The sequence below is a fragment of the Niveispirillum lacus genome (assembly GCF_002251795.1).
GTDB classification, from domain to species: domain Bacteria; phylum Pseudomonadota; class Alphaproteobacteria; order Azospirillales; family Azospirillaceae; genus Niveispirillum; species Niveispirillum lacus.
Window position 1 is genome coordinate 1 of record NZ_NOXU01000029.1, and the last position, 57671, is coordinate 57671.

48 protein-coding genes, 3 tRNA genes and 1 pseudogene (1 of these 52 running past the window's edge) are annotated in these 57671 nt (G+C 62.0%); 22 read left to right on the plus strand and 30 right to left on the minus strand.

What is annotated here, in order from left to right:
* The 6 genes and pseudogenes from CHU95_RS22895 to CHU95_RS11535 all read right to left on the minus strand — a co-directional run.
* Positions 1-179: pseudogene (locus CHU95_RS22895) on the minus strand (electron transfer flavoprotein subunit beta/FixA family protein); the annotation flags it as partial.
* A gap of 233 nt (positions 180-412) precedes the next feature.
* Complete coding sequence (locus tag CHU95_RS22435; protein ID WP_165772129.1) at positions 413-568, minus strand: hypothetical protein; 156 nt, start codon at positions 566-568, stop codon at positions 413-415.
* Between the two features lie 32 nt (positions 569-600).
* Positions 601-843, minus strand: coding sequence for a sensor histidine kinase (locus CHU95_RS11520; protein ID WP_133065511.1), 243 nt, complete (start codon positions 841-843; stop codon positions 601-603).
* Positions 840-1328 (minus strand): response regulator, encoded by a 489-nt coding sequence (locus CHU95_RS11525; protein WP_094456506.1) that lies wholly within the window; start codon positions 1326-1328, stop codon positions 840-842. Before CHU95_RS11525 ends, CHU95_RS11520 begins: the two co-directional genes overlap by 4 nt.
* Positions 1312-1713, minus strand: a complete 402-nt coding sequence (locus CHU95_RS11530; RefSeq protein WP_133065512.1) for a response regulator — start codon at positions 1711-1713, stop codon at positions 1312-1314. The genes CHU95_RS11525 and CHU95_RS11530 overlap by 17 nt, the downstream gene beginning before the upstream one ends.
* An 82-nt stretch (positions 1714-1795) precedes the next feature.
* Positions 1796-2638, minus strand: a complete 843-nt coding sequence (locus tag CHU95_RS11535; protein ID WP_165772130.1) for an IclR family transcriptional regulator domain-containing protein — start codon at positions 2636-2638, stop codon at positions 1796-1798.
* Between the two features lie 135 nt (positions 2639-2773).
* Here CHU95_RS11535 and CHU95_RS11540 point away from each other — a divergent pair, with 135 nt between their 5' ends.
* A complete protein-coding gene (locus tag CHU95_RS11540) occupies positions 2774-4945 on the plus strand; it encodes a malate synthase G (RefSeq protein WP_094456508.1) in 2172 nt (723 codons plus the stop codon).
* Positions 4946-4998: 53 nt separating this feature from the next.
* On the opposite strand, the gene CHU95_RS11545 is transcribed toward CHU95_RS11540, so the two are convergent.
* A complete protein-coding gene (locus CHU95_RS11545) occupies positions 4999-6474 on the minus strand; it encodes an aldehyde dehydrogenase family protein (protein ID WP_245838171.1) in 1476 nt (491 codons plus the stop codon).
* 222 nt (positions 6475-6696) lie between these two features.
* Here CHU95_RS11545 and CHU95_RS11550 point away from each other — a divergent pair, with 222 nt between their 5' ends.
* From CHU95_RS11550 to CHU95_RS11560, 3 genes are read left to right on the plus strand one after another with little or no spacing between them, the layout of a single operon-like run.
* A complete protein-coding gene (locus CHU95_RS11550; protein WP_094456509.1) occupies positions 6697-7554 on the plus strand; it encodes a GNAT family N-acetyltransferase in 858 nt (285 codons plus the stop codon).
* A gap of 45 nt (positions 7555-7599) precedes the next feature.
* A complete protein-coding gene (locus CHU95_RS11555) occupies positions 7600-9069 on the plus strand; it encodes an NAD-dependent succinate-semialdehyde dehydrogenase (RefSeq protein WP_094456510.1) in 1470 nt (489 codons plus the stop codon).
* A gap of 3 nt (positions 9070-9072) precedes the next feature.
* Complete coding sequence (locus CHU95_RS11560) at positions 9073-10143, plus strand: tartrate dehydrogenase (protein WP_094456511.1); 1071 nt, start codon at positions 9073-9075, stop codon at positions 10141-10143.
* Positions 10144-10220: 77 nt separating this feature from the next.
* Here the strand turns inward: CHU95_RS11560 and CHU95_RS11565 are convergent, their stop codons facing one another.
* The 9 genes from CHU95_RS11565 to CHU95_RS11605 all read right to left on the minus strand — a co-directional run bounded on the left by CHU95_RS11565 (position 10221) and on the right by CHU95_RS11605 (position 22266).
* The gene (locus tag CHU95_RS11565) at positions 10221-13157 is read right to left on the minus strand and encodes a TonB-dependent receptor plug domain-containing protein (RefSeq protein ID WP_094456512.1); all 2937 of its coding nucleotides are present in this window, start codon (positions 13155-13157) and stop codon (positions 10221-10223) included.
* A gap of 584 nt (positions 13158-13741) precedes the next feature.
* Positions 13742-15007, minus strand: a complete 1266-nt coding sequence (gene clpX, locus CHU95_RS11570) for an ATP-dependent Clp protease ATP-binding subunit ClpX (protein ID WP_094456513.1) — start codon at positions 15005-15007, stop codon at positions 13742-13744.
* Positions 15008-15250: 243 nt separating this feature from the next.
* Entirely contained in the window at positions 15251-15874 is a 624-nt protein-coding gene (gene clpP / locus CHU95_RS11575) for an ATP-dependent Clp endopeptidase proteolytic subunit ClpP (protein WP_094456514.1), read from the minus strand.
* A gap of 72 nt (positions 15875-15946) precedes the next feature.
* Positions 15947-17287, minus strand: coding sequence for a trigger factor (gene tig, locus CHU95_RS11580; protein ID WP_094456515.1), 1341 nt, complete (start codon positions 17285-17287; stop codon positions 15947-15949).
* A gap of 125 nt (positions 17288-17412) precedes the next feature.
* Positions 17413-17496: transfer RNA gene (locus CHU95_RS11585), tRNA-Leu, on the minus strand.
* Positions 17497-17588: 92 nt separating this feature from the next.
* Positions 17589-19946 (minus strand): 1-deoxy-D-xylulose-5-phosphate synthase N-terminal domain-containing protein, encoded by a 2358-nt coding sequence (locus CHU95_RS11590; RefSeq protein ID WP_094456740.1) that lies wholly within the window; start codon positions 19944-19946, stop codon positions 17589-17591.
* Between the two features lie 67 nt (positions 19947-20013).
* Complete coding sequence (locus CHU95_RS11595) at positions 20014-20283, minus strand: hypothetical protein (protein WP_094456516.1); 270 nt, start codon at positions 20281-20283, stop codon at positions 20014-20016.
* A gap of 330 nt (positions 20284-20613) precedes the next feature.
* A complete protein-coding gene (locus CHU95_RS11600; RefSeq protein WP_094456517.1) occupies positions 20614-22080 on the minus strand; it encodes an NAD(P)H-hydrate dehydratase in 1467 nt (488 codons plus the stop codon).
* Positions 22081-22190: 110 nt separating this feature from the next.
* Positions 22191-22266, minus strand: a tRNA-His gene (locus CHU95_RS11605).
* A gap of 340 nt (positions 22267-22606) precedes the next feature.
* Here CHU95_RS11605 and CHU95_RS11610 point away from each other — a divergent pair.
* From CHU95_RS11610 to CHU95_RS11630, 5 genes are all read left to right on the plus strand, one after another.
* Positions 22607-22945 carry a P-II family nitrogen regulator gene (locus tag CHU95_RS11610; protein WP_094456518.1) on the plus strand — a complete coding sequence of 113 codons (339 nt, stop codon included), beginning with the start codon at positions 22607-22609 and terminating at the stop codon, positions 22943-22945.
* Between the two features lie 155 nt (positions 22946-23100).
* Complete coding sequence (gene glnA / locus CHU95_RS11615) at positions 23101-24510, plus strand: type I glutamate--ammonia ligase (RefSeq protein WP_094456519.1); 1410 nt, start codon at positions 23101-23103, stop codon at positions 24508-24510.
* A 108-nt stretch (positions 24511-24618) separates the two neighbouring features.
* Positions 24619-25467: an ABC transporter permease gene (locus CHU95_RS11620; RefSeq protein ID WP_094456520.1), complete on the plus strand. Its 849-nt coding sequence runs from the start codon at positions 24619-24621 to the stop codon at positions 25465-25467.
* 12 nt (positions 25468-25479) lie between these two features.
* Positions 25480-25893, plus strand: coding sequence for a hypothetical protein (locus tag CHU95_RS11625; RefSeq protein ID WP_094456521.1), 414 nt, complete (start codon positions 25480-25482; stop codon positions 25891-25893).
* 3 nt (positions 25894-25896) lie between these two features.
* The gene (locus CHU95_RS11630; RefSeq protein ID WP_094456522.1) at positions 25897-26799 is read left to right on the plus strand and encodes a 2-dehydropantoate 2-reductase; all 903 of its coding nucleotides are present in this window, start codon (positions 25897-25899) and stop codon (positions 26797-26799) included.
* Here the strand turns inward: CHU95_RS11630 and CHU95_RS11635 are convergent.
* The gene (locus CHU95_RS11635) at positions 26790-27212 is read right to left on the minus strand and encodes a CoA-binding protein (protein ID WP_094456523.1); all 423 of its coding nucleotides are present in this window, start codon (positions 27210-27212) and stop codon (positions 26790-26792) included. The two genes, CHU95_RS11630 and CHU95_RS11635, sit on opposite strands and share 10 nt — an antisense overlap.
* Positions 27213-27650: 438 nt before the next feature.
* On the opposite strand from CHU95_RS11635, the gene rplM reads away from it, so the two are divergent.
* The 3 genes from rplM to CHU95_RS11650 all read left to right on the plus strand — a co-directional run bounded on the left by rplM (position 27651) and on the right by CHU95_RS11650 (position 30092).
* Entirely contained in the window at positions 27651-28115 is a 465-nt protein-coding gene (gene rplM, locus CHU95_RS11640) for a 50S ribosomal protein L13 (protein WP_094456741.1), read from the plus strand.
* A 3-nt stretch (positions 28116-28118) separates the two neighbouring features.
* Entirely contained in the window at positions 28119-28604 is a 486-nt protein-coding gene (gene rpsI, locus CHU95_RS11645) for a 30S ribosomal protein S9 (protein ID WP_094456524.1), read from the plus strand.
* Positions 28605-28757: 153 nt separating this feature from the next.
* The gene (locus CHU95_RS11650) at positions 28758-30092 is read left to right on the plus strand and encodes a tetratricopeptide repeat protein (protein ID WP_094456525.1); all 1335 of its coding nucleotides are present in this window, start codon (positions 28758-28760) and stop codon (positions 30090-30092) included.
* 7 nt (positions 30093-30099) lie between these two features.
* On the opposite strand, the gene CHU95_RS11655 is transcribed toward CHU95_RS11650, so the two are convergent.
* The 4 genes from CHU95_RS11655 to cutA form a co-directional block, all read right to left on the minus strand.
* On the minus strand, positions 30100-33660 hold the full coding sequence (locus CHU95_RS11655) for a response regulator (RefSeq protein ID WP_094456526.1): 3561 nt from the start codon (positions 33658-33660) through the stop codon (positions 30100-30102).
* Between the two features lie 391 nt (positions 33661-34051).
* Complete coding sequence (locus tag CHU95_RS11660) at positions 34052-34579, minus strand: manganese efflux pump MntP (RefSeq protein WP_342744731.1); 528 nt, start codon at positions 34577-34579, stop codon at positions 34052-34054.
* Positions 34580-34897: 318 nt separating this feature from the next.
* Entirely contained in the window at positions 34898-36133 is a 1236-nt protein-coding gene (locus CHU95_RS11665) for an MFS transporter (RefSeq protein WP_094456528.1), read from the minus strand.
* Positions 36134-36145: 12 nt separating this feature from the next.
* Positions 36146-36487, minus strand: a complete 342-nt coding sequence (gene cutA / locus CHU95_RS11670; protein WP_094456742.1) for a divalent-cation tolerance protein CutA — start codon at positions 36485-36487, stop codon at positions 36146-36148.
* Positions 36488-36698: 211 nt separating this feature from the next.
* Here cutA and CHU95_RS11675 point away from each other — a divergent pair.
* Positions 36699-36775: transfer RNA gene (locus CHU95_RS11675), tRNA-Pro, on the plus strand.
* A 77-nt stretch (positions 36776-36852) separates the two neighbouring features.
* Here the strand turns inward: CHU95_RS11675 and CHU95_RS11680 are convergent.
* Together CHU95_RS11680 and CHU95_RS11685 are read right to left on the minus strand one after the other, a co-directional pair.
* On the minus strand, positions 36853-37716 hold the full coding sequence (locus CHU95_RS11680; protein WP_094456529.1) for an exonuclease domain-containing protein: 864 nt from the start codon (positions 37714-37716) through the stop codon (positions 36853-36855).
* A 27-nt stretch (positions 37717-37743) separates the two neighbouring features.
* On the minus strand, positions 37744-39984 hold the full coding sequence (locus tag CHU95_RS11685) for an intermembrane phospholipid transport protein YdbH family protein (protein WP_094456530.1): 2241 nt from the start codon (positions 39982-39984) through the stop codon (positions 37744-37746).
* A 69-nt stretch (positions 39985-40053) separates the two neighbouring features.
* Between CHU95_RS11685 and CHU95_RS11690 the strand changes: the two genes are divergently transcribed.
* From CHU95_RS11690 to CHU95_RS11720, 7 genes are all read left to right on the plus strand, one after another.
* Positions 40054-40653, plus strand: a complete 600-nt coding sequence (locus CHU95_RS11690) for a peptidylprolyl isomerase (protein WP_094456531.1) — start codon at positions 40054-40056, stop codon at positions 40651-40653.
* 107 nt (positions 40654-40760) lie between these two features.
* Complete coding sequence (locus CHU95_RS11695; RefSeq protein WP_094456532.1) at positions 40761-41240, plus strand: peptidylprolyl isomerase; 480 nt, start codon at positions 40761-40763, stop codon at positions 41238-41240.
* Positions 41241-41431: 191 nt separating this feature from the next.
* Entirely contained in the window at positions 41432-42187 is a 756-nt protein-coding gene (locus CHU95_RS11700; protein WP_094456533.1) for an ABC transporter ATP-binding protein, read from the plus strand.
* Positions 42184-43713, plus strand: coding sequence for a hypothetical protein (locus CHU95_RS11705; protein ID WP_094456534.1), 1530 nt, complete (start codon positions 42184-42186; stop codon positions 43711-43713). Before CHU95_RS11700 ends, CHU95_RS11705 begins: the two co-directional genes overlap by 4 nt.
* A gap of 56 nt (positions 43714-43769) precedes the next feature.
* Positions 43770-44831, plus strand: coding sequence for a bifunctional transcriptional activator/DNA repair enzyme AdaA (locus CHU95_RS11710; RefSeq protein WP_094456535.1), 1062 nt, complete (start codon positions 43770-43772; stop codon positions 44829-44831).
* Positions 44828-45637 carry an isocitrate lyase/PEP mutase family protein gene (locus tag CHU95_RS11715; RefSeq protein WP_094456536.1) on the plus strand — a complete coding sequence of 270 codons (810 nt, stop codon included), beginning with the start codon at positions 44828-44830 and terminating at the stop codon, positions 45635-45637. Before CHU95_RS11710 ends, CHU95_RS11715 begins: the two co-directional genes overlap by 4 nt.
* Positions 45638-45658: 21 nt before the next feature.
* Positions 45659-46549: a DMT family transporter gene (locus CHU95_RS11720; protein ID WP_245838175.1), complete on the plus strand. Its 891-nt coding sequence runs from the start codon at positions 45659-45661 to the stop codon at positions 46547-46549.
* Between the two features lie 3 nt (positions 46550-46552).
* Here the strand turns inward: CHU95_RS11720 and CHU95_RS11725 are convergent, their stop codons facing one another.
* From CHU95_RS11725 to CHU95_RS11740, 4 genes are all read right to left on the minus strand, one after another.
* Positions 46553-48091: a ribonuclease J gene (locus CHU95_RS11725; RefSeq protein ID WP_094456537.1), complete on the minus strand. Its 1539-nt coding sequence runs from the start codon at positions 48089-48091 to the stop codon at positions 46553-46555.
* 71 nt (positions 48092-48162) lie between these two features.
* Entirely contained in the window at positions 48163-49566 is a 1404-nt protein-coding gene (locus tag CHU95_RS11730) for a PepSY-associated TM helix domain-containing protein (RefSeq protein WP_094456538.1), read from the minus strand.
* A 4-nt stretch (positions 49567-49570) separates the two neighbouring features.
* A complete protein-coding gene (locus tag CHU95_RS11735; protein WP_207762469.1) occupies positions 49571-51865 on the minus strand; it encodes a TonB-dependent receptor in 2295 nt (764 codons plus the stop codon).
* An 85-nt stretch (positions 51866-51950) separates the two neighbouring features.
* Positions 51951-52346, minus strand: coding sequence for a DUF2946 family protein (locus tag CHU95_RS11740; protein WP_207762470.1), 396 nt, complete (start codon positions 52344-52346; stop codon positions 51951-51953).
* Between the two features lie 270 nt (positions 52347-52616).
* Between CHU95_RS11740 and CHU95_RS11745 the strand changes: the two genes are divergently transcribed.
* On the plus strand, positions 52617-53450 hold the full coding sequence (locus CHU95_RS11745; RefSeq protein WP_165772131.1) for a heme-dependent oxidative N-demethylase family protein: 834 nt from the start codon (positions 52617-52619) through the stop codon (positions 53448-53450).
* Here the strand turns inward: CHU95_RS11745 and CHU95_RS11750 are convergent.
* Positions 53443-53874 carry an acyl-CoA thioesterase gene (locus tag CHU95_RS11750; protein ID WP_094456542.1) on the minus strand — a complete coding sequence of 144 codons (432 nt, stop codon included), beginning with the start codon at positions 53872-53874 and terminating at the stop codon, positions 53443-53445. The genes CHU95_RS11745 and CHU95_RS11750 overlap by 8 nt on opposite strands.
* A 33-nt stretch (positions 53875-53907) precedes the next feature.
* Entirely contained in the window at positions 53908-54825 is a 918-nt protein-coding gene (locus CHU95_RS11755; RefSeq protein WP_094456543.1) for an acyl-CoA thioesterase, read from the minus strand.
* A gap of 135 nt (positions 54826-54960) precedes the next feature.
* On the opposite strand from CHU95_RS11755, the gene CHU95_RS11760 reads away from it, so the two are divergent.
* On the plus strand, positions 54961-55872 hold the full coding sequence (locus CHU95_RS11760) for an aldo/keto reductase (RefSeq protein WP_207762471.1): 912 nt from the start codon (positions 54961-54963) through the stop codon (positions 55870-55872).
* On the opposite strand, the gene CHU95_RS11765 is transcribed toward CHU95_RS11760, so the two are convergent.
* Positions 55869-57671, minus strand: partial view of a heavy metal translocating P-type ATPase gene (locus CHU95_RS11765; protein WP_165772132.1) — the 3' portion only. 573 nt of this gene lie beyond the right edge of the window; only the last 1803 of its 2376 coding nucleotides appear in the window; the start codon falls outside the window, past its right edge — the gene reads right to left on this strand; it ends in the stop codon at positions 55869-55871. The two genes, CHU95_RS11760 and CHU95_RS11765, sit on opposite strands and share 4 nt — an antisense overlap.

Below are 57671 nucleotides of genomic sequence, written 5' to 3' on the forward strand. Positions count from 1 at the left end.
ACCACGATCTCCGTCGCCTTGCCCGCTTCCTTCAACCGAACCGCTTCCTCAACCGCGATCTCGTCAAACGGGTTCATCGACATCTTCACATTCGCAAGCTCGACACCGCTCTCGTCGGGCTTCACGCGGATCTTGACGTTGTAGTCAACAACACGCTTTACGGCGACCAACAGTTTCATCTGGCAGCGCTCTCAGATCTGAAGCTAGGGTAGCGCAGAGTGTGCAGGACCAATGTGATCGTCCATACCCATTGCGATCAAATTATTTGAGCGGTTCTGTCAATTTAGGGTCCCGCCGGCCGGTTCCATTTTCCGGCAGGATGGCTAAAGACCCGATCCATGGTGATCACCCCGATACCCGCGACCGGCATCAGCTTGGCGATAAAGGCTGCCGGTTGGACAGTGTGTTCGCGTCAATGACCATGGCGGCGGCGAATGCCCTCCCCCAAGGGGAAATGCATATCGCAGCGTAGACCGTCGGATTCAAAAAGCAGGCTGGTCTGCCCCTGGATCTCATAGGCCAGCGAACGTTTGATCAGTGTGGTGCCAAAAACATTGACCGCCGGCATGCTGGTGCTTGGCCCACCCGTCTCTTTCCAGGTCAGGTGGATGCACGGGGGCGGCCCCGTCCTCCAGGTTCCAGCGTACGGCCAGATGGCCCCCCCTGACAGAAGGCGCCATATTTGGCGGCGTTGGTGGCCAATTCCTGGAAGACCATGGCCAGGGCAAGGGCTGCCTTGGGCCGCAGGTCAATAGCCGGCCCGTCATCCAGCGGCGTGATCGAAAACAGCACGGGCACCTTCTGGCCATCGGACCGCGCCAAAGTTGCCGCTTGCTCGGTCACCGTCGGAACTGGGGCAACATTGCCCGCCCAGGGCATGCCCAGACGGCCAAACAGTGATGTGCCCTGAAGATCAGCCCCAAGCAGAGCCATGGCCGGTGGATAAAGATATGTGGCCATGCCGGCCCGATCCATACGGCCGGGTCAGTGGATTTTGCCAGGAAATCATCGGCGCCACTATCCAGCCCTTCGCGCTGGTGGGCCGGCGTTTCATCCACCGTAAGCATCAGGATCGGTATGAACAGAGTGGCCAGATGCAGCCGGATCAGCCGGCACAGGGCACCGCCCTGCATGCCGGGCAGGTGATGATCAACAATAAGCAGATGCGGCAGCCACCGATTGAGCACAGACAACGCCGCTTCGGCGCTCTCCACCTGCTCCACCTGATCGCCTTCATCTCCCAGCAACAGTCGGAGACGCCAAGCCTGGGTCGGGCTGTCTTCGACCAGCAGGATACGCCCGCCCTGCGCCTCAGACCTGGCGGACACCGGACACCTTCAGTTCCCTGCTACCGTCCCCGGCCAGGAACACCGACCGGGCAAGGCCCGACAGGTCGCGTTCAACCACGGGCTTGCGCAGGAGCGGGTGGCCCTGCCATTCAACTGGCAGGCCATTGGCATCATAGCCACTGGTCAAGATGAAGGGCACTCCCCGCGAGGCCAATGTTGCGGCCACGGGAAAAACAAGCTGCCCGGAGAGGTTCACATCCAAAATGGCGCCATCCAGCGCCCTTTCTGCGGCCAGCCCCAAGGCCTGATGGATGTCGCCCACGGGGCCGATCACGCCGAAGCCCAGATCCGTCATGATATGTGCAACATAAATTGCGATCAGGAACTCGTCCTCGACGACCAGAATCTGTTTTGGGCACCCCATCGGGCATGGACCTTGTAATCTCATCGGTTGGATGAGCTTAACGCCGTTTGAAGGCGTTTGGCGCTAAGCGATGCGCCTTAATTCAAACGGCATAGGGGTGGGCATGAGACGGTATCTCCTCCCAATCCAGCGGTGCTTTACCACCGATCTCCGCCATGATCTTGAACGAGGCCCCCGCCACCATGCTGCCTAGCGCCGCCATGCGGACATCGGTGATGCGGGCCATCGGACCGCTCAGCGACACCGCACCCACAGCGTCGCCATGTTCGTTGAAGATCGGGGCCGCCACACAGCGCAGGCCAACAGCATGTTCCTCGTCGTCGATGGCATAGCCGCGCCGGCGGCCGGCGGCCAGATCGGCCATCAATGCCCCACGGTCCGTGATGGTGCGGGCGGTCATCCTTATTTGGCCATGCCGGTCAATATGGCGGGTCAGTAGGGCCTGGCTCAGGGCGGACAGCAGCGCCTTGCCCACACCTGAACAATGCATCGGCACCCGCGCGCCCAGGCGGGCAAAGGTGCGCATCATCTCTCGGCACTCCACCTGCGAGAGGTAGACGGCGGCACCCTGGTCTTCAATGGCGAGGTTCACGGTCTCGCCGCTGGCCTCCATCAAGGCCCGCATATGCGGCCTGGCCAGCCGAACAAGATCACGGCTGCGCACGAAACCGTTGCCCATGATAAAGGCCTGCACGCCCACCGACCAAAGCTTGGTTTCGGCATCAAAGCGCACATATCGTTCGGACTCCAACGAAGTGAGCAGCCGGTGTGTGGTCGAAGCGGCAAGGCCAACCGCTGTACCGATCTCTGTCAGACTGCCCCCCCCATCGGCCTGCGCCAGATGGTTCAGAATGGCAATGGCACGACTGAGAACCTGAACATTACCGCTGCGTTCGGCAGCATCGGCTTTGGAGGATGGCGGCATTTTACACCTCTGTCTTGCCGGTGACCCTAACACGCATTTCCGTATCGTGGAAAGACTTCCATAATCTGTTGCGTGGCAGCAAGCCGACTGATACGGCTTGATCAACAATCGCAAAGCCCAGGGAGGGTCCGCTCCATGTCTGCTACCGTCACTGTTCATGGCCTGAAGGTCGATGCCGACCTGCATCGTTTCATCGAGACGGAAGCTCTGCCCGGCACCGGTGTGGCGCCAGACAGTTTCTGGTCGGGTTTTGCCGCCCTGTTCCACGATCTGGCACCGGTCAACAAGCGACTGCTGGACCGACGCGAGGCGCTGCAGGCCAAGATTGATGGCTGGCACATCGCCCGGCGCGGGCAGGATATCGATCCGGATATGTATGAAGCGTTCCTGCGCGATATCGGCTATCTGGTGCCGGAGGGTCCGGACTTTACCATCACGACGGCGAATACGGACCCGGAAGTCAGTCAGGTTGCTGGACCGCAGCTTGTCGTGCCGGTGATGAACACGCGTTTTGCGCTCAATGCCGCCAATGCCCGCTGGGGCAGCCTGTATGACGCTCTATACGGAACTGATGCGTTGGGCGAGGTTGGTACGCCGGGCGCCAAGGGGTACGACCCGGTGCGTGGTGCTGCCGTCATCGCCAAGGGGCGTGAGGTGCTGGACCGGGCAGCGCCGCTGCTGGCCGGCAGTCACCGGCATGCAACCGCTTATCGTGTTATTGATGGCGCGCTGTCTGTGACGCTTGCCGATGGATCGGTAACAGGCTTGGCCACGCCGGAGCAGTTGAAGGGGTATAAGGGCGATGCCGCCGCGCCTGACAATATTCTGCTGGTTCATCACGGTCTGCATCTGGACATTGTCATCGACAGTACCCACGCCATCGGTCAGGGCGATGCCGCCGGTATTGCGGATATCGTGATGGAGTCAGCTCTGACCGCCATCATGGATTGCGAAGACAGCATCGCGGCGGTCGATGCTGCCGACAAGGTCACCGTTTATCGTAACTGGCTGGGCCTGATGAAGGGTGACCTGACGGCGACGTTTGAGAAGGGTGGTCGCACCCTGGACCGTGCGCTGAATCCCGACCGCACTTATGTCCACCCCAATGGCACCGACACGGTCACCCTGCATGGGCGGTCGCTTCTGTTCATCCGCAATGTTGGGCATCTGATGACCATTGATGCGGTGACATTCGAGGATGGGGCCTGGGTACCAGAGGGGATTCTCGACGGCATCGTCACGTCGCTGATTGCCCTGCATGACCTGCGCCGTACCGACGGCCTGTCCAACAGCCGGGCCGGCTCGGTCTATATTGTGAAGCCAAAGATGCATGGGCCGGAAGAAGTAGCCTTTGCCAATCATCTGTTCGACCGGATCGAGGATGTGCTGGGCCTGTCCCGCCATACCCTGAAGATCGGCATCATGGATGAAGAACGGCGGACCACGGTCAATCTGAAAGAATGCATCCGGGCCGCCAAGGACCGGGTATGCTTCATCAATACCGGCTTCCTGGACCGAACCGGCGACGAGATGCACACCTCCATGCAGGCGGGACCGATGATCCGTAAGGCCGACATGAAGGCTGCTGCCTGGATCAGCGCCTATGAGAATTGGAACGTCGATAACGGCCTTGCCACCGGCTTCCGTTCCCATGCACAGATCGGTAAGGGCATGTGGGCGATGCCTGACCGGATGGCGGAAATGTTGAAGGTCAAGGTCGGCCACCCGATGGCTGGGGCCAATACCGCTTGGGTCCCCTCACCCACCGCTGCAACACTGCACGCGCTGCATTATCATTTGGTTGATGTGGCGGCCCGTCAGGCTGAACTGTCCACCCGCCCCCGCGCCTCGCTGCGCGATATCCTGACCATCCCGCTGGCACGCGGCGTCAACTGGTCCGAGGCGGAGATCAATGAAGAACTGGAGAATAATGCCCAGGGTATTCTGGGCTACGTCGTGCGCTGGGTCGATCAGGGGATCGGCTGCTCCAAAGTGCCCGACATTCACAATGTCGGGCTGATGGAAGACCGCGCGACGCTGCGCATCTCCAGCCAGCATATCGCCAACTGGCTGCTGCATGGCGTCTGCACCGAAGCACAGGTGATGGCCGTGATGAAGCGGATGGCAGCAGTGGTCGACAAGCAGAACGAAAACGATCCGGCCTATCGCCCCATGGCCCCGGATTTCGATGCTTCCATCGCGTTTCAGGCCGCCTGTGATCTGGTTTTTAAGGGTGTCGAGCAGCCCAGCGGCTATACCGAACCGCTGCTGCACAAGCACCGCCGGGCACTGAAGGCACGGGGGTAAGCGACACAAATAGGCCATGTCCGTCCCGAAGACGGACATGGCGCTCACCATCGTCAGAACTCCACAAGTGCCGTCTTAACCTTCAAATTAGCCAGATAGGCCTCCCGCCCGAGGTCCTTGCCGATACCGGATCGCTTAAACCCACCGGTCGGCAACATAAAATCATTAGAGCGGCCATAACGGTTGACCCAGACGGTGCCCGCCTCCAGTCCGCGGACTGCACGAAGCGCACGGGCCACGTCGCCGGTATGCACCCCGGCGGCCAGCCCGAACTGGGTGTCATTGGCCAGGGTCAGCGCCTCCTCTTCGTCGTGAAAACTCTGCACGGTCAGGACGGGGCCGAAAATCTCTTCCCGTATCGCCTCTGTGGCGGTGTCCAAGCCCGCCAGAATGGTGGGCTGAAAATAAGACCCGTCCTGCGGCCCGGCAGCGCGGCCGCCACCAGTCACCAAGGTTGCCCCCGATGCGACCGTCCGTCTGACAATCCCGTCAATCCGGTCCAACTGCGGATGATTGATGATCGGCGACAAGGTCGAAGAAGGATCCCAGGTGGGAGCCGGGTTAAGGGCGCGGAACCGCGCCGTGATCAGCGCCATCACCTGTTCCGCCACAGTTTCCTGCACGATCAGACGCGACCCGGCCACACAGACCTGACCAGCATTCAATGTGATCGCGCGGGCAACAATCGCTGCTGTCTTGTCCAAATCGGGACAATCGTCAAAAACCAGTTGCGGGCTCTTGCCACCCAATTCCAGCGTCACCGGTTTCGGCCCGGTCTCCGCACAGGCGGTCATGATTGCCGCGCCGGTGCGGGTGGAACCGGTGAAGGTGACCTTGGCCACCTGCGGGTGCCGGCACAGGCCGTCGCCCACCGACCGGCCGTCGCCCTGCACAATGTTGAAGATGCCCGCCGGAAGCCCTGCCTGGATCGCCAACTCAGCCAGCCTGACGATGGAAAATGGCGTCATTTCTGACGGTTTCAGCACCACAGCATTGCCGGCCGCGATGGCAGGCGCCAGTTTCCAGACAGCCATGACAATGGGCAGGTTCCATGGTGCCACCGCCGCGACCACACCATAAGGTTCCGTGATGGTCAGGCCCAGCTTGTCCGGCGTGGTCGCCGCCACCTCTCCCCCCACCTTGTCAGCGAATTCCGCATAAAAGCGGATACATTCGGCTGAATAGGGTATGTCCCAGGTTCTTGCCTCGGCGATTGTGCGGGTGGAGCCCACAGCCTCCAACACCGCCAGTTCGTCCAGATGTGCCTCCAGCAGGTCCGCCCAGCGGCGCATGACCCGCATACGCTGACGCGGCTCGGCCTGGGCCCAGCCGCTATGTCGATACGCATGGTAGGCACCTACTACCGCCGCATCCACCTGCGCGGGGCCCGCGCTGTCGAGATGGGCATAGATCTGCCCGTCAGAGGGACGGCGAACCGGGATCTCCGGACCAATTCCAGCCACACGGGCGCCATTGATGAAATTGGAACCGCTGGGGAGGCACAGGCTGTTGGGATCAAAGTGGCTCACGGCGCGGCAACTCCGGCTGGCATTCCATATGCGACATGAATAATCCGGATGGCACAGCATTTGGTCGGGATCCCCCGGAACAGGCGCGCCACAATCTTCTGAAATCACCTGCATCCCGGCAGCGAATGCCATGCACCACCGCTTAACATCACCACATGTTAGCTGGGTTTGCGGCCACAGCAGTTCATGCCGCCGCAGATCGGTATCCGAGGGGGTAATGTGATGGAAAAACCGACCCGGCCCGCCGTCAATCTGCGGGCGATGACCGAGGCGGACCTGGAACAGGCCCATGCCCTGTCGCGCGAAATGAACTGGCCGCACAGGTTGGAAGACTGGCAATTCTTCCTGGAATTCGGACAGGGTCTGGTGGCCGAGCAGGGTGGTCTGGTTATCGGTACGGCCATGTGCTGGCTGTTCGGGGCGCAGGCGGGCACGCTGGGCATGGTGATCGTTTCGCCGTCGGCACAGGGGCTTGGCATCGGTCGCCGTCTCATGGCCGGCGTCATGGATATCCTGGGCGACCGCACAATCATGCTGCACGCCACCCAGGAAGGCATACCCCTATACACAAGCCTGGGTTTCCGGCCGGTCGGCGATGTGCTGCAGCATCAAGGCACGGCCTTTTCCGTGCCTCTGCCCGACCTTTTGCCCAATGAACGGGTGCGCCCCATGGGTCAGCGGGATATGGAAATCATCCCCGAACTGGATGCCCGCGCCACCGGCATGGACCGCCGCCGACTGATCGACACGATGGATAAGAGTGCGCTGGGTGTAATGCTGACGCGCGATCACGACGTGGCAGGGTTTGCGCTGTTCCGGAAATTCGGGCGTGGGTACGTTGTCGGCCCGACGGTCGCGCCCGATCTGGGCGGCGCTAAGGCCTTGATCTCCCATTGGCTGGGCGCCAATGCCGGCATGTTCTGTCGGGTGGATATCACCGAGGATAGTGGCCTCTCCCCCTGGCTGGACGCATTGGGTCTGCAATGTGTGGGCCGGGTCACCCGTATGATCCGGGGAACGCCGCTGACGCGCGATCCCGACCTGCTGACCTTCTCCCTGGTGACACAGGCCTTGGGCTGACCAGCCCCCCCCTGCCCCGCCCCCCCCTTCGACAGGCACCCGATCATGTCCCTTTGCCTTTCCGATCCCGGTCTATTCCGTCAGTCGACCTTTATTGGCGGCGAGTGGCGGCAGGCAGGGTCACTTTCCATGGTAGCCGTCGACAATCCCGCCGATGGCAGCATCATTGGCAGCGTGCCGGATTGCGATGCGACCGACACGGCCGCCGCCATCGCCGCCGCCCATGCCGCGTGGCCCGCTTGGCGGGAGCTGACCGCTGGGACGCGGGCGGACCTTCTGGAACGCTGGCACGGCCTGATCCTGGCCCATATCGACGACCTGGCGCGGATTATGACCGCCGAGCAGGGCAAGCCTCTGGCCGAAGCCGCTGGCGAGATCCGCTACGCTGCCACGTTTGTAAAATGGTTCGCGGGCGAGGGGCGACGGGTTTATGGCGGCATGATTCCGGCCCCGGATGCCGATCGGCGAATCCTGACTTGGAAAGAACCGGTCGGGGTGTCGGCGATCATCACACCGTGGAACTTTCCCGCAGCGATGATCACCCGCAAATGTGCGCCAGCACTGGCCGCCGGCTGCCCCGTGGTGATCAAGCCGTCGGACATGACGCCGTTCACTGCGCTGGCCCTGGCCGTGCTCGCCGAACGAGCGGGCATTCCCGCCGGCGTCTTCAATGTCGTCACCGGCCTGCCTAGCGCGATTGGTGGTGCGCTGACCGGTTCGCCTCTGGTGCGGAAACTGTCTTTCACCGGCTCCACCCGCGTGGGCGCGCTGCTAATGGGACAATGTGCCGACAGTATCAAGCGCCTGTCACTGGAACTGGGGGGGAATGCGCCTCTGATCGTCTTCGACGATGCCGATCTCGATCTTGCCGTTGCGGCCACCATGGCCAGCAAGTTCCGCAATGCCGGCCAGACCTGTGTCTGCGCTAACCGGATTTTGGTGCAGGAACGCGTCTATGACCAGTTCGCCGGCAAACTGGCCGCCGCCGTCAGCGCCTTGCGGGTTGGGCCCGGCAACCAGGCTGGAACCACCATCGGCCCCCTGATCAATGATGCGGCGGTCGCCAAGGTTGCCGCCCACATGGAGGATGCCCTTGCGAAGGGAGCGCACCTCCTGACCAGAAGCGAGGCAGCCACCGGGCGTTTTGTCGCCCCCACCATCCTGACCGAGGCGGGGACTGACATGCGACTGGCCAATGAGGAGACGTTCGGACCCCTGGCCCCGCTGTTCCGGTTCACGGATGAACGCCACGCCCTGGAAATTGCCAATGCCACGCCGTTCGGCCTGGCGGCCTATTTTTATACCGAGAACCTGCACCGGGCCTTCCGGGTGGCCGAAAGGCTGGAGGCCGGCATGGTGGCGCTGAATACCGGTTCCATCGCCATGGAGATGGCTCCGTTCGGTGGCATCAAACAGTCAGGCCTAGGCCGCGAAGGCGGGCCGACCGGTATTGAAGAATATCTGGAAACCAAAGCCTTCCATATTGGCGGGCTGAAACTGCACGAGGCTTTGTAAGCCATGACGCGTTCTTACAAAATCGCCGTGATCCCCGGTGATGGTATCGGCAATGAAGTCATGCCGGAAGGCATCCGCGCTCTGGAACAGGCCGCCAGCCTGTTCGGCTTTACGGTAGAACAGAAATGGCACGATTTCGCGCATTGCGATTACTATCTGAAGCATGGCCGCATGATGCCGGAAGATTGGAAAGACCAGATCGGCCAGCCTGATGCCCTCTTCTTCGGCGCTGTCGGCTGGCCGGCGAAGGTACCGGACCATATCTCGCTGTGGCAATCGCTTCTGCTGTTCCGGCGTGAATATGACCAGTATGTCAATCTGCGGCCTGTCCGGCTGATGCCGGGTGTTCCCTGCCCCCTGGCAGGGCGCAAGCCGGGTGATATTGATTTCTGGATCGTGCGGGAAAATACAGAGGGCGAATATTCCTCCGTCGGCGGCACGATGTTCCCTGGCACCGACCGGGAGGTGGTGATCCAGGAAACGGTGATGACGCGGGTGGGTGTGGACCGTGTCCTGCGCTATGCTTTCGAACTGGCGAATAGCCGGCCGCACCGGCATCTGACCTCGGCCACTAAATCCAACGGCATCGCCGTCACCATGCCTTATTGGGATGCCCGCGTCGAAGCGATGGCCAAACATTACCCTGATGTACGGTGGGACAAATATCACATCGACATTCTGACCGCACAATTTGTGCTCAACCCTGACCGGTTTGATGTGGTGGTGGGTTCCAACCTGTTTGGCGACATCCTGTCCGATCTTGGCCCCGCCTGCACCGGGACCATCGGCATCGCGCCGTCCGGTAACATCAATCCGGACCGCACCGGCCCATCCCTGTTTGAGCCTGTCCATGGCTCGGCCCCGGATATCGCCGGACAAGGCATCGCCAATCCGGTGGGGCAAATCTGGTCAGCGGCCATGATGCTGCAACATCTGGGAGAGGTCGAGGCGGCGGCAGCCATCGTGACCGCCATCGAGCGGACATTGGCGGAACCGGCCCTGCGCACCCGCGACCTGAAGGGCAACGCTGATACAGCAACCTGCGGCAAAGCCATTGCCGACGCGATGGGATGATGCGCACCTATTTAAAGAAAAGCGGCGGGCCCCGAGGGACCCGCCGCCAAGTGATGAAGCAGAGATGAAGCCTCAGATCAGAATTTGACCGAGGTCGAAATAAAGAACCGCTGACCCAACGCGTCATACGTGTTGGTGAAGCTGTTCTGCTGAGAGCCGATCATGGTGTCGGGCAGCATCGGCGGCTGCTTGTCGAACAGGTTGGTGACACCGGCCGACACGGCGACACCCTCGACAACCTCATACGAACCAGACAGATCGAACAGGTTGTACGAACCGACCTTCGGATAGACGAGCGTCGTGGGGTTGGTGCCAAACAGGATGGCGTCGTTCTTCCACGACCCGATATAGTTCCACTGTACCGATGCCGTCAGTGGACCGCTCTGATAGGTGAAGGTCGTCGTGGCCTTCCACTTGGGGATTGGCTCACCGCAGATATTCGGACCACCATAGCCGGCGCACTTATAGATGGTACCACCAACAGACGGCTGAACATTCAGCTTGTTGCGATAGGACACGTCGGTCTTGATGCGATACTGACCTTCACCAGCAATCGCGAGGCTTTCCGGCAGATCCTGGTGCCACACCAAACCGAGGTCGACGCCTGAGGTCTTGAGACCGGCATTGTTGACAGTCGGGACCTGGACAACAGCCAGATAACCATCACCTGTGCGCGAGATGGCCTGGCAGGTAGCGCTTTGCAGGTTCTTGTTCACAAAACAGTCACGAACCACACCGGCGGCACCGCCGCCGAAGCCACCAATCTGGTCATCCAGCTTGATCTGCCACCAGTCCAAGGTAGCGGACAGTTCGGGCAGGAAGGACGGCGTGAACACGGCACCGACGGTCCAGGTCTCGGACTGCTCTTCCTTCAGGTCAAAACCCACGACCGCCGCACCCTGCGTCAGGCTCTGATACTGGGTCGGGCGCGCATTGTTGAAGGCGGTAGTGCCGACACTGGCCGCCGGCACGCCCTGGCTGATACAGAAGGCGCGGTCAAAGTTGGTGGCCGTGGATAGCAGACAGGGATCAACAGTGGAGTTCAGGGTTGGGAAGCCAACGGCACCGCCCTGGAACAGTTCAAGCACGTTGGGCGCACGGGTGGCTGCCTGGAACTCCGCACGGAAGTTCACGTCCTCCACCGGCGACCAGCCCATACCAGCCTTCCAGCTTTCAACCGAGCCGACCGACGAATAGTCGGAGTAACGGAAAGCGGCAGTGGCCGACAGGTCCTCAAAGAACGGCTGGTCAGAAACCAACGGCACATAGGTTTCAGCAAAACCTTCCCACACGTCGAATGAGCCAGAGGTCGACAGGGCGGGGTTGAAGCCCAGAATATCGCCCGTGCGGATGCTGTCATCCACGCGATCGAAATACTTGTTCTTGCGCCATTCACCACCAAAGGCGACGCTTACAGCGCCAGCGGGCAGATCGAACAGGTCGCCATTGATGGAACCGTTCCATACCTGCTGCTCAAATTCCTGTACGCGGTTGGTGTCAGTCCGGACGTAGTTGGCAGCAGCTTCGCTGATGCGACCAGGGCCGAAGATATCAATGGGCACACAGCCGGCGGCACGGGCAGTAGCGTCAACGCAGATGGCATTGCCGGCGGCATCGCGCGTGGCATTGAGTGCCTGACGCAGGCGAGCCGATGACACGTCGTTGCGGACAATCACGTCACGGGTAACGCGGCCGAAAGTGAAGTAGGTATCATACCTCCACCCATCAATGAGATCACCCTTGATGCCGGTCGTGCTGTTGAAAGCGTTCTGGTTGTTGTCCTGCTGCCGGGCGCCCAGCTCCATCATACGGCGGGAGAGAGCATTGGCTGTCGTGATGCTGGCATAGTCATTGGCTGTGAAGCCCGGCGGTGCCACGAAAGTGGGATCCGCTGAGGCCGGATACAGGGTACGCAGCTGGGCGACGGTCGCAGCCGTCAGCAGCGGGTTGGTCAGATTGATGCGGATCGGCGGCACACCGGGACGGGGCTGCGGGATCACGGCCGGGGTTTCGGCCAACTGCAGCGGCACGCGGTTTGTCACATAGTTGAACTCTTCATAAATCTCAAAATGTTCATTGAACTCGTGATTGCCGATCGCAAAGAGCGACAGACGCTCCTGCGGCACGCGCAGATAGTTCACAGGCGAGAAGTTGTACAGGTCACCAGCCGAGGTCGTGGTACGGGTGCTGTTATAGGGGCGCGGCACGCCATTAGCATCCCACGTCAGAACCGTGGTGCCACGGGCCAGACGGGCACCCGGCGAGGTCGAGGAACCGCTGAACAGAATGGTCGGGACGCCATTCACCACACCTTCGGTGATTGCCTGCTTGGAATAGTCGCGATCACCAGCCATAACCTCGTCACGCTTATTGTACTCAGCGAACAGGGTCAGGTTGGACTTCCCATCCTCAGAACCGGTTCCGAGGGTCAGGTTCACGTTGCGCTCCTTGCCATCGCCTTCCTTGGTGATGCCATAGCGCGCACTGGCCTTGGCCCCACGGAAATCATCTTGCAGGACAAAGTTGACAACGCCGGCAATAGCATCGGAACCATACACGGCCGACGCGCCACCCGTTAGAACCTGCACCTGCTTAATCAGTGAAGCCGGGACGTTGTTCAGATCAACCGTACCAGTACCGTTGGTCGGGATGTAGCGGCGGCCATTGACCAAAACCAGCGTGCGGGCAGCACCAATACCGCGCAGATCGACCGTGGCGGTGCCGTTGCCGCCATTATTGGAGAATGCACCCAGCGCCGGGATGATCTGCGGCAGTTCGTTTAGCACACTATCGACGGTGGCAGCCCCAGCCTGTTCAAAGGCGGCGGCATCCACGACCGTGACCGGGCTGGAGCTGGTCAGTTCCGGACGCGCAATGCGCGAACCGGTCACCACGATTTCCTCAAGCTGCAATTCCTGCGCAGTGGCCACACCGGTCGCCACCAGACCCATGGCAGCGCCCAACAATAGGCCCCGCTGGAAACGGCGTGACGAACGCTTCTGAACCATCTTCATCGTTAACCCCTCTCCGGATTGCTGTTGCCCGCCGACTCTATGCCCTTCGGTCTAGGCTTAATGGTGTGAGAAACATGCCGTACCGGTGCGACAGTGCAACGGCCCTCCAACCCTGCAACAAACTTATCCCGAATCTGTGACAGATCAGCAACAATCCTTCAAAGTTCACCCTGTATTCTTAAATAAAGTTGCAAAGACTCGAATATTAATACTAATAAAATCTTGAAATTAGTGAAATCAATACTTAAATAAGCAAATTCTTACATGATTTAAACAAAATATTTACCAATCTGTTACAAAAATAAACTAAAAATTTTAGTTGAAAGAAAACTCATGAAATTCGAATAAGGACCTTCGAATCTATCAATCTAAAAAGTGATTATTTATCTCCTGTCGCGACCCAGCTGGGATGTCGCGTAGTGGGATACGTCTTCAGACAATAATTCGGAGGATGGACCGACTTGCCATACCATGCCCATAGAGGCGCACGCCTCCGAATCGTGGGCTGACAGGCTGGGCGTAGAAAAGAAAAAGGGCGGCTCCTCGCGGAACCGCCCCTCCAAAAACGGATGGCCTGACCCGGGTTAGGCGCCTGGCGCCACCTGGCTGATCCGGTCTGAGTAGATATAGAGCGGCTTGGCGCGGCCCTCTACCACTTCCTTGTTCACGACAATTTCCTCGACCCCGGTCAAGCCTGGCAGGTCGTACATGGGATCAAGCAGAATGCTCTCCATGATCGACCGCAGGCCACGGGCACCCGTCTTGCGTTCAATCGCCTTGCGGGAGATCGAGCGCAGGGCCTCCTCATGCACGGTGAGCTTTACATCTTCCATTTCGAACAGGCGCTGGTACTGCTTAACCAGCGCATTCTTCGGCTTGGACAGAATCTCGATCAGCGCCGCTTCGTCCAGATCATGCAACGTGGCGAGCACCGGCAGACGGCCAACGAACTCGGGGATCAGGCCGAACTTCAACAGGTCCTCGGGCTCCACTTCACGCAACACATCGCCCATGCGGCGTTCATCCGGGCCACGCACATCGGCGCCAAAGCCAATGGAGGTGCCCTTACCACGGGCCGCGATGATCTTTTCGAGCCCGGCGAAGGCGCCACCGCAGATGAACAGGATGTTGGTCGTGTCCACCTGCAGGAATTCCTGCTGCGGATGCTTGCGCCCGCCTTGCGGCGGGACGGACGCGACCGTGCCTTCCATGATTTTCAGCAAGGCCTGCTGCACGCCTTCACCCGAAACATCCCGCGTGATGGACGGGTTATCGGACTTGCGGCTGATCTTATCGACCTCATCGATATAGACGATGCCGCGCTGGGCCCGCTCAACATTGTAATCAGCAGCCTGAAGCAGTTTCAGGATGATGTTTTCAACGTCCTCGCCCACATAACCGGCTTCGGTCAGGGTCGTGGCGTCGGCCATGGTGAAGGGAACGTCGATGATACGGGCCAACGTCTGGGCCAGCAGTGTCTTGCCCGAACCCGTTGGGCCAACCAACAGGATATTGGACTTGGCCAGTTCCACGTCATTGTGCTTCGCACCGTGGGCCAAGCGCTTGTAATGGTTATGGACGGCTACGGACAGCACACGCTTGGCATGCTCCTGACCGATCACATAATCATCCAGCACCGTGCTGATATCGCGCGGGGACGGCACACCGTCGCGGGACTTCACCAGCGTGGTCTTGTTTTCCTCGCGGATGATGTCCATGCACAGCTCGACGCATTCATCGCAGATGAACACGGTGGGGCCGGCAATGAGCTTGCGCACCTCGTGCTGGCTCTTTCCGCAAAAAGAGCAGTAGAGGGTATTTTTGCTGTCGCCGCCGGTCGACTTGGTCATTTGCGCTCCGTACATCACCGGATGGCGCATCGAAAGTGGCCCGGCTGGCCCCGACCGATACGCCCCAACATCCCTAGAGGGATGCCTGCTTCAGGGGGCGCCCTTGCCGTCTCCGGTTCCCTGTCCATCCCGTGCATCACGGGGGACGGAACCCCAGGGCTGACAATGGACGCCCTCTCTCACCTATTCAACAACACCCGAAGCGGCGGGATCAATATATACTTGTTCGCCACCGCTTCTGCCTTACGCCGCCTGGGTCAATCCACCGGGGCGGCCGGCAATCACCTCATCGATGATCCCGAACGCCTTGGCCTCATCCGGGCTCATGAACTTGTCACGTTCCACAGCCTTTTCAATGACATCCAGGCTTTGGCCCGTGTGCTTCACGAAAATCTCGTTGAGATTTTCGCGCAGGCGCAGAATTTCCTGGGCCTGGATCTCGATATCCGCCGCCTGACCCTGCGCACCGCCCGACGGCTGGTGGATCATGATTCGGCTGTTGGGCAGCGAGAACCGCTTGCCCTTGGCGCCACCGGCGAGCAACAAGGCCCCCATGGAAGAGGCCTGACCCATGCAGATGGTCGCAACGGGGCTGCGGATATACTGCATCGTGTCATAGATCGCCAACCCGGCCGTCACATAACCGCCCGGCGAGTTGATGTAGAAGGAGATTTCCTTGGTCGGATTCTCCGCTTCCAGGAACAGAAGCTGGGCACAGACCAGGCTGGCCACGGCATCATTGACGCCACCGACCAGGAAAATGATCCGTTCCTTCAGGAGGCGGGAGTAGATGTCGTATGCCCGTTCACCACGATTGGTCTGCTCAACCACCATGGGAACCAGCGCGTTCATCTGCGGTTCAATCATGATCCCTGCTTCGCTCCTAACCGGCATCCGCGGGGTCCTGGATTGGCCCCCGCGGTATTCGTTTCAACAGCCTCAGGCGGCTGCTGCTTCGTCCTCGTCCGGATCACGCATCAGCTCTTCAACCGATACGGTCACTTCGTTCACCTTAACGGTTCCAAGGATGAAGTCGACAACCTTATCCTCGTAAATCGGTGCGCGGAGGCTTTCAACGGCCTGCGGGTTCTTCTGGAAGAACTCGAACACCTGCTGCTCCTGGCCCGGATAACGACGGACCTCGTCGAACATGGCCTTCTGCAGCTCCTCGCGCGTCACAGAGATATTGTTACGGCGACCGATTTCGGAAAGGAGCAAGCCCAGACGCACGCGCCGGACAGCAATGTCGCGATATTCAGCCTTGAGGGCTTCCTCGTCCTTGCCTTCATCTTCGGCATCGGCACCACCGCGGGCCAGTTCTTCTTGCAGGCGCTTCCAGATCTGGTCGAACTCGATCTCAACCATGCCGGCCGGAACCTCGAAGCTGTGCAGCTCCGCCAGCTTGTCCAACAGTGAGCGCTTGGCGCGCAGACGCGAGGTCTGACCATATTCGCCTTCGGTCCGCTCCTTGATGGCAGCCTTCAGCGCTTCCAGATCATCGAATCCGAAGCTCTTGGCCAAGTCGTCATTCAGCTCGGCATCCTTGGCCGAACGGATTTCCTTAACCTTGACCTCAAACACCGCCGCCTTACCGGCCAGCTCGGCGGCGTGATAGGCTTCCGGGAAGCTGACATTGACCGTGACATCGCTGCCGGCCTTGGCGCCGACAAGCTGATCCTCGAATCCGGGGATGAAGGAACCGGAACCCAGCTCCAGCTCGTAATCGTCACCCTTCATGCCGGGACGCTTTTCACCATCGACGGAACCGTCAAAGTCGATCAGCAGGATGTCACCGGTCACGGCAGGGCGATCTTCTTCCACCTTTTCGGTGGTGCGACGGCCCTTGGACAGACGGCCCAGGGCCTCGGTCACGGTATCATCCGCAACGGTGGCCACCGGCTTCTCAATCTCCACGGCGGACAGGTCGGCCGGCTCAATCTCCGGCAGCAGTTCAACCTGGACGGCAAATTCCAGATCCTGACCCGGATCGAACTTCAGCACTTCGATCTTCGGCTGGAGAGCGGGACGCAGATTATTGTCGGAGACCGCCTGCTGCGCACCGTCATTGACAGCGGCTTCCAGCACCTCGCCCATGACCGACTGGCCATAGCGCTGCTTCAGGATCGGCATCGGGACCTTGCCGGGACGGAAGCCCGGAATCTTGACGGTCTTGCCGACCTCGGTCAGCCGGGTCTGCACCCGCGATTCGATGTCCTGGGCCGTGATGACGACCTTGAAGTCGCGGCGGAGGCCTTCAGCGCTGGTCTCGATGATCTGCATGGGACGAAATGCCTGTCTTTTGTCTGTTCGCCCCAGCCCCCTCTGCCATTACAGGGACCGAAGCTCCCGCGGGTGGGCCGAAACTCGGCCGCCGCGGTGGGTTGCGGGTCAAAACTCAAAACTCGTGGTGCGGGCGAAGGGACTTGAACCCCCACGTCTTTCGACACTGGAACCTAAATCCAGCGCGTCTACCATTCCGCCACGCCCGCCCGTCGGGAAAACCATGAGGCCGCCCGTGGGAGCGCACCGTATAGCAAGCTGATCGAGGCTCGCCAAGCGCGGAATCTTGGGGAATGCCTCTCTATTCCAGCAGCACCCGCGCGGCAGCATCAATGATGGCATCCGTATCGAGATGAAGTGTGCGGTACAGGTCCGGCAGATCAGCAGATTGGCCAAAGGTTTCAACGCCCAGGGCGGCCACGCGGTGCCCTTTGACGCCGCCCAGCCATGACAGGCCGGATGGATGCCCGTCCGTTACGGTCACCATTCGGGCCGTGGCGGGCAGCGCCGACAGAAGCTGTTCAACAGGCGCTACCGCCCGCTTGCCGTCCTGTCGCTCCCGCCGCGCCGCCATCCAGCCTTGATAAAGCCGATCAGCAGATGTGACCGCAAGCAACCCCGCCCCTGGTACATCCTCCAGCATCTGTGCATGGGCGGCCAGAGCCTCCGGCGCCAATGCCCCCATGTAAACGATGACCAGATCAGTGTCCGCAGACGGCGGGCACACCCAATAACCGCCGTCAATCACCGCTGACGTATTCAGGACCCGGCGAGGCGATGTCAGGGCGCGGGTCGACAGGCGCAAATACAGACTGCCCCCATCGGGGCGCTGCATATGCTCGAATCCCCAGCGCATGATGGCAGCCAGTTCATCGACATAGGCCGGCTCAAAACTGGACAGTTTTGGCAACCCCATGCCAATCAGCGGGGTGGCGATCGATTGGTGCGCGCCTCCTTCGGGCGCGAGCGTCACGCCGCTGGGTGTTGCCACCAACATGAAGCGCGAATCCTGGTACAGCGCATAGTTAAAGGCGTCCAGACCCCGCATCACAAATGGATCATACAATGTGCCCACCGGCAGCAAGCGGGCCCCAAACAGATCATGGGACAGGCCAAGTGCCGCCAGCATCAGGAACAGGTTATGTTCGGCAATCCCCAGTTCGATATGCTGCCCCTGCGGATCACCCTGCCAGCGTTGGGCCGACACAACTTTCTGTTCCTTAAAGATGTCGTGGCGTTCATGCCGATCAAACAGGCCCCGGCGGTTGACCCAGGCCCCCAGATTGGTGGACACGGTGACATCCGGGCTGGTTGTCACGATCCGCGACGCCAGGTCGGTGTCACCCTTGGCCAGTTCGGCCAGGATCTTGCCAAACCCCTCCTGTGTGCTCATCCGTTCTGTGATCGCAACGTCCAGACGTTCCGGCACCGGCACGGTTGCAGCCGACAGCCGGCGGCGGGGGGTCGCGGTAAAGGGGACCTCTGTGGCCAGAAACCGCTTCAGATCCTCCACATCCACGTCCAGGCCGGCAAATGGCTCCCATTCCTCGCCATCGCGGATACCGCACTGCGCCTTGAACGCAGCGATCTGTTCCGGGTTCATCAGGCCGGCATGGTTGTCCTTGTGGCCCTGGAAGGGTAGGCCCATGCCCTTCACCGTATAGGCGACAAAACAGGCGGGCCGTTCGGCATCCGGGCCGCTGGCCGCCCGATGGAATGTATCCAGGATGGTGGGCAGGTCATGACCCGCCAGATTGGTCATCAGCCGGGCCAGCATCGCGTCATCATGACTGTCCAACAGGGCACGGATACCGCTGGTCGTGCCCAGATCACGGATCAGCACGTCGCGCCACGCGGCCCCACCCTTAAAACAAAGGGCGGCATAGAGTTGGTTGGGGCAGGTGTCGATCCAACGGCGCAAGGCATCGCCACCTGGTTCCCGGAACGCCGCCTCCAGCAGGCGGCCATATTTCATGATGACCACATTCCAGTCGAGCGACCGGAACATGCCGGTGATCGGCTCCCACAATTTGTCGGAAACCACACTGTCCAGACTCTGCCGGTTATAATCGATGATCCACCAGGCATTACGCAGGTCGTGTTTCCAGCCCTCCAGCATGGCTTCGAACACATTGCCCTCGTCCATCTCGGCATCGCCGACCAGGGCAACCATCCGGCCCTGGGGCTGATCGGACAGGCCTTTCAGGCGGACATAGTCCTGGACCATGCTGGCGAAGGCGGTGACGGCCACACCCAGGCCCACGGAGCCGGTGGAAAAATCCACATCCGGCGTGTCCTTGGTGCGGGATGGGTAGGACTGCGCGCCGCCCAGGGCCCGAAACCGTTCCAGCTTGTCGCGCGTCTGCCGACCCATCAGATACTGGATGGCGTGGAAAACGGGGCTGGCATGGGGCTTGACCGCCACACGGTCCTGCGGACGCAGCACATCGAAAAACAGCGCCGTCATCAGACTGACCATGGAGGCGCTTGACGCCTGATGCCCGCCGACCTTCAGCCCATCGCGGGAGGGGCGCAGATGGTTGGCATTATGGATCATCCAGGTGGAGAGCCAGAGGGCCTTTTTCTCCAAAGCCCGCAAATGGGCCAGCCGGCGGTCATCACAGACAGGGGGCAGAGCAGAGGGGCTGATATCAGGCATGATCGGCATCCGGAGGGGCAAAAGCCATCCGCCGGCTTATATCAGCAAATCGTCTCAGATAAAACGATCAGCCGGCGCGCGGGTTCCCGAACAACCGTGTGAAACTGTCAACCGTCAGGGTGCGTACCGCTCCTTTGTCACGGCGCAAACCATGGGGGTCCGGACCATCCACCACATCATTGCGCGCGACATACCGCACATGCGGCAACGGAAATCCGTCCTGTGTCACAGCCAGGACACGTGCCGTTTCCACAGTATTGAAAATCACACGTTGATAAACAGCACCCGGAACAGGTGCCGTGATCGGTTTGGAACGCTTGAACAACGACACGCCCATCGCAACGCCCCCGCATTTCAGCGCTTGTCGGCCGCCACCCGTTGATGGTCCGTTTCCCAAAAGTGGTACTGTCTTTCCGATAGGGAGAGGTTAATGCATTCATCACACTTACGCAATGAGCCGGCGTGAAATTCTGCGATTATCTTCCCAGGATTTAGCCAGCATTTTAGGCAAATCGCCGGGCGCCCTGTCACCTCTGACGTGTAAATTAGGACATCATTCAACCCTCAGAAACCGGTCATTGGAAAGCCGAGGATTTCCGCCGAGAAACAACCCGGTTACCGCTCTGAGGGACAGACGCCACAGTCACACTACACAAACTATTGTTTATTATAGATTATTCTGCTTCAGAACAGGAATGATGGCCTCTGGCAGATCGTCCGCAATCAGCCCGCGGCCGCAATACTGACCGGCGGCACCATGGATCCAGGCGCCCGCGCTGGCCGCGTCAAACGGGTCCATACCCTGTGCCAGCAGGGCCAGGATCAGGCCCGACAGGACGTCACCGCTGCCGGCGGTTGCCAGATCGGGGGGGGCGTTCGTGTTGAGGCGCACCCTGCCATCGGGGTGAGCAATAACCGTATCGGGGCCCTTCAACAGAATTATCGCCCCCGACTCCGCGGCTGCCGACCGGGCCCTGTGCAGGCGGGAACCGGGCATCGCGCCGAACAATCGCGCAAACTCGCCCTCATGCGGCGTCAATACCCAGCGCTGGTCCAGACCCGCTTGACACAGGCTGTGCAGATCGTTGGCGAAGGCGGTAAAGACATCCGCATCCAACACACCGCTGCGTCGGGACGACAAAGCCGCCAGTGTCGCCTGACGCAGCATCTCATCCGCGCCCGAACCGGGCCCAAGCAGAATGGCATTGCGCCGTGGATCGTCGAGTAACCGGGCAAACGCCTGGGCATCCCTGACAGGGTGTACGATCAGGCTGGACAGCGACACGCTAAAAGCAAGCTGCGCCGTTGGGGGGCAGGCCAGTGTAACCAGCCCTGCACCCAACCGAAGTGCCGCGCGCGCAGCAAGCCGGGCTGCCCCTGTCATGACAGGGCCGCCAAGAATCAGAGCATGCCCACGGTTGTATTTATGACCATCGCACCGGGGATGTGGAAATGCCCCCCGCCAGAGGCCGGGTGTGTTCAGGCTGTGGGCGGGCGCAATGGCCGACAGGACCGATTCTGGAATGCCAATATCGGCGATGACCAGCCGGCCGCACTGTCTGCGGGCCGGATACAGATAATGCGCGGGTTTCCCCCGAAAGAAGGTCACGGTCACGTCAGCAAGGGCGGCCGCCCCCAGGATGGAGCCGTCATCACCGGCAACCCCACTGGGCACATCGACCGCGAGCAGCAGACAGTCTGCCGCTGCCATGGCCTGGACCAGCACCAGTGCCTCACCGTCCAACGCCCGGTTCAGTCCTGCCCCGAACAATGCATCAATGACCAGGTCGGCACCGTCCAACAAAGCCGGGGAAGCGGGAAACACTGGTCCGGTCCATTGTGACGCGGCCCAGGCTGCATCGCCCGTGAGAGCCAGACGTTCGCCCAGCAACCCGAGCCGCACCGGCCACCCAGCCGCCGCCAGATGGCGGGCAGCAACAAACCCATCCCCACCATTATTGCCCGGTCCGCATAACACGGTGACCGGACAAGGGCGCCCCCGCGATAATTGCATCGCTTCCCGCGCCACCGCCATACCGGCCCGTTCCATCAACAAGGTGCCTGGTACACCCTGGTCCATGGCAGCCCGATCGGCCGCATACATTTGACTTACGGTCAGGATCTCGCCGCCCATCAGGCCCTCTCCCGCGCATTGGCGAGGTCATTGTGCGCCAGGGAAGCCAGAGGCTGGAATTGAAAAAGGCCGCCATAAGGCAGCCTTTTTTCAAACCCTTTTCGGGAAGATGGGGCGATGGACGGGACTCGAACCCGCGACCACTCGGACCACAACCGAGAGCTCTACCAACTGAGCTACCACCGCCGCCGTGGGGCGCCTTATGCTACAGCCTTCCGCTGCCCGTCAAGCATTCCTTTGATAAAAAATCGCAGCCCGGCCTTGCTGTTGGCACGCCCGATAATAGAGCAGAACAATGCCCCATTGACGGGCGCTTCGCTTGGTTAATGCGCAGTTTTTTGGCCGGCCGCCCATGTTCTGGGCAGCATATTGATTATTTTTTGTTCAATCACCCTCGCAAACCATGATCAAATACCCACGATCCCACCGCCGGCCCGACTGGCATGGGGTATGCTTATAGAATGGCTGCAACTGTTTTGACCGACACTGGCAGGACAGGTGCCGAAATTTGGAGCTGCGGGACGCGATGAAGAAGATTGAAGCGATCATCAAGCCCTTTAAGCTGGATGAGGTGAAGGAAGCCCTCCACGAAGTGGGGATCAAGGGCATCACCGTGACCGAAGCCAAGGGTTTCGGCCGCCAGAAAGGGCATACCGAACTCTACCGGGGGGCCGAGTATGTCGTCGACTTCCTGCCCAAGGTGAAGATCGAAGTCGTTATGGATGATGCCCTGGTGGAACGCGCCGTTGAGGCCATCCAGCAGGCTGCCCATACGGGCCGTATCGGCGACGGCAAAATCTTCGTGACCCCGGTGGAAGAGGTGATCCGCATCCGCACCGGCGAACGCGGCCCCGACGCCATCTGACGCTTTTCCGGGCATTTCCGCAACATCCGGACCGCCCGCAAACAGCGCACAGAATTTTCTTTCAAATGGTTCAGGGATGGGGTAACGCCACCTTCGGCGGCTCCAGCCCGGAACCGGTTACTTGCGACAAACCTCAAACCACGGAAGCAGAGGCTATGTCTGATCTGGCCAAATTCTTCGAGCTGATCAAGGAAAACGACGTCAAGTACGTTGATTTCCGCTTCACCGATATCAAGGGGAAGGTTCACCACGTCTCCCAGCATATCTGCACGGTCGATGAGGACCTGCTGACCGACGGCGTGATGTTCGACGGCTCCTCGATCGCTGGCTGGAAGGCCATCAACGAGTCCGACATGACCCTGTTGCCGGACCTGTCGACCGCCGTCATGGACCCGTTCTCGGCTCAGCCGCTGCTGACCGTGCTGTGCGACGTGCTGGAGCCCTCGACCCGTCAGCCGTACAGCCGTGACCCGCGCTCGATCGCCAAGGCTGCTGAAAAGTACATGGCCTCGGCCGGGATCGGCGACACCGCCTATTTTGGTCCGGAAGCTGAGTTCTTCGTCTTCGACGACGTGAAGTTCGAAGTCTCGATGAACAAGGTGATGTACGAATTCGACAGCGAAGAGGGTCCGTACAATTCCGGCCGTTCCTATGAAGGCGGCAACCTGGCCCACCGTCCGGCCGTGAAGGGCGGTTATTTCCCGGTGGCCCCGGTCGACAGCGCCCAGGACCTGCGCGCCGAGATGCTGACCGTTCTGGCCGAAATGGGCGTCGAGGTCGAAAAGCACCACCATGAAGTGGCCGCTTCGCAGCATGAGCTGGGCGTCAAGTTCGGCACGCTGGTCAAGATGGCCGACGGCATGCAGCTCTTTAAGTATGTTGTCCACAATGTGGCCCATCAGTACGGCAAGACCGCGACCTTCATGCCGAAGCCGGTGTTCGGTGACAATGGCTCGGGCATGCACTGCCACCAGTCGATCTGGAAGGACGGCAAGCCGCTGTTCGCCGGCAACCAGTATGCCGACTTGTCGGAAACCGCCCTGTTCTATATCGGCGGCATCATCAAGCATGCCCGCGCTCTGAACGCCTTCACCAACCCGCTGACCAACAGCTACAAACGTCTGGTTCCGGGTTATGAAGCGCCGGTGCTGCTGGCCTATTCCAGCCGCAACCGTTCGGCTTCCTGCCGGATCCCGCACGTGTCGAGCCCGAAGGGCAAGCGCGTCGAGGTCCGCTTCCCCGATCCGGGTGCGAACCCCTACCTGGCCTTCGCCGCCATGCTGATGGCTGGTCTGGATGGTATCCAGAACAAGATCCATCCGGGCGAAGCCATGGACAAGAATCTGTACGATCTGCCGCCGGACGAACTGAAGGAAATCCCGACGGTTTGCCGTTCGCTGCGCGAAGCCCTGGAAAGCCTGTCGGCCGACCGCGACTTCCTGAAGAAGGGCGACGTCTTCACCGACGACATGATCGACAGCTTCATCGAGCTGAAGATGGAAGAAGTGCTGGCGTTCGAAACCTCGCCGCACCCGATTGAGTACAAGATGTACTACAGCGTCTGATGCGTGCGGCCCGGCAACGGGCCGACAGCCAGTGACGATCAGCAGACCCCCGCCGGGCAATCGGCGGGGGTTTCGCGTTTGGGATGCGTGCGCTACTCTGCGCCGGCAATGACGATACAGCCTGCCCCCCTCTATCCTGACCCTACCCCTCCCGGATTTCTGGGTGGGTCGCCGCGCCGCATCATGGCCATGGTAATGCGCAACTGGTTCCTGATCCGGAAAAGCTGGCCGCGTATCCTGGAGCTTTGCTATTGGCCGACGGTGCAGTTGCTGGTCTGGGGTTTTATGTCCCAGTTCCTGCGGGGACAGTCCTCGTTGCTGGCCAGCGCCGCCGGGGTGCTGATCTCGGCCGTGTTGCTGTGGGAAGTGCTGGTCCGCACCCAGATCGGGATGAGCATTACCTTTCTGGAAGAGCTTTGGTCCCGTAACCTGGGCAACCTGTTTGTCAGCCCGCTGCGCCCCTGGGAGTGGGTGGTGTCACTGGTGGTGATGGGCTTCATCCGGGTGATCCTGGGCCTGGGGCCACCGGTGGTGCTGGCCATTGCGTTCTTTGATGTCTCGCTGTTTGACCTGGGGCTGCCGCTGGCCGGGTTTTTCGCCAATCTGATGATGCTGGGTGTCGCGGTCGGATTGCTGACGGCTGGCATGATTCTGCGCCACGGGCTGGGGGCGGAGTCGTTGTGCTGGATGGCGGTGTTTGTGCTGGCCCCCTTTTCTGCGGTTTATTACCCGCTCTCGTCTCTGCCCTCGTGGTTGCAGTATCTCTGCGTCTCCCTGCCCTCCACCCATGTGTTCGAGGGGATGCGGGCGGTTCTGTTCAATGGCATCATGGATTGGTCACGGCTGGGCTGGGCCATTGCACTGAACCTTTTCTATCTGACGCTGGCTTCCTTATATTTCCTGGGGGCGTTCCGCGGTGCCAGGCGGCGGGGTGCGCTGTTGCAGGCTGGTGAGTGAGGGCGGCTTCTCGTGGCGGAACGGAAATATGCGGTTCAGCGGCCCAAAGGGGCCAAGTGGGAAACCTTGTCCCTAGTCGATGACCTGGGCCAGGGCAAACAGGAATTCCGCAATGCCGTGGGCCTGCATGGGGCCGGGCCGGTGCGCCTGATCCAAGTGGATTTTGTCAGTGACGAGGCCTTGGCGGATTTTGACTGGCGCCTGATCGAACTGCACGACCCGCGCAAAGGCGACCGCCCCAAACCCACCGTCGTCGCCGGCAGCGAAAGGGCCAAACCCAAGGCTTCGGCGAAGGCCAAGGCGGCCACTGGCAAGGCCGGGCCCGCGCCGGACGAAAAAGTGCCGGTACCGGTGAAGACTTATGTTATCGCCTTTCTGTTCGGCGCCGTTTCGCTGGGCCTCTGGGCCGTTTTCTACAGGACCTGATCCATGTCGCTTCCCCGTATCGCCATTATCGGTGCCGGTGCAATCGGCACCGTCATTGCCGCGCGCCTTGCCGCCACGGGCCGGCTGGATGTCAGTCTCTGCCGGCGTAGCGGCGGATTCGAGACGCTGCATGTCCAAGGACCCGATGGCAGCATAAGCGCGACACCGGTGCTGCTGACCGATCCAGCCAGGGCGGCGCCCGTGAACTGGGTCATCACAACAACAAAAGCCTATGACAGCGCCGCTGCCGCCGCCACTTGGTTACCGCATCTGATGCGGGGCGATACAAGGTTGGCTGTGCTCCAAAACGGTGTGGAACATGGGGCAGCCTTTGCGGGTCTTGTCGATCCGGCCCTGCTTCTGCCGGTGATGCTGGACATCCCAGCGGAACGGCTGGGTCCGGGACGGGTTCTGCAACGGGCATCAGGTCTCATGGTAGTGCCGGACCAGCCGGGCAGTGCAGATTTCATCGCCTTGTTCGCGGGAACGGGCATCGCGGTTACGGCGGATACGGATTTCACCACTGTCATTTGGCGCAAGCTGTGTCTGAACGCCGCCGGCGCCGTGTCCGCCTTGCTGCGGCAACCCGCCGGTATCATCCATCATGCCGGGGCCGAACCGGTCATGCGTGCCTTGGTGGCGGAATGTGTGGCCGTTGCGCAAGCTGAAGGCGCCAAACTGGACGGTGACACGGTGGAACAGGTCATGGCCGCCTGCCGCGGCGCGGCCGTGGACGGGATCAATTCGTTGCTGGCCGACCGGTTAGCCGGACGGCCGCTGGAACTGGATGCCCGCAACGGAGTGATTGTCCGCCGGGGCGAGGTCCACGGTATCCCCACCCCAGTCAACCGGACTGTACGTGACCTGATTCAGGCCGCCGTTGCAGCCGAACAGGCTCAACGGTAAAGCCGCGGCACCTCAATCATCGGGCACCGGTCCATAATGACCGTGCTGCCCAGGGCCTCGGCTGCGGCAGCCGCTGCTTCGTTACGGATGCCCAATTGCATCCATATGTACGGAATGCCACGCCCCGCCGCCTCCACCGCGACCTTACCGGCCGCATCGGGACGGCGGAAAATGTCCACCATGTCGGGCCGTTCAGGCAGATCGGCCAGACTGGCATAGGCAGCCTGCCCCAGAACCGTCTGTCCGGCCAAGGCCGGATTGACTGGGATGACCTGGTGTCCCCGGTCAGCCAGAAACTTCATCACATAGAAGCTGGGTTTGGCGGGGTCAGCCGTGGCACCAACCACGGCAATCCTCCTGGCACTTTCCAGAACATGGCGGAGCAGGTCGTCGCTGTACTGGTCGTGGTTCATCCCGTCTCTCCTGGCTTTTTCGCATTATTACCGCAGCAGGGCGTGGCGTGGCGACCGGTTTGCCGCGCGGCCGGCCGATCACCGTGAAGGCCCTGACTTTCTGTACGATGCCGCCCCCCAGAACCGTTCACCAGGCGTCCGTCGTCACGACGACCAAACGGTCGCCGGGCCACGCACCCGGCGGACCTATGCCCCTGCAACCGGCCTATGTTCCGCGGACATGCCGACCGACCACCCCCTGATCCCTGGAATTTACAGATAAAAAATTGCCAATAAAATCAATGGGTTTCCGCATACGGTATTATAATACCTTTTTGCATATCCTTGTTGATGCTGCATTTTCTGCTTGCGGGCACGGGCGAATGGCCGTACACCACCATCCGCTTCGGTGCCAACCCGGTGGTTGGCGCCTTCATCCGTATAAGCCCGAGTGCTCTGATGAAGACCTTTAACCTGAAGCCGTCCGAGATCGAGAAGAACTGGATTCTCATCGATGCGGAAGGCGTTGTCCTGGGTCGTCTCGCCAGCCAGATCGCCCTGATCCTGCGCGGCAAGACCAAGCCCACCTATACCCCGTTCCTGGATTGCGGTGACAATGTCATCGTTATCAATGCCGAGAAGGTCGTCCTGACCGGCAACAAGCGGAACGATGCCATGTTCTACTGGCACACCGGCTTTCCGGGCGGCATCAAGGGCCGTTCGGCTGGCCAGATCCTGGATGGCCGTTTCCCGGAACGCGTCATCATCAAGGCCGTTGAACGCATGATCAAGCGCAGCCCGCTGGGCCGCCGTCAGATGGGCAACCTGCGCGTTTACGCCGGTGCCGAGCATCCGCATGCCGCGCAGTCGCCGGTCGTGCTGGACCTCGCCGCCAAGAACGCCAAGAACAAGCGGAGCGCCTGATAAATGGCCACGATCAACAGCCTCGCTGACCTGAAGGCCGGCGCTGTCGCCGCCTCCGTCGCCGCTGCCCCGGCCGCTCCGGCCGAGCCGAAGCTGGACGCTTTCGGTCGCGCCTATGCTACCGGCAAGCGCAAGGACGCCGTCGCCCGCGTCTGGGTGAAGCCCGGGACCGGCAAGATCACTGTGAATGGCCGTGAGCTGGCGGTTTATTTCGCCCGCCCCGTGCTGCGCATGATGATCAATCAGCCGTTCCAGATCACCAACCGCATTGAGCAGTTCGACATCGTCGCCACCGTATCCGGTGGTGGTCTGTCGGGTCAGGCCGGCGCACTGCGTCATGGCATCTCCAAGGCCCTGACCTACTTCGAGCCGGGCCTGCGTCCGCCGCTGAAGGCCGCTGGCCTGCTGACCCGCGACAGCCGCGTGGTCGAGCGTAAGAAGTACGGTAAGGCCAAGGCCCGCCGCAGCTTCCAGTTCTCCAAGCGCTAATCGCGCCTGGAACCGGTTCGCCGGGTTTGGTACGGAGAAAGGGCGTTCCCGGAGATCGGGGGCGCCCTTTTTCTTGGCGGCATTTTGTCGATATCGATGGGTGTATCGTGCGATCGTGCCGAACAATCCCCCCGCGACAGGTCCGGTAGCGACATGGCTGAAACACCTGACTGGCACGCCGAGTTGAGCCGGACCGAAACCGTCCTGTCACGCAATGCCCATGACAAGCAGGCGATGCTGGACAGGGCCATGGCCCTGTCAAAACTGAACGACTGGCGCTCTGCGATCAGCTTGTGGGAACAGGTTCAAGCGCTGGTTGGCGACATGCCGCCGCTGACGCGCAACATCGCCCGTGGGTACCTGCGGCTGCGGGATATCGGGACGGCCCAGTCCCTGGTCGACGGGCTGCTGGCCCGCAATACCGATGACGCGGAAAGCTGGGCCGTGCGCGGGGTGGTCTTGATGCAGGCTGGCCAATGGGAGGACGCCATTGACGCGATGCGCCGCTGCGCCGCACGTCGGGGGCTTGACCATGCCGAGAATACGCTGAACCTTTCCACCTCCCTGCTGACCGTGGGCCAGTGGGAGGAAGGGTTGGCGCTCTATGAACGACGTTGGCCACATGTCGATGCCGGCACAGCCGCGATCCATCGGCAGCTTTCTAGCCTTCCAGCGTGGCAGCCAGGAACGGAGACTGATATCGATCTGGTGGTCGGATCAGAACAAGGGATCGGCGACACCATCATGATGGCGCGGTTCCTGCCAATTCTGGCCAAACGGGTGCGTAAGGTCACCGCCATGGTTCAGGCTCCGCTGCTGGCATTGTTTGGGCGCAGCTTCGCCGCCACTGCGAACCTGGATTTTGTGCCCCGCGGCGATGTCCCCCTGACGGACAATTGCCGGTTCGTCATGTCCATGTCGCTGCTGCATGCGCTGAACATCCGGCCGAACACAATTCCGTCCAGCCTTGGCTACCTGTCCGCCGCTTCATGGGCCGGGGGCAGCGGTCGTCGCCAAACGCGATCACGCCCGGCGGTAGGTGTCGCCTGGCAGGGGTCACCCGGCCATCCGGACGACGATATCCGGTCTTTGCCGGCCACACTGGTCTGTGATTTCCTCAAACGCTGCCCACAGATTGACTTCTACGCCCTTTCCCCCGCCTCCATGCTGCCGCTTCATGGCCACCCCGCCCCCGCCAATCTGTTTTTCCCAGTGGCCGAAGGCGAGGGTCTGGAGGTAACCGCAGCACTGATGGAAGAAATGGATCTGGTGATCAGCATCGACAGCGCGCCCTGCCATCTGGCCGGTGCCCTGGGTGTGCCTGTCTGGACGCTGCTGCGCCGGCACGCGGATTGGCGTTGGGGCACCGCGATGGCCGAGGAAACACCCTGGTATGGGTCGATGGCTCTGCTACGACAGCCGGAAATCGGGGACTGGCCCCGATTGCTGGACAAGGTCATCCACCGGCTTCAGGCGTCGTGGCCCTGAGCCAGACTCAACTGGCGGCAGCCTGCAACGGCGTTACGGAGGCCACATAATGCTCCGCCGCTGTCCAGCCCGCCGGGGACAGCGCGATAAGCTGCCGGGTCAGCGTCGTTGCCGTCGCCAGGTCACCATTAATCAGGCTGGTTTCAAGTTGTGCGGACAGGTGCTGGATCTGCCGCAGACCCAGATTGCCGGCAAGGGAGATCATGGAATGCGCCTCGCGGCGTAACTGATCCCAGTTCTCCTCGTTGAGCAGGCCGCCCATACGCACCACCCTCTCGCGCCCGGCATTGAGGAAACGGTTCATCAGTTCAGCGAATTCATCGCCATCGGTAAAGGATAGCAGCCCGGCAATCACCGTGCCGTCCAGGATGGGCAGGTTCTTGGTTTCCATATCGGTTTCCACAGGTGAGGTGGGAGCGGCGTCGGTTGCATTCTTATCACGCTTGCCAGCCCAATGCGCGGCCGCCCGCAACAGCGCCTTGGGTTCATAAGGTTTGGACAGGTAGTCATCCATACCCGCCTCCAGATAGCTTTCCCGCATTCCCACCATGGCATTGGCCGTCATGGCGATGATGGGCGTGCGATCACGACCGGTCTGACGTTCCTGGGTACGGATCAGGCGAGTGGCTTCAATCCCGTCCATGCCCGGCATCTGCACATCCATCAAGATCAGATCGAAAATCACCGCTTCTGCCGCGGCGATGGCTTCCATGCCATCATCAACAAGATGCACGGTATAGCCATCGCGCTCCAAGATCAGGCGGGCGACGTTCTGATTGACCTGATTGTCATCCACGACCAGCACACGACGCCCCTGTCCCAATCCGGAGGCCAGCGTTTCGGCGGGAGGTTCGACCATCCCCTCCGTGGGCGCGAACAACCGGGCCAGCAGATCCCGCAGATCGGTCTGCCGCGCGGGTTTGGCCATGATGGCGTCAAACAGTTCCGCCGCCGGGTCACCGGCGTCCAGACCACCGGATGACGACACAAGGACAAGCTTGATGCCCGAGAAACTGGGATGCCCACGCAGCCATCCGGCCAGGGCATCACCCGTCATGCCTGGCATGGTGTGGTCGATCAACACAACAGACGGACAATTGCCTTCCCGCAGACAACGTTCCAGTTCCGCCAGGGCAGCGGCGGCACCATTCACCATCCCGACCCGCAGACCCAACCGTTCCAATTGCCGCGACAGGATACGACGGTTGGTTTCAACATCATCCACGACCAGGGCACAGAGGCCCTTGATCCGTTCTTGAATATCATGTCGATCGGGAAGCGGCGCCGACGCCGGCGGCAGGGTGATGGTGAAGCTGAACCGGCTGCCTTCGCCCAGATGGCTTTCCACCTGGATATCACCGCCCATCAGTTCGACCAGTTGCCGGCAGATGGTTAAACCCAAACCGGTACCGCCGAACCGACGGGTGATGGAATTGTCCGCCTGGGTAAATTTCTGGAACAGCCGCCGCATCTGATCCGGGGTCATGCCGATGCCCGTGTCAGCCACAGCAAACACCAGTCGCGTCGCGGCCAGGGACTGTATCGCCCCGCCATCAACGGGCCGGACAGTGATGGATATTCGTCCCTGTTCGGTGAATTTTACCGCATTGCCGGCCAGGTTCAGCAAGATCTGGCGCAGTCGCGACGGGTCACCGCGATAGGCACGGGCAACGGTGGGATGAATCTCCGCCGCAAGGGTCACCCCTTTCTGTCGGGCGCGCGGCGCCAGCAGCGCCACCACCCCGTCGATAATTTCTTCCAGACCGAAATCTATCTGATCCAGTTCCAGCTTGCCGGCTTCGAGTTTGGACACGTCCAGAATATCATTGATGACGGATAACAGCGCGTCAGCACTTTCACGGATGGTTTCCGCAAATCCCCGCTGCTCGGAAGACAAGGACGTATCCAACAGAAGGCCGGTCATGCCAATGATGCCGTTCATCGGTGTCCGGACCTCATGGCTCATATTGGCCAGGAATTCCGATTTGGCCTGGTTTGCGCGTTCCGCCTCGCTGCGCGCGATGTCGGCGGCACTGGCTGCGGCTTCCGCCACCCGACGGGCACGATCCAGGTCGGCGGCGAGCGCCTGCAGACTTTCGGCCTGTTCACCCAGCCGGTCACGCGCTGCCCGCAATTCCTGTTCCTGCGCCACACGATCACCCACATCGCGGGTCGCCGACACGATACGCTGTCCAGCCAGTTGATCGGCGGCCAGGGCAAAGGCGGTTTCCACCCAGATCCATCGCCCATCCCCATGCCGCAGCCGGTAAGTCACCGGCGCACAGGGCATGCCCGCCAGCAAAATCGGCAGTACCCGTTCAATGAGCTGGACATCTTCGGGATGGGCGCGGTCCTGCGGTGTGCCGCCCAGTAACTGTTCCGGGTCATAACCCAACATCCAGCTGCAGGTAGGCGAGACATATAGATAGGTTCCGTCCAGCGCATGCAGGGCCACGACATCACTGCCCTGTTCGGATAACAGCCGGTACTGGGCATCACGGGTGGCCAGTTCGGCGGCCTGGCGCTGCAGGTCGGTCGCCATATCATTGATGGCCCCCGCCAGCACGCCAATTTCGCCCGGCCCCGCCATGGCCCGCAAACCCAGTTCCCCCCGTCCCAGGCGGCGGACAGTGCCGATCAACTGTTGCAACGGGTCCAGCACGGTGCGGGCCAGACTGAAATAGACCAGCATCATGGCCAGCAGCGACACCACCACCAGAATGGCAAGGTTACGGTGGAACTCCGAGGTGGCGACCGCCAGGGCCTGCGCCCGGGGGTAGGAGACAATGATACGCAAATCACCATTGGACAACGGGACAAAGCCCATCAGACGTTCCACCTGGTCAAGACCGGGACCAACCCAGGTGCCACTGCGTTGTTCCATCGCGGCCCTGATAAAAGGCACATGTGACATGTCACGGCCATCCAGGCCGGCCATCATGGGATACCGCGCGATGATCGTCCCATTGTTATGGATCGCCATAAGGGTCGCACCCGGTGCCGCTTCCAGAAGCCGCGCCGCCATGCCTTCCAGCCAGTCCAGGAGAATCCCCGCCAACGCCACACCCACAATCTGCCGATTCTCGGCATAGATCGGCTGCGCGTAGACCATCACTGGCCGGCCCGTGACACGTGACCTCAGGTAACCACTGACCACCGGGCGCCCGGTGGTCAGGACCCGTTGAAAATACTCACGGTCGGCCAGATTGATCTCGTCATCATCCGGTGCGGTGGAACAGCGAACCGATCCATCGGTGCGGACGATGAAGATGTTGGAGACCCAGGGCTGGGTACCTTTTAATGTTTGCAACTCATGGGCACAGTCGGCATCCGCCGCACGCGCCACACGACCCGCAGCCACCGATACCAGCCGTTGCAGGCTGCCAACCAGATCGGCGTTCTGATCCGCCGCAAACCGGGCCATGTCGGTGGCGCGCGCCAGGGCTTGTGCCTCTGCCTCTGCCCGCCGTGACTGGTTTTCCATAACCAGCACCGCAGACATCGGCAGAATAACCGCCGCCAGCAGCAAAACTAACTTTCCCCTGAGTGACAGCAACGGCAACCGCATCACGCTCACGATCCAGCAGAATGCGGCCCCTGGCCGCGCTGTGGGTTGAGAATACGCCGCACAGTGTCAGAGGGCAGAAGTGCATCGGGATAGTGTGGCTACGACCTTAATCCACAATGCCGGTTAGGCGTTATCCGCATCTATCCAGGCCGGAATACGATAGTATTCGTTGCAGCACGCTGGATTTGTACTTTTGAGCCATTCCGAAATCGGAATGCTCGTGACGCCGCCGCGTTTCTATCTGCCATATGGTCGTTGACCCGTGGTCAGGCGCCCGTGTCGACGGGGCACGGTCTGCGGAAAGGACGGTGATGAACACCCCCATATAGGTCGTCACCCCACCAGACCGGGGCCTGACAAGCCTGTCTTTTGATCGTCTGGCAGAGAACAATCAGGTGCCCAGATGCTGGATCAGGATCTTGGTACCCAGCAGCATCAATCCAACCCCGCCGATCCCCACGGCCCAGCGACCCAACAACGGTCCGACAGCCCGCCCCAACAGCACCCCGATGGTGGACAGGCCGAAGGTCACCAGACCGATCACCAGAGCAGATACCAGAATGGGTTCGTCAAAAAATGCCATGGGCACGCCGATGGCCAAGGCATCGACCGAGGTGGCGAAACCCGCCATGAACAGGGCAGACAGCATCAATGTCATGCCCGCTGGTCCCTGCTCCTCCCCGTCGCCACCCTGCCAGGCTTCCCATGCCATGCGGCCGCCGACCAACCCCAACAGAACAAAGGCGATCCAATGATCAACGGCTGCTACAATGTCGGCAAAGGCCAGCCCCAAGGCAAAACCGACCAGCGGCATCAAAAACTGAAAACCACCAAAAACCACACCAACCGTCAGAGCCTGACCCATATTGGGCCGCCGCAGGGCTGCCCCCTTGCCCAGGGCAGCGGCAAAGGCATCCATGGCCAGGCTGAAGGCCAAAGCGACTGTGGTGGTGGCAATCAAAACAAGCACTCCGAGGGCCGAGAGCAACGATGAACGCAATCCACCCCCGGTCCCCGTCGGGATGGTTGCGCCATCGGTCTCGTCGAACGGGCCATTCGGCCTGTCGTCCGCGCCATGGAGCATTCACCCCAAGTCTGTTGACGAGAACACCACCAGCAGAGGCGGCGGCGGACTACTCCCCAGTTGCCCAGGCGGTATAGGTCCCCGCGATGGGCGTCGTCAAGCGGCCAGAACCACGCAGCCACCGCAGGGCGCCCTTTCCTGTTGGCGCTGGGGTCAGTCATCCCCCCCTGCCAGGGCCATTTTTGCCGGATCGGTGACCGGCGGTTCCTGCCCCTTATCATCGCGGGGCAGCAGCATGGCCGCGACCAGCACCAAGGCCGACAGCACCGCCAATGTGGCAAACACCATTTGTGGCCCGGCATCATGGCCATAGGACCACGCCACCAACTGCACCGCGAAGGGCGCCATGCCGAAACTCAGCACGAATTTGGAACCATAAGCGATTCCCCGATATCGGGCAGGTGTAAAGCGGGCCAGAAGCAGATTTTCAGCCGGGATCTGCACATTCATCAAGGTCACCAGCGCAATGGCCAGCGCCAGGGACGACCAGCCCATGAACTGCATGGCAATCAGATAGAATGGCACCTGTAAGAAGGCACAGCCGATGTAAAGCCACTTCACCGGAAACCGGTCGGCCAACACACCGCCGAGGAACTGCGGTATGGCACCGGCCAGAAAGACCAGGGTAACCAGACCGCCGACACCGACCACACTGCCGGACAAATCAGCCCCCACCGCCTGCTCGAACCATTTTGGGGCGACCGTCAGCAGGGACTGGAAAATCATGCCACCGCACATCATGGTGACCGACATAATGATAAAGGCGCGCACAATGTCGCGCCGTGTCGGCGCCAGGCTTTTCACCATGTCCGCCTTACGGTCAATGATCTGACCCTGGGCGATATGCCAGGCCAGAGCCGCTGCAAACAGCAAGGAAACGAGACCCGGCACCAGGAACGCTGCATGCCAGCCCCAGAGCGCCGTCAACCCCCCGGCCACCACGCCGCCGCCTGCAACGCCGACGCTGCCGAAAATACCCAGGATGCCCATGGACCGCCCGCGGTTTTCGGCATTCTTCATCGTCCAGGAAATGCCCACCGGGTGATAGATGGACCCGCCAAGGCCGATCACAGCCAACGCCAACATCATCTGTTCCGGACCCTTCGACAGCGCAGCCCCTAGAGCGCCAATGCCGGAGAAAAGGAACATCAGCACCATCATGCGCGCATCCGACCAACGGTCCCCCAACCAGCCCGCAAGCGGGGCCCCAAGTCCCACCAGCAGGGAGCCGACCGTCCAAAGCTGGATCAGATCCTGATAATCTGCCTGCCACTCCCGGGCCAGTTCCAGCACGACGGTCAGGTAGAGCACCGTCATAATATGCATGGTGGCATGGCCGATATTGGAATAGGCCAGAGAAAGGCGGGCGGATCGACATGTATCGGTCATCACTAGGTCTCTTCAGCGCGCAGAAATGGTCTGGCCGGCACTTTCCGCTGCCAACCAAGCCAAGTAGTCGGGCAATCCCGAAGTGACCGGCAGGGCCAGGATGCACGGCACCTCATAAGGATGCAGTGCGCGCACCCGTGCCGACAGGGCGGCGACCCCATCCGACCGGGTTTTCAAGATCAACACGGTTTCCGTCGCGCTCTCGACTTTGCCTTGCCAGCGATACACTGATTCCATGCCCGTAATGATATTGGCACAGGCCGCAAGCCCGGCCGTCACCACATCCGCCGCAATAGTGCGGGCCAGATCTGAATCAGGGGTGGTGACATAGACAAGGCTGATTTCGGCCGACATCGCCAGGGCTTCCATGATGGTGGAAGCCAGATGCTAGCCGAGCCCGGCACCCCCGTCCCCCGCTGCGGTACGGGCGCAGACCCGCGTTGCGGACAAGGCAGACAGAAAAACGCATTTTCCCTGACACAAACGTTGCATCGCCCAAATGTCGTGTCTATAGTCCGCGCCCGAACGACGGACGGCCCAAACCGGCCGGCGTTCTTCGAGAGGTCGGAGCGTGGCGCAGCCTGGTAGCGCACTAGACTGGGGGTCTAGGGGTCGCAGGTTCGAATCCTGTCGCTCCGACCATCTCTCGATAACCCGATCAAAGGGTTACCCGAAAAGCCGCCATCGGAAATGATGGCGGCTTTCGTGTTTGCTGGGTCTTAACCGATGCCCAGCATGGCCATGAATTCCGCCTCATCGACCAGGGTCGGACGACCATAGCGTTGCTGACGTGCCTGCGCCGCCGTCAATTTGGTGCGGCCCGGCGACAGGCCAACCACCAGCCAGTCAGTGTCCTGCCGCACATAGGACTGGAACGTTCCGCCTGCTTGGCCGATGGCGCGGGCGGCCTGCGGACGGGAAAAGGCAACCAATGTTCCGGTGATGGCAAAGGCCTGACCTTCAACCCGCTTTGTGGGTGCGGGCACGGCGTTCTCGACGCGACCGGACTGGCCCACCGGCCGGGATTGCGGGATACCGGGACGGCGGGCGCCGACACCCAACCGTTCCGCCGCCTCCGTGACCGTCGCCACGCCCAGCATATCAGCAACATGGCGGCCGATGGCGGCACAGGCAGCGGCATCGCTGCCGGCTTCATGATGGTCCAAGGACAAGCCCAGATGGTGGGCCACAATGTTCAGCTTATGGCTGCGCAACTGCGGGAAGGCGGCACGCGCCAGATCTACGGTGCAGATGAATCGCAGTGGCGGCACCGGCAATCCCGCTGCCAGCAAACAGGCCGTCAGGACGCCTGCATCAAAGCTGGCATTATGCGCCAGCAAGGTTGCCCCCGTCAGCCGCATCGACAGGTCAGGCCATATGCCCGCAAAATCGGGGGCATCAGCCACATGCGCGGGCTGAATTCCATGGACGGCACTGCAGAAGGGCGAAAATCGGGCCGGCACCGGCCGGATCAACCGGCGAAAAATCGGGGCTGCCGGCTGAAACACCTCGGCGACACCTACGGCACAGGCACTGTCGCGCCGCTCATTGGCGGTTTCAAAATCAATCGCCCGTTCAATCACGCCCCTGCCCTTCCATTCCTGGCCCTGTCAGTCCCGCCGCGCCTTGAATGCCGCCATTGCGGCTGAAATCTCGGCCGGTATGGCGGGGACTGTTGTCGACGCGGGTGCCGGCGACAGGCGCAGGTTCATCGGCATGTCATAGCCCCCATAAAGTGATGGATTAGCCCCTGAAAGGGATAAACGGCGCTCACCGTCCTTGAAATCCAGGGCCAGGGCGCGGAACCGGTAATCGCTCAAGGCCCGGGCAACCAGGGCCAGACTATCATTCCGCTCCGGTGCAAGCCAGGAAAGGGCCGCCCCCTCCCGCAGGGCCAGACGACCAGGCCCTACGGTCCGCAGGGCACCATCGCCGGCGCGGGCGCCCGTCGCCGATATTCGTATCGGTATCGATCCAATAACGGTGCCATCGCTGACAACCCCGTCCACACCGAGGGCCGTCAGGACATCCGGCAAGGGTGTCGCCGGCACGTCCAGACGCAGATCAACATAGCTGTTGCCTATCCGAAATGATGTAGGCGTTAGCGACACGGATTGTCCGGCCCAGGTAAAGGGCGTTGGGACCAACCGCATGACCCCATCACCTCCCATGGATAACCCGACGGTACCACCGGTCAGGGCGATGCCTGGATCGAACAGGCCGATGGCCACCGTCTGGGACGGCATGGACAGGGGTGACAACCGGTCAAAGCGCAACACACCATTGACACCCGCTACGTTCAAGCCTTGCATCGACCAGCCCACATTCTCCAACATCAGGTCAGCGGCGCCATCGGCATGATTTTGGGTCCAGCCGGCGGTCAGGCGACCGGCAACGGTACCGGACAGGCCGGTAGGCAGCGGCGCTCCGGGAAACAGTCGCGCGGCATCGCCGGGCTGGAGATATACAGGTGACAGGTTCGCCAGCAGCCGGCCGCCGCCGGCATCGACATCGACAAAGCCGCTGAGATTGACGCTGTTATCGACATTGGTGGCCTTCCATTCCACACGCAGGTCGCTGCCCGGATCACCGCGCAGCTTGGCCGTCAGCGCGGACGGCGCCAGCCAGGGCAGGCGCAGGCTGGCGGCACGCAGATCCAGGTCCAGGTCCAGGGGCAGGCTGACAACCCCTGTGAGTTGCAGCCCCCGTGCCTCCAGCCCCAGGGTGGGCAGCGACAGCCGGCCCGGCTGATCGGCCAGCGGGGAGAGCCACCAAGTACCATCAATACGCCGGGCAACGGCGCCCAGCGACAGGGCATTGTCGCGCGGGCCCTTGCCCAGGCCGATGCCGCTTGCATCCAATCGGATCGCCAGATCGGGCCAGGTGCGGGGCCAATCCTCCAGCGTGAAACCATCTGCCAACAAGTTCAGGTCCACGCGGCCGCCGATCAGGCCGGGATCGGGTCGCCCCAGACGCGCCGCGAACTGGGCCGGTTCGGTGACATTCAGCCGGGCATTGAGACGTCTTTTGCCGTGAACATTGCTATCCAGCAAGGCCGTGAACCGTGCGACCCGATTCCAATCCAGCAGAACCACGCCCGTTCCGTTTTCCCATTTCACCATCAGATCGGGCAGACCGTCCGGCAGGCCCGTGGCTGCCACGTCCAGCGTACCGGTCCAATGACCATCGGCCAGGCGCCGGGCCTGTCCCTGGCCCCTGAGGCGGGGGCCACCCTGGGTCGGGTCAAGGGTGAAGCCGGCAGCGGTCAGGGCCCCTTGCCGCCAATCGGCTGTGAACTGGGCGGGAACACCCGTGCGGCCCAGCGCCAATATCCCCTTTGCCTCCCCATGCCAGCCATCGGGCACGGGCGTAAAGCTGGCATCTAGCGTCAAAGGCAGGGTGCCGACCCCACCTGGCAAAGCCAGGGACAAGCGCGCATCCTTGAAAAAGACGGGGCCAGCAAGCGGCAGGTCCGCCGGCAGGCCAGGGCTGGTCAGGGAAAGCGGGTGTTCCAGGCGCAGGCCCCGGACGGTCAGGCGGGACAGGCGTCCTTGCCAGAGACCCATGGGCGTGAAGTCGGCCTCAAAACCGTCGGCCCCGGCCTCTCCGCCAAGGGAGAACGCGCCGACGGCATGGGTCCATCCCAGATCATCAATGGCCAGCGCGGCCTGCGGATAGCCCAAGGCGCGCAATTGCTGCGTCCAACTGGCGGCCAGCAAGCCCGGCAGGGCCAGCCAGAGCGCCAGCATCAGCAGAGCCGTGACAGCACCGGCGACCAGCAGCCTTTGTTTTTGTCCCCAAGCCCGCAATCCCGACCCCTTCCCGGCAAATTCCGCCGCCCGGTATGGCATCCCCGTCTTTCCATGCAAGGATGCGGCCGCTATCGTGGCACGCGCAACGAGGTAGAGATGATACCGCCCATGCTTTCGCGCCTGCTGATTCTAATCTGTCTGTTCCTGGCCGCGCCCATGGCAGAGGCAACACGACCCGCAGCCAATCCTGACGATACACTGGTCATGGAATTAAAGACCGGCACCGTGCTGATCCAGATGCGGCCCGACCTGGCTCCTATCCATGTGGCCCGTATCAAACAACTGGTACGGCGTGGGTTTTATGATGGGGTGGCATTTCACCGCGTGATTGCGGGATTTATGGCCCAGACGGGCGACCGCAGCGGCACGGGTCGCGGTGGCACGGGTCGCTGGCTGGAACTGGAAGCCAGTAAAGAGCCGCATGTGCGCGGCACCGTATCCATGGCACGCGGCATGAACCGCAATAGCGGCGACAGCCAATTCTTCATCCTCACCCGTGCGCAGGACCCGTCGCTGGATGGGAACTACACATTATGGGGCCATGTTATCAAGGGCCTGGACCTGATCGACAAGGTGAAGGCCGGAGATAAAAACAAGGATGGCTATGTGAGGGAACCCGACCGGATCATTTCCATGCGTGTCCAGTCCGACCCGCCGCGCGCGCCAAAACCGGCCGCACAAGCCAAACCGCAGGCCCCGCCGAAATAGCGGGTGGGCCATCCCGCCGCCCCTGTTCCCATCTGTGCCGCATGCCGCTATGGTGCGGATCGACATGCAACCGCGAACCGGGGCAACCGGTGGCAAGGACGACTGACATGGACCTGGAAAATACCCTTTATCTCGATCTGGCCGGTGGCCGCGTCACCATCCAGTTGCGCCCCGATTTGGCGCCCAAGCATGTGGCCCGTATCAAGGAACTGGCCCGCGAAGGCTTTTATGACGGGCTGACCTTCCATCGCGTGATCGAAGGCTTCATGGCCCAAGGCGGCTGCCCCGATGGTAATGGCATGGGCGGCTCCGGCCAGAACCTGCCGCAGGAATTCTCGCGTGAACCGCATGTGCGCGGCACCTGCTCCATGGCGCGGGCGGCAAACCCCAACAGCGCCGACAGTCAGTTTTTCATCTGCTTTGCCGATGCCCGTTTCCTGGATGGCCAGTACACGGTCTGGGGTAAGGTCACTGACGGCATGGAACATGTCGATGCCATCAAGCGCGGCCAGGGTCGCAACGGCGAGGTCAAGGACCCCGACCAGATCATCAAGATGGCCGTTGCCGCCGACGTGGACGCCGCCTGATCGTTGTATCAGGTCGGGTGATGTGAGGGACGCCGCCGCTGGGAAACCACGGCGGCGTTTCGCTTTTTGCCGACCGGCAGCGGCTCTGCGTAAGCGCTTGTCTTGCCAAGATAGAAATTGCGAAAGACTTCTGCTGGGATCAAATTATTGTTAACTATATATTCCCTTCGGCATTATCCCGGTTGCAACCCATGAATAAGCCTGCCCCCGCTCTGGAAATCTGCGGCCTGCGCAAATCCTATGGTGAGAAGGAGGCGGTGAAAGGGATCGATCTGACGATCCAGCCTGGCGAATTCTATGGCCTGCTCGGCCCTAATGGCGCTGGTAAGACCACGACATTGAAGATGGTGGTTGGTCTGCTGAACCCCAGCGCCGGCAGCATCCATGTGTTCGGCACCGATACCGCCGCCGATCCGGTGGCCGCCAAACGGCAGATCGCTTGGTTGCCAGACGAACCGATGCTGTATGACAAATTGACCCCGGTTGAGTATCTGGAATTTGTGGCGGGCCTGTGGGGCATTGATGCCAGAACCGCCACGGACCGGGCGGAAGAACTGCTCACCCGGCTAGAACTTTTTGATCACCGCCATGAACGCTGCGAGGGGTTTTCGCGCGGCATGAAGCAGAAAGCGGCCCTGGCCGGCGCGCTGATTCATGATCCGCGCCTGCTGATCCTGGATGAGCCGCTGACCGGCCTGGACGCCGCCATTGCCCGGCAGGTGAAGGATCTCCTGGCAGAACGGGCGCGGGCGGGCTGCACCATCATCCTGACCACGCATATCATGGAGGTCGCGGAACGGTTGGTGGACCGGATCGGCATCATCCAGCACGGGCTGCTGCTGGCCGAAGGCACCCTGGACGAGCTCCGGCAGCGGCACGGGCGTGATGGTGCATCACTGGAGGACCTGTTCCTTGACCTCGTCTCCGGCAAGGCGGTGGCCGCATGATCACCCTGAAACCCGGCGGGCTTGCCTGGCTGCTGCGCCATGAACTGCGGATGACGCTGCGGACCAAAAAGACCGGGCCCTGGGCCTGGGCAATCCTGATTGTCGGCATCCTGTTCATGCACGGTATCGGGGCACTTTCCGTCTTTGGTTTCTCCAAGTTGCGGTTGGCGCCGGAAAATCTGCATCTGATCTTTGGGGGTATGGGCCTGCTCTCTGTGGCCATCATGCTGGCCGCGTCATTACAGATGACGGTGAACGCGATTTATACGCGCGGTGATCTGGACCTCCTGCTCTCGTCACCCATTCGGCCGGGGACCATCGTGCCGGTGCGGCTGCTGGCGGTCGGTCTGGCCGTTATGCTGAGCAGCTTGGCCATGGCGGCCTGCTTCATGAATCCAGGGGCGGTCATGGTGTCGGCCCGTTGGCTGGTCGGCTATGTCACTCTGCCGGCCCTGTGCCTGCTGGCCGTGACTGTCTCATTCCTGTTGGTGCTGGGGCTGGTGAAACTGGTGGGGGCAAGACGGGCACGAACGGCAGCGCAGGTACTGGGCGGGGTGATCGGCATCAGCGCCGCTTTGGCAGCGCAGATCCCCAACATGAACAACAGTGCCGACAAAGCAACGCAGGCGCAGAATTTCCAGGCTATGGCCGCCCTTGGCGAACATCCTGCCATGGCACCGGTGCAGTGGCTGGGGGCAGCCCTCACAGGTGAACCACTCCCGTTCCTGGTGCTTCTGCTGGTGTCATTGGGCGGCTTTACCGTGGTCACCATGGCGCTGGGTCCGGCCTTTGTACGCAGCGTTAATGCCGCTGCTGGTACCGATTCCTCTCCGCGCCGCCAACAGGCGGATCAGCGGCCGTTCGCCATGCGCCTCCGAGGCATCACCGGTACCGTGCTTTGGAAGGAATGGCGCCTGATCCTGCGCGACCCGAGCCTGTTGACCCAGGTCTTCTCCATCCTGCTGGTGGCAGCACCGGTTGTGCTGCCCAGTGTCGGCAAACATATCAGCACAGCCTCTGGCGAACAGATGGCTTTCGGCTGGATGGGTGTGGTGCCTGTTGCCGGACTTCTGGCTGGGGCCCTGGTCTGGCTGGCCTTCGCCGGAGAGGATGCGCCCGATCTGCTGGGCACAGCGCCCGTTCCCGCCCGCCGCATGCTGCGGGACCGGCTGTTGGCCGCTGCCCTGCCGGCCATCGTGCCAGCCAGCGCCCTATGCTTCTACGTTTCACTGTCAACCCCATGGTCCGGCCTTCTGCTCTGGCTGATCATGCTGCTGTCGGTCACGACCTATCTGGCCATGGATATGCGGCAGAGCCCGGTGCTGGGCGGGCGCAAAGCCTTCCAGAAACGTTATCAGGGTAATCTCATCGCGCTGTTCGGCGAGATGCTGCTGGGCTTTGCGCTGTTCGGGCTGGGATGGTTTATCCTGAAGTTTCTGGCGCCGTTTTGGGCCGTGCCGCTGCTGTTGTTGCTGAATGCCGGTGCGCTGGTTGTGTTGCTGTGGCCGAAACGGAACAATGCCTGAGCGTCCATGTCCGAAAACCGCGAGCCGGCGGCAACGCCCCATGGCAGGATCAGGCCATGGAAACGCTCGACCCCACCGCCTGTTATCGCGCCGTTGCGACAAGAGATGCCCGTTTTGACGGGCGTTTCTTTACAGCGGTGCTGACCACAGGGATCTATTGTCGTCCGATCTGTCCGGCGCGCACACCCAAGGCAGAAAACTGTCGATTTTACCACACAGCGGCGGCAGCACAGGAGGCGGGTTTCCGTCCTTGCCTGCGCTGCCGGCCAGAGGCGGCCCCCGACCTTGCCGTGTGGCGCGGCACCTCCAACACCGTTTCACGCGGGTTGGCGCTGATCGCCGACGGCGCGCTGGATGGCGATGATGCCAGCGTCGATACGCTGGCCGGGCGACTGGGTGTCGGGGAACGGCAGTTGCGCCGCCTGTTCAAACAACATCTGGGGGCCAGCCCTGTCACGGTAGCCCAGACACGCCGGGTGCTGTTCGCCAAACAATTGCTGCATGAAACCGCCCTGCCCATGGCAGAGGTGGCTCTGGCTTCTGGTTTTGGCAGCATCCGCCGGTTCAACGAGACCTTTCAGGCGTTATATGGTCGTCCCCCGCGTGAACTACGCCGTCAATCCCTGGTCGCCGACCGGGCAGAGGGCAATGTCGCCCGCGATGGGGTCATCCTCTGTCTGCGCTACCGCCCACCGCTCGACTGGCCCGACCTTCTCTCCGCCATCGCCGCACAGGACGATCCGGCCGAACAGGTGACAGGCGAGGTCTGGCGACGCACCCTGCCCGACGGGCAGATCACCGTAACGGCCTTGCCGGCGGGCAATGCACTGCGCGCTGTGATCCATACCGGCGACATCCGGGCGTTGTCAGCCCTTGCCGCGCGATTAAGGCGGCGATTTGATTTGTCGGCGGACATGGCCAGCATCAATGACCATCTGTCTCAGGACCCGACCCTGGCCCCGCTGGTGGCGGACCGGCCGGGACGGCGCTTACCGGCGCCCTGGGACGGACCGGCCCCGCTTTATGATGGTGAGCAACGGTGGCACCCCTGGGGCGCTTATGCCCGCCGCCACCTGAACCTTTCCGACCTTCCGCTTTCCCTGGAACAGGCATCATGACCGACGCAAAACTCGACCATTTCCACGCCCTTCACCGGGGGGATAATCCACTGATCCTGTGTAACGTCTGGGATGGCGGCAGCGCGCGCATGATGCGCAGCCTGGGGGCCAGGGCCATCGCAACCACCAGCGCCGGTCTGGCCTGGGCCCTGGGCATCGCGGATGGCAACCGGTTGCCCCCCGACCTGCTGCTGCACACCGCAGGCATGATCGTGCGGGCGGTGCCCGACCTGCCGGTCAGCATCGATATGGAAGCCGGATATAGCGACGACCCCACCAGTGTGGCTCATCTGGCCAAACAGATCATGGCCACCGGGGTGGTGGGGGTGAATATCGAGGATGGGGCGGGAATGCCCGATCTGCTGGCGGCCAAAATCAGGGCGATCCGTACGGCCGTGGGCCCCGGCCTGTTCATTAATGCCCGCACCGATGTCTATTTGCGTGGGTTGGCCCCAACGGGTGAGCGGGCGGCAGAGGTGGTACGGCGTGGCGCTATCTACACCCAGGCGGGCGCCTCTGGTCTCTTTCCCGCAGGCGCGACTGATCCGAATGAAATCAAATATATCGCAGATAATATTCATGTACCACTGAATGTTATGGCCCGCCCTGGGCTTCTCCCGGCGGCGGAACTAGCGACGCTGGGGGTGCGCCGGCTGTCGGCAGGATCGGCGCTGCCGGAACAACTCTGGGGTCGGGTTGCTGTCTTGGGTGCGGCGTTCCTGCGCGATGGTGTTTCCGATCCGGTTTGCGCCGATCCCATGCCCTATGGCCAGATCAACAGCCTGATGGCGGGCGCGTCGGCCTAAGCCTGGCCGCTGGAGACAATCATGCCCGTTCGTACCATGGGTCCCGGCCGCAAGGGTCTGCTTCCCCTGCTGGCCGTTCTGGTCACTGTCATCAGTTGGGGATCAGCCTTTCCCTCCATCCGCGTGGCGCTGACGGCCATGGACCCGCTGCCCCTGGCGGCAGCACGTTTTGCCATGGCAAGGCTGCTGGCCCTGTTGTTTTTATTGCTGACCCGCCCTCTCCTGCCGCGTGGGCTGGATGCGGTGCGCTTTGCCGCCTGCGGGGGGATTGGGATCGCGCTCTATAACCTGCTGCTGAATACGGGACAGCAGACCGTGGCAGCGGGAGCGGCCAGCTTCATCGTCAACGTGGCGCCGGTGCTGACCGTGATCCTTGCCACCCTGTTCCTGAAGGAGAAATTCCGACGCTGGGCTTGGATCGGCATGGGGATAAGCATGGCAGGCGTCGGGTTGATCGCGTCGGGACAACCAGGTGGCCTGCGCTTTGGCAGTGGGGCGACCCTGCTGATCGGTGCCGCGGTCGCCACTGCCACCTATTTTGTGGTGCAACGCCCATTGGTGGGCCGTTATGGCGCGCTGCCCTCCACCGCGCTGACGCTGCTGACCGGCGCCCTGTGGCTGACGCCCTGGCTGGGCCAGGGGGTACAGCAGGCGTTGGCCGCCCCATGGCCGGTACAAGCAGCGTTAGTCTTCCTGGCCTTGTTCCCGGCAGCCATCGGTTATGCTGCCTGGACCTACGCGCTGGGCCATTTCGGTGCTGCGCGCGGGGCCAATTTTCTCTACATGGTGCCGGTGGTCGCTTCCACCGTCGCCGTGCCCCTGACGGGCGAGTTGCCCTTATGGACGACATTGGCCGGCGGTGCCCTGGCGCTGGGGGGTGTCGCGCTGGTCAACACCAAGGGACGGGGCTGATGGTCACACCTGTCCGGCCACCAGGACCTTCACGGGATTATAGGTTGCACGATCCCCGTTCGGCTGGCTGCGCAGGGCCAGCAGGGGGGCGTTTACCCGACCCAGCACCCGCGACCCGCCGTCGGACAGACGGACCACTTCCGCTTCTTCCGCCATGATCGCCGCCTGACAGCCGGCGGCACGGGCCAACCGTGCATGGGCCTCCAGATGCATCTCGGTCCCATGCACCGGCAGGGCAATGCGCGGGCGCACCAGGGCATAAAGCTCCCGCAATTCGTTCGCGCCGGGATGGCCGGAAACATGCAGCGGCTCGCCACCCAGCAGCTCGGACCCCATCAGCACTTCCACGCCACGGGCACGCAGCTTGGAAACCACTTTTTCCACTGCTTCCTCGTTTCCGGGGATGACACGGGCCGACAGAACCACCGTGTCGCCGGCGCCAAAGGGCGGGAAACGACGCTCGCCACGGGCCAGCTTGGCCAGGGCCGCCCTTTCTTCACCCTGCCCACCGGTACAGATCAGGGCGACCTTATCACGGTCCAACCCCTTCAGATGGGCGGGTTCGGTCAAAGGTTCCGGCACATGCTCCAGCAGACCGAGGTCGCGGGCCACTTCCTCGCAATTGCGCATGGAACGACCAGCCAGCGCCACCTGACGGCCGGCATCGGCGGCAGCGGCAATAGCAGACGCCACACGCGCTACATTGGTGGCAAAACAGCATATCGCGATCTGCCCCTTGCGGGTGGCGAACAACTGATCAAAGGCTCGGCGTACCTGCGCTTCCGATGTAGGTGGCATATCCTTATGGGCGTTGGTGCTGTCGCACAGCATGGCCAGCACCCCATCATCGCCCAGCTTGCGCAAAGCGGCGATATCGGTTGGCTGACCAATGCCCGGTTCCGGATCGAACTTCCAATCACCGGTATGCAGCACTGTTCCAGCCACCGTATCAATGGCCAGCGCCACCGGTTCGGGAATGGAATGGGTCATGCGGATGGAGCGGAAACCGAAGGGGCCGATATTGAAGGCACCACCAACTGGGTAGCTGTTCAACGTCACCTTTTCCAGGGCGCCAGCCTCATCGAGACGGCGGGCAATCAGCTTGGTGGCGAAAGGAGTGGCCCAGATCGGGCAGTCAATCGCTTGCGGCCACAGCCGGTCGATGGCGCCGATATGGTCTTCATGGGCGTGGGTAACCACCAGGGCCAGCAACCGGTCACGGATGGGGGCCAAAAAGGCAGGGTCGGGGATCACACAGTCAACGCCCTCGACACCCTGGTCGGGGAAGGCGATGCCGGCGTCAACCAGCACCCAGGACCCGTCATGCCCATAGAGTGTCCAGTTCATGCCAATGCGGCCCAGGCCGCCCAGAGGCACTACCAGAACTTCGCCCTTGCCCGGAACGGGCCAGCGGCGGTCATAATCAGTGTAACGGTGGAAGGGGATGACGGTGGCATCCGCCCGGTCGGTATCCGCACCGGCCCCGATACGGGGGAGCGCGGGAACGCTTTCATGCAAAGCGTCGAAATCAGTCTCTGTCATGCCCCACCCTTATCCCGCGTCGCAGCAACTTTGTCAAAGCTGCTGCGCGCGGGTCAGGCATGGGATTTTGGTCAGGCCAGCCGCAGGCCCAGCCAGCGGCGGGCGACCGGCACCTGTCGCAGGATGACCAGGTCGATCAGGGCCACCAGGATGACCGAGGCCCCCAGCAAGGGCAGGAACAGGGCAAAACCCAGCAGGATCATCCCCATCACCGCCGGACTGCCCTTCAGGCGCAGCGGCGGCGGCGCCCCCAGCGCGCCGGCCGGGCGACGTTTCCACCACATCACCGCCCCGCTGACCGACAAAAGGACAAGACCCAGGGCAGCGACAACGCCCAGTGCCTGGTTGACCCAGCCGAACAACTGCCCCTCATGTGCCGCGATGCCGATGCCGACCACCCGGTCGATAACATGCCGGTCACCGAAATCTTCCCGCCGGACCATGGTACCGGTGGACCCGTCCAGGTCGATGGCGACGCGGTTGGGCCGGTTGGCTGTCATCGACCGCACAGCCCAGTTTCCGCCCACGCTGGCCGGCAGGTTGATCAGCACCGGCGCGGCCAGATTCAGTGGCGTGACCCTGGCCACCACCTCTGTCAAGCTGACAGCGCCAACCATCATATCATCCATGGACAGGCCGGCATGATGCATTCCATCGGCTTCTGCATGATCATGGGCGTCATGGCCCGCCCGCTCGGCGCGGCGGCTGGTGGTCCAGTCCTGCTGAACTGCCGCCGTGCCGGTGGCCTTGCGCACCGTTTTAAAGGCTTCTCCCCATACGGATGCCCAGGGCAGACCAGTCAGCAGCAGGAACAGGGCCAGGAACGACACCCACAGTCCCACCACGGCATGCAGGTCGCGCCAAAAGGTCCGCCCGCCCGCCGTCAACCGGGGATAAAGCACGCCCGCCCATCCCTGCTGACCGCGTGGCCACCAAAGGTACAGGCCGCTGACCACCATAACGATACCCCAGCAGGCGGCAAGCTCCACAAACAGCGACCCATTATCGCCCAGCAGCAATTCACCATGGAACTTCTTGATCTGCTGCATCAGGCGGTCTTCCTCCCGGATCTTGTGCAGCACCTCCAGCGACTGGGGATGCACATAGACCCGCCACACCGCCCCCTGCCCATCCCGCACCAGGACGCGCACCGCATCATCTGCCTCCTCCGGCAGGATGTAGGTGCGCAAGGTGCCATCTGGCACGGCCGCGAGGGCGGCCAGTGCCTGCGCGTTGGCATCCGCCGCCGGCCCAGTCAGGACCAAATGGTCATAGGGCCGGTCGATGAACGCCTCCACCTGCGGCTTGAACAGGTAAAGCGCACCGGAAATGGCCAGGGCAACGATAAAGGGCACGCAGAACAGGCCCGCATAAAAGTGCCAACGCCAAATGGTCCGGTAATCCAGCCATCCTTTGGCCGAAAGAGCTTTGCCCGGCCCTGTATCGCCGGATGACTTGGTCGACAGGTCCGTCATGGCGTCAGCCCTTCCATTTCAGTTCAAGTGTGAAGGTGCGTTGCGGATAGGGGTGGAAGACCCAGGCCTTGTCATTGCCGATATTGTCGACACCGACACTGATCTGCGTCTGGCTTGTCACATCCCAGGAGAGTTTTGCATCAAAGATCATCAGCTCTGACATGTAGCCATAGGTATCGCCGCGTTGCGTACCTTCCAGATTGGTGTTCGGGCGCGACGCATAACGCCAGCCGGTAGAGATTTGCCAATCCGGTGCAAACCGGTAGCGGGCGTTGCCGTTCAGCCGCCATTTGGGGATACGTGGGAACTGCACCCCCTCAGAGGCCGGCACCGACCGGTTGCGTACCGTCTGTGCGTCGATCCACGCGGCGTTAAAATCAAGGTCCAGCCCCTGGATGCCGCCAAGATTCGCCGCCTCAACGATCCCCTCCACGCCCCACTGACGCACGATGTCGATGTTTTTAAAAGAGGAGGTGACAATGCCGAACTGGTTGAAACCCTGCTGGTTGAAAATCGCATCCTCAACCCGCTGATAGAAAATGCTGCCCGTGAAGCGGATATCATCAAAGGCCCGGCGCAGCATCAGGTTGGCATCGCGCGACTTTTCCGGTTTCAGATTGGGATCGAAGCTGTTGATGTCAAAATTGCCATTGCCGTCCAGACGCCCCTGAAACAGTTCCGCGACCGTGGGAAAGCGGGTGGCGGTCGCCAGGCTCACCTGCCCGACCCAATCACCCGGCAGGTCAATGTGGAGACCAGCGGACGGATTGACTGCGGTATCACTGCGATCCGTGTAGGACTGATAGCGCGGTGTACCGGAAACGCGGCTGCCAATGCGCCCGTCAAACGCCCGCCAGTGATCAACACGCAGACCACCGGTCAGTTTGACTGCCGGCGTTACCTGCCAGGCATTATCGACAAAGGCGCCCAGTTGCCGGGACCGGCCGCCGGTGCCTGTGGTGAAAATCGGTGTGGCCCCAGTACGCCAATTACTGACGCCATAGATGGTCTGATCGGTTTCATACAGGCTGCTGTTGAACCCGATAGCCAGTTCATGGTCGCCCAGCGTGCGCTCCACCTGCCCATCCCCAGTCCACCAGCCGGTATCCCCCTGGCGTGTGTCAGTGCCAAGGGTGCTGTTGATCCCGTTCAGATAGCCGGTCGATGTCCGGGCGCGCTGCTTGTCGATGATGAAGCGTGACAGGTTCAAGCTGGCCTGCCAGTCGCCCACTGGCCCCTCCAGTTTCAGCCCCCCCAGGATTTCCCGCCGTTCGGTTACCGACAGGTTGATAGCGGGCAAGGTGAATTGCCGCCCATCCACCGTGACCCGGCCGGTAAAGACCGGATTGCCAGCCGCATCCCGCAGGTAGGTGGTGGGACTGGTACCGTCATATTCGCTGGTCCAGAGCACGGCCAACAGAGCGGCATTCCAACCATCGCCGAAATCATACCCGATGCGGCCACGCAACTGGTCCTGTGTGGTGTCCTCAACCGTGAAAGCACCAGAGACCGGCGTTTTGGTGATCAGGTCCGGGTCGGTGACAGCCCCGGTCACAAGGGTTGATGCCGCCGAACCCGTGGCAGGTGTCAGTTGATAGAATTGCTGCGGATGGCCCTGGTTCTCCAACCGACGGTAGGAAAGGCGGGCGCTCCACGGTCCATCGTCCTGTTTCCAACCGAAACCGGCCTCCCCGGTATAGCCATCGAAATTCCGGTCCGTGCCGTACTGTTTATAGGGCTGCACGAAGTACTGTGCCGTGGCAAAAGCTTCCACACCGTCCTGCGGGGGCTTGGTGGTGATGGAGATGATGCCACCCATCGAATTGCCCGGATAGCGGGACGAATAGGGGCCATAAACGATATCGAACTGCGCCACTTCGCCAGGACCGACCACACCCCATTTGGGCGGAAAGCCGAAACTGTTGCCCAGCAAATTGGAAACGGTGAACCCGTCGACCTGCACCAGCGAACGGGCTGATTGCGTCGAATGGGTGCCACGGAAACCGGGAACGGCATTGGCATCACCGATGAAGCGTTTGCGCACGAAGAAGTTCGGCGCATATTTCATCAGGTCTTCGACATTCACGGCATTGATGGCGGCAAAATGCTCGGCACCTAAGGAAACAGACAGGCCGCGCGGCACGATGGTGATGGGTACATCACGCTGGCCGATGACAATCACCTCCTGGATGGGGGTGGCTTCGGCGACCTGGGATTCCTGACCAAAGGCAGGCGTGGCAAAGGCGACAAGGGCAACCGAAGCCGCCAGGCTTCGGGCGCGAAAAGGCGTGCGGGGCACGGCAAATTCCTCCGGCGACCGGACCCACGCCTGTAAATGTCTCAGGCGGGTGGTGCCAACTATGGATTTCCTGGGATGGTTAGGATCAGCAAGCCCAGGAAAGCGGCGGCGCCCGCGCGCCCAGCGTCGGACCGCACCACAGGCGGCGACGCCGTAAAGGTGTGAAGGAAGAACGGATAACCGCATCCAGCACCGCCGGCAGCAACAGCGCCAGCAGCAAAAGGACCGGGCCTAGAAGGGTCATACCCATAAAGGGACAAAGGCCCTGATGGGCGGTATCAGCGGGGGCCGCACCATCGCCATCCGCCCCATCCATCTGGATGCTGGCCGATCCGACGCTGGTACAGATCACCAGCCAACCCTCGCCATTGTCCGGATTGAGGTTGGGCATGTAGCCGCCGGGGATCATGCCCCGCAGCAGCAAGGCAAGCAGCAGGGTCCACGGCGCCACTTGCCGTGCCATGACCTTGAAGACGGACAAAATCCCCCTGCTCATACCGGTGTAATGAACCCAAGTACCAGGCGCGTCAATGGCCCCCTGGTGCGACGCAATGGCCACCCTCCCTTTCCTCTGCTGCATGTCGGGGAAAGCATCTCGGTGGCGAGGTCGGGCATTCATCACACCTGACCTTGGCACAGCCTCTACCCGCACCGGTGGCAGGCTCTGTTAGCTTTCTGCTAAACTGCCGACATGCAGGACCCCCTACCGCCCGAACCATTTCCCTGGCCCTTTGACGGTGACACCTACCGTATGACCATGGGCCTGCGCAGTCAGGACCCGGCCACGTGGCTTGCGCCCGATGCGGGCTGGACGGCGCAGCTAACCGAACGGTCGAACCGGCTGCGTAATCAGAAATGGGATGTGTTGGCCCTGATGCCAGAGGGGCTTGACGCAGCCGGCGAGTGTCTGACCCTGGTCAGCACCCATCTCACCAACCATTTTCCGGGCTGGTTTCAGCGCCAAGCCGACGGGATCCACAGTTCGGTGACCGGTACAACGCTGCGAATGGCAGATTTTGATCACCCGCTGCACATGGCAGCCCATCTGCAGCCCGACGATCTGTGCCTGATGACCCCATCGGCGGGGGGCTGGCGGTTGACGGGCGGGGCGGTTTGTTTCCCTTCCCACTGGTTCCTGCCGCATATGCTGGGCAAGCCGTTGCCCGGTATCCACCGGCGGGTTCCCAGCTATGCCACCACCCTGGCCACACCCGTGGACCGGTTCTTCGACATGCTGGCCGCCGGCCGCACGGTCTGGCGGGTCAACTGGACCCTGGCGGACGACCCGGCACTGTTTCAGCCCGGCACCGTGGCGCATAAACCGGTTGATGCCAGCATCAACGACAGCAATGGCGCAGACAGGTTGTATTTACGGGTGGAGCGGCAAACGCTGACCAAACTGCCGGTCAGCGGCGCCGTGATCTTCACCATCCGTACGCATATGCGGCCGCTATCCGCTCTAAACGGGGCGCAACGGTATCAGTTCGCTTCCATCCTGCGGAGCCTTCCCGATGCTGTTGCGGCCTATAAGGGGCTGCAACGGACAGGGGCGATGGCCTTGGCCGCTCTGGATGACGTCAGATAAGCGTTTGCAGTACGGCGCGGAAGTCCGGTGGAAGGGGAGCAGGGCGGCGAGTCTCACGGTCCACATAGACATGGGTGAAATGGCCCGCAGCCGCAGCCAACTCGTCCCCAACCTTGAACACTCCCACCTCATAGCGCACGGAACTGTTGCCCAGATGCGCAACACGGATGCCGATTTCGAGACTGTCTGGAAAGGCAACCGGCGCGAAATACCGGCAACCCGTCTCCACAACCAGGCCGATGGTCGCACCTTTATGGATGTCCAACACACCCTGGTCGATCAGATAGCCATTCACCGCCGTATCGAAGTACGAATAGTAGGTGACGTTATTGACATGGCCATAGACGTCATTGTCCATCCAGCGCGTGTCCAACCGGCGGAAATGACGGTAATGGGCGCGTGAGGGGGCCGTGGGACGGGTCATGGCGGGGCGGTTCCTGTAATGTTGGGCGCCGGGTCAGCGCATACGGCGAATAACACCTTCTTGTGCCGTGCTGGCAATCAACCGTCCCTGCCTGTCGAAGATCCGGCCATGGTTCAGGCCGCGCCCACCCCCGGACCAGGGGCTGTGCGTGGTGTAGAGCAGCCAATCATCGACCCGGAAATCCGGCTCATGCAGCCAGACAGCATGATCCAGACTGGCCCCCTTGGCGGTGCCGGCCAGCCAGTTGATGCCATGCGGCAGCAGCGATGATCCCAACAACACCATATCGGACATGTAGGCTAGCGCCACCCGGTGCAGGTCGGGATGATCCGGCATGGTGGCTACGACGCGAAACCAGACATGCTGGACCGCGTCATGCGGCAGCCCATCGGTGGGGTCCACCCGGTTAACATGCCTTAGCTCAACCGACCGCAAGCGTTTCAGAAAGGCCTGGGACGGGGCCGGCAGTCGATCAATGAACCCTTTCACCACCTCGGCCTCGGCAGGCAGATCGTCAGGCATGGGAACCGCAGGCATCCGGTAATCGGCATGCGCCAGGCCCGGTTCAGGCCGCTGGAAGGATGCCGACAGGGTCAAGATCGGCTCACCACCCTGGATCGCTTCGACGCGACGGGTGGCAAAGCTGCGCCCATCGAAATCGCGGTGGACACGCAGGTCGATCGGATAATCCTCATCGCCACCGCGCATGAAATAGGCGTGCAGCGAATGGGCGACACGGCCATCGTCGACGGTGCGGATGGCAGCGGCCAGTGCCTGGGCCACGACCTGACCGCCAAACACACGGCCACGCCCGCCGATCTGCCGCGACCCCTGGTATAGGTCGGGCCCGGTCTGCGTAACTGTCAGCAGGCGGACAAGCCTTTCGACCCTCTCCGCCGCGCTGGGCACTTCACCTTCTTCCCCGACGGCGACGGCGTTGGTCACTTCCATTGCGGACAATCCTTGTTCAAACAGGCGTATCACTATCCAAGCCCTGGCGGCTGGCTGGCAAGCATGGTGGCGGCATGGGTGATTTGCTTGTAGAAGGATGCCGTCCCCGACTGCGCCGCTGCTGCTGGAACCCCCATGGATCGCCTGACCGTCAATACCAGTCCCCGTCAACTGATTGACGGTGCGCCCGCTCTTTCCGCCCTGGGGTGGGGCATGTGGCGGTATCACGGCGATGATCTGGGCGCTGCGACGGCCCGCTGCATGGCAGCCCTGGAGGCCGGGATCACCCTGTTCGACACAGCCGATATCTACGGTTTCGACCATGAACATGGGTTTGGTGCAGCGGAAACGCTGTTCGGCCGGGTTCTGGCCGCCAATCCTGGTTTGCGTGGCCAGATTGTGCTGGCCAGCAAGGGCGGTATTCAACCACCGATCCCCTATCATCAACGCGGCGAGCAGTTGATTGCGTGTTGCGAGGCCTCGCTGCGTCGGCTGAATGTCGACTGCATCGATCTTTATCAGGTCCACCGCCCGGATTTGCTGGCCCACCCGGCGGAGGTTGCGGCGGCCCTGGACAAACTGCGCCAACAGGGGAAGATCAAGGCGGCCGGCGTCTCCAACTACACCCCGGCGCAGGTGGCGGCCCTGGCGGCACATCTGCCGTTCCGGCTGCTGTCAGTCCAACCGGAATTCTCCCCCCTGCATATCGCTCCCCTGTTTGACGGGGTGCTGGATCAGGCCTTGGAACGGAACTTGACGGTGCTGACATGGTCGCCGCTGGGGGGTGGCGGACTGGTGCGTGGTGCGGCAGATGCCCGCACCGCCCGTGTCGCCGCCGCCCTGGACATCATTGCCCATCGACAGGGCACCACCCGCGCCGCCGTTGCCTATGCCTGGGCCATGGTCCATCCTGCCCGCCCTATCCCGCTGGTCGGCAGCCAGACGCCTGACCGCATCCGGGAAGCTGCGGATGCCCTCAAGGTGGAAATGACGGGGGCCGACTGGTATGGCGTCCTGGTCGCGGCCCGTGGTACCCCAATGCCCTAGACCCCTGGCCGCCAGCGCCGCAGCAGCAGGGCATTGGCAACGACACAGACACTGGATGCTGCCATGGCCGCCCCGGCCAGCATGGGGTTCAGCAGCCCGGCCATGGCCAGCGGTACACCAATAATGTTGTAGATGAAGGCCCAGAACAGGTTCTGGCGGATTTTGGCAACGGTTCGGCCTGAGATCGCGATGGCATCCGCCACAAGCGCCGGGTCGCCGCGCATCAGCGTAATGCCCGCCGCCCGCATCGCCACATCGGTACCGGTGCCCATGGCGAAGCCAATATCAGCAGCAGCGAGGGCCGGAGCATCATTGATACCATCACCCACCATGGCCACCACCCGGCCGCCTTTGCGCAGATCGGCCAGCGCATCGCCCTTATCCTGGGGCAGCAGTTCGGCCAGCACCTCCTCTACCCCCAGGGATGCCGCGGTCGCCGCTGCCGCTCCGGCATTGTCCCCGGTCACCATCACCGTCCGGATGCCCAATGCCTTCAGCCGCACGATGGCTGCCGGCCCAGTCTGTTTGATCCGGTCACCAAAGGCGATCAGTCCCAACAGCATCCCATCGGCCACCAGATAGGACAGGGTGCGGCCCTGCGCCGTCAGGCCGCGTGCCACGGGCGCCAGATCCCGGATATCGATGCCGCGTTCTGCCATCAGCCGGGCATTGCCCAGCAGCAAATGCTGCTCCGCCACCTGTCCTTCCACACCCAGGCCCGGCAACGCACGGATCGCATGGGCCGCCGGCACAGCCGGCATGGCGTCACACACTGCCGCCGCCAGCGGATGTTGACTGCCCACCTGCAGCGCGGCGGCAAGGCGCAGAACCTGGATGCGGTCGCCCCCCGCCACCGGCTGCACCGCCACCACCGCCGGTTTGCCTTCGGTCAGGGTCCCGGTCTTGTCAAAAGCCACCACACCGATATCCCGCGCCCGCTCCAGCGCCTCCGCGTCGCGGATCAGAATACCGGCACGCGCCGCGACCCCGGTCCCCACCATGAGCGCGGTGGGTGTGGCCAAGCCCAGGGCACAAGGACATGCGATGACCAGCACCGCGACGGCGTTAATCAACGCCGTTTCCACCCCGGCCCCTGCCAGCAGCCAGCCGGCCAGGGTCAGCAGCGCCAGCGCCAGGATCACCGGCACAAAAATGGCGGACACTTTGTCGACCATGCGCTGCACTGGCGCCTTTCCCGCACTCGCCTGTTCGACAAGCCGGATGATCCGCGACAGCGTACTGTCGGCGCCCAACGCCCCCGCGGTCACGGCAATGAAGCCATCCAGGTTCAATGACCCGCCGGTGACAGCCGCCCCCGGCCCCTTGGCTACCGGCAGGCTTTCCCCGGTCAGCATGCTTTCATCCAGGTGGGTTGTGCCATCCAGGATCTCACCATCGACGGGCACCTGTTCACCCGGCCGCACCAGGACCACATCGCCGCGCTGCAACTGGGCGATCGGCATGGTGACCTCCGCCCCGTCACGACGGACCCGCGCCAACAGGGGCCGCAGCGCCATCAGCGCTTCAATGGCCGCACCGGTTTTGCGCTTGGCCCGTGCTTCTAACCATCGGCCCAGCAGCAGCATCGCGATGATCACCGATGCCGCCTCATAATAGAGGTGGGGCGCATGCCCGGCATGGGCGTCGAGCCACATCCAGCCGGACAGGCCCCACGCCGCCAAGGTGCCCAGCACGACGAGCACATCCATGCTGGCCGTACGGTGTTTCAAGGCGTTCCACGCTCCGGCATAGAAGGGCCAGCCCAGCCCGAACTGTACCAGACTGCCCAAGATAAACTG

Coding starts and splice junctions, on each gene's coding strand:
- CHU95_RS22435 (WP_165772129.1), bottom strand. CDS start 568: ATGCCGGCGGTCAATGTTTTTGGCACCACACTGATCAAACGTTCGCTG.
- CHU95_RS11530 (WP_133065512.1), bottom strand. CDS start 1,713: ATGGGGTGCCCAAAACAGATTCTGGTCGTCGAGGACGAGTTCCTGATC.
- CHU95_RS11535 (WP_165772130.1), bottom strand. CDS start 2,638: ATGCCGCCATCCTCCAAAGCCGATGCTGCCGAACGCAGCGGTAATGTT.
- CHU95_RS11540 (WP_094456508.1), top strand. CDS start 2,774: ATGTCTGCTACCGTCACTGTTCATGGCCTGAAGGTCGATGCCGACCTG.
- CHU95_RS11550 (WP_094456509.1), top strand. CDS start 6,697: ATGGAAAAACCGACCCGGCCCGCCGTCAATCTGCGGGCGATGACCGAG.
- CHU95_RS11555 (WP_094456510.1), top strand. CDS start 7,600: ATGTCCCTTTGCCTTTCCGATCCCGGTCTATTCCGTCAGTCGACCTTT.
- CHU95_RS11560 (WP_094456511.1), top strand. CDS start 9,073: ATGACGCGTTCTTACAAAATCGCCGTGATCCCCGGTGATGGTATCGGC.
- CHU95_RS11565 (WP_094456512.1), bottom strand. CDS start 13,157: ATGAAGATGGTTCAGAAGCGTTCGTCACGCCGTTTCCAGCGGGGCCTA.
- clpX (WP_094456513.1), bottom strand. CDS start 15,007: ATGACCAAGTCGACCGGCGGCGACAGCAAAAATACCCTCTACTGCTCT.
- clpP (WP_094456514.1), bottom strand. CDS start 15,874: ATGATTGAACCGCAGATGAACGCGCTGGTTCCCATGGTGGTTGAGCAG.
- tig (WP_094456515.1), bottom strand. CDS start 17,287: ATGCAGATCATCGAGACCAGCGCTGAAGGCCTCCGCCGCGACTTCAAG.
- CHU95_RS11590 (WP_094456740.1), bottom strand. CDS start 19,946: ATGCCTGATATCAGCCCCTCTGCTCTGCCCCCTGTCTGTGATGACCGC.
- CHU95_RS11595 (WP_094456516.1), bottom strand. CDS start 20,283: ATGGGCGTGTCGTTGTTCAAGCGTTCCAAACCGATCACGGCACCTGTT.
- CHU95_RS11600 (WP_094456517.1), bottom strand. CDS start 22,080: ATGGGCGGCGAGATCCTGACCGTAAGTCAAATGTATGCGGCCGATCGG.
- CHU95_RS11610 (WP_094456518.1), top strand. CDS start 22,607: ATGAAGAAGATTGAAGCGATCATCAAGCCCTTTAAGCTGGATGAGGTG.
- glnA (WP_094456519.1), top strand. CDS start 23,101: ATGTCTGATCTGGCCAAATTCTTCGAGCTGATCAAGGAAAACGACGTC.
- CHU95_RS11620 (WP_094456520.1), top strand. CDS start 24,619: ATGACGATACAGCCTGCCCCCCTCTATCCTGACCCTACCCCTCCCGGA.
- CHU95_RS11630 (WP_094456522.1), top strand. CDS start 25,897: ATGTCGCTTCCCCGTATCGCCATTATCGGTGCCGGTGCAATCGGCACC.
- CHU95_RS11635 (WP_094456523.1), bottom strand. CDS start 27,212: ATGAACCACGACCAGTACAGCGACGACCTGCTCCGCCATGTTCTGGAA.
- rplM (WP_094456741.1), top strand. CDS start 27,651: ATGAAGACCTTTAACCTGAAGCCGTCCGAGATCGAGAAGAACTGGATT.
- rpsI (WP_094456524.1), top strand. CDS start 28,119: ATGGCCACGATCAACAGCCTCGCTGACCTGAAGGCCGGCGCTGTCGCC.
- CHU95_RS11650 (WP_094456525.1), top strand. CDS start 28,758: ATGGCTGAAACACCTGACTGGCACGCCGAGTTGAGCCGGACCGAAACC.
- CHU95_RS11655 (WP_094456526.1), bottom strand. CDS start 33,660: ATGCGGTTGCCGTTGCTGTCACTCAGGGGAAAGTTAGTTTTGCTGCTG.
- CHU95_RS11660 (WP_342744731.1), bottom strand. CDS start 34,579: ATGGATGCCTTTGCCGCTGCCCTGGGCAAGGGGGCAGCCCTGCGGCGG.
- CHU95_RS11665 (WP_094456528.1), bottom strand. CDS start 36,133: ATGACCGATACATGTCGATCCGCCCGCCTTTCTCTGGCCTATTCCAAT.
- cutA (WP_094456742.1), bottom strand. CDS start 36,487: ATGTCGGCCGAAATCAGCCTTGTCTATGTCACCACCCCTGATTCAGAT.
- CHU95_RS11685 (WP_094456530.1), bottom strand. CDS start 39,984: ATGCCATACCGGGCGGCGGAATTTGCCGGGAAGGGGTCGGGATTGCGG.
- CHU95_RS11690 (WP_094456531.1), top strand. CDS start 40,054: ATGCTTTCGCGCCTGCTGATTCTAATCTGTCTGTTCCTGGCCGCGCCC.
- CHU95_RS11695 (WP_094456532.1), top strand. CDS start 40,761: ATGGACCTGGAAAATACCCTTTATCTCGATCTGGCCGGTGGCCGCGTC.
- CHU95_RS11700 (WP_094456533.1), top strand. CDS start 41,432: ATGAATAAGCCTGCCCCCGCTCTGGAAATCTGCGGCCTGCGCAAATCC.
- CHU95_RS11705 (WP_094456534.1), top strand. CDS start 42,184: ATGATCACCCTGAAACCCGGCGGGCTTGCCTGGCTGCTGCGCCATGAA.
- CHU95_RS11710 (WP_094456535.1), top strand. CDS start 43,770: ATGGAAACGCTCGACCCCACCGCCTGTTATCGCGCCGTTGCGACAAGA.
- CHU95_RS11715 (WP_094456536.1), top strand. CDS start 44,828: ATGACCGACGCAAAACTCGACCATTTCCACGCCCTTCACCGGGGGGAT.
- CHU95_RS11720 (WP_245838175.1), top strand. CDS start 45,659: ATGCCCGTTCGTACCATGGGTCCCGGCCGCAAGGGTCTGCTTCCCCTG.
- CHU95_RS11725 (WP_094456537.1), bottom strand. CDS start 48,091: ATGACAGAGACTGATTTCGACGCTTTGCATGAAAGCGTTCCCGCGCTC.
- CHU95_RS11730 (WP_094456538.1), bottom strand. CDS start 49,566: ATGACGGACCTGTCGACCAAGTCATCCGGCGATACAGGGCCGGGCAAA.
- CHU95_RS11745 (WP_165772131.1), top strand. CDS start 52,617: ATGACCATGGGCCTGCGCAGTCAGGACCCGGCCACGTGGCTTGCGCCC.
- CHU95_RS11750 (WP_094456542.1), bottom strand. CDS start 53,874: ATGACCCGTCCCACGGCCCCCTCACGCGCCCATTACCGTCATTTCCGC.
- CHU95_RS11755 (WP_094456543.1), bottom strand. CDS start 54,825: ATGGAAGTGACCAACGCCGTCGCCGTCGGGGAAGAAGGTGAAGTGCCC.
- CHU95_RS11760 (WP_207762471.1), top strand. CDS start 54,961: ATGGATCGCCTGACCGTCAATACCAGTCCCCGTCAACTGATTGACGGT.